At 73.2% G+C, this 56,863-nt stretch carries 46 protein-coding genes and 3 tRNA genes (1 of these 49 cut by a window edge); 26 read left to right on the plus strand and 23 right to left on the minus strand.

The features are described from left to right. Positions 1-249: 249 nt before the first annotated feature. The 4 genes from IG88_RS0110535 to IG88_RS0110550 form a co-directional block, all read right to left on the minus strand. Positions 250-831: a flavin reductase family protein gene (locus tag IG88_RS0110535; protein ID WP_078861463.1), complete on the minus strand. Its 582-nt coding sequence runs from the start codon at positions 829-831 to the stop codon at positions 250-252. A gap of 412 nt (positions 832-1,243) precedes the next feature. Next, positions 1,244-1,317, minus strand: a tRNA-Ile gene (locus tag IG88_RS0110540). Positions 1,318-1,504: 187 nt separating this feature from the next. Continuing rightward, positions 1,505-1,577: transfer RNA gene (locus IG88_RS0110545), tRNA-Asn, on the minus strand. A gap of 5 nt (positions 1,578-1,582) precedes the next feature. Then, a tRNA-Asn gene (locus IG88_RS0110550) sits at positions 1,583-1,655 on the minus strand. Positions 1,656-1,804: 149 nt separating this feature from the next. On the opposite strand from IG88_RS0110550, the gene IG88_RS0110555 reads away from it, so the two are divergent. From IG88_RS0110555 to IG88_RS0110570, 4 genes are all read left to right on the plus strand, one after another. After that, on the plus strand, positions 1,805-2,110 hold the full coding sequence (locus tag IG88_RS0110555; protein WP_031037997.1) for a YtxH domain-containing protein: 306 nt from the start codon (positions 1,805-1,807) through the stop codon (positions 2,108-2,110). A 48-nt stretch (positions 2,111-2,158) separates the two neighbouring features. After that, entirely contained in the window at positions 2,159-3,607 is a 1,449-nt protein-coding gene (locus IG88_RS0110560; protein ID WP_037835718.1) for a xylulokinase, read from the plus strand. Between the two features lie 143 nt (positions 3,608-3,750). Further along, positions 3,751-5,484, plus strand: a complete 1,734-nt coding sequence (locus IG88_RS0110565) for an ABC transporter ATP-binding protein (protein WP_031038003.1) — start codon at positions 3,751-3,753, stop codon at positions 5,482-5,484. Continuing rightward, the gene (locus IG88_RS0110570) at positions 5,484-7,412 is read left to right on the plus strand and encodes an ABC transporter ATP-binding protein (protein WP_031038005.1); all 1,929 of its coding nucleotides are present in this window, start codon (positions 5,484-5,486) and stop codon (positions 7,410-7,412) included. The genes IG88_RS0110565 and IG88_RS0110570 overlap by 1 nt, the downstream gene beginning before the upstream one ends. Before the next feature lie 45 nt (positions 7,413-7,457). On the opposite strand, the gene IG88_RS0110575 is transcribed toward IG88_RS0110570, so the two are convergent. The 5 genes from IG88_RS0110575 to IG88_RS0110595 all read right to left on the minus strand — a co-directional run bounded on the left by IG88_RS0110575 (position 7,458) and on the right by IG88_RS0110595 (position 14,364). Then, the gene (locus IG88_RS0110575; RefSeq protein WP_420712081.1) at positions 7,458-8,657 is read right to left on the minus strand and encodes an RNA polymerase sigma factor; all 1,200 of its coding nucleotides are present in this window, start codon (positions 8,655-8,657) and stop codon (positions 7,458-7,460) included. A 116-nt stretch (positions 8,658-8,773) separates the two neighbouring features. After that, positions 8,774-10,696: a DNA primase gene (dnaG, locus tag IG88_RS0110580; RefSeq protein WP_031038011.1), complete on the minus strand. Its 1,923-nt coding sequence runs from the start codon at positions 10,694-10,696 to the stop codon at positions 8,774-8,776. A 30-nt stretch (positions 10,697-10,726) separates the two neighbouring features. Further along, a complete protein-coding gene (locus IG88_RS0110585) occupies positions 10,727-11,992 on the minus strand; it encodes an NAD(P)/FAD-dependent oxidoreductase (protein WP_031038014.1) in 1,266 nt (421 codons plus the stop codon). Positions 11,993-12,162: 170 nt separating this feature from the next. Beyond that, positions 12,163-13,437 (minus strand): deoxyguanosinetriphosphate triphosphohydrolase, encoded by a 1,275-nt coding sequence (locus tag IG88_RS0110590; protein ID WP_031038017.1) that lies wholly within the window; start codon positions 13,435-13,437, stop codon positions 12,163-12,165. 147 nt (positions 13,438-13,584) lie between these two features. After that, positions 13,585-14,364: a sirohydrochlorin chelatase gene (locus tag IG88_RS0110595; protein WP_051851869.1), complete on the minus strand. Its 780-nt coding sequence runs from the start codon at positions 14,362-14,364 to the stop codon at positions 13,585-13,587. A 164-nt stretch (positions 14,365-14,528) separates the two neighbouring features. Between IG88_RS0110595 and IG88_RS0110600 the strand changes: the two genes are divergently transcribed. The 3 genes from IG88_RS0110600 (at position 14,529) to IG88_RS0110610 (ending at position 18,811) form a co-directional block, all read left to right on the plus strand. After that, positions 14,529-15,215, plus strand: coding sequence for a SanA/YdcF family protein (locus tag IG88_RS0110600; protein ID WP_031038021.1), 687 nt, complete (start codon positions 14,529-14,531; stop codon positions 15,213-15,215). Between the two features lie 267 nt (positions 15,216-15,482). Next, positions 15,483-17,744 carry a molybdopterin oxidoreductase family protein gene (locus IG88_RS0110605; protein ID WP_031038023.1) on the plus strand — a complete coding sequence of 754 codons (2,262 nt, stop codon included), beginning with the start codon at positions 15,483-15,485 and terminating at the stop codon, positions 17,742-17,744. 137 nt (positions 17,745-17,881) lie between these two features. After that, the gene (locus IG88_RS0110610; protein ID WP_031038026.1) at positions 17,882-18,811 is read left to right on the plus strand and encodes a LysR family transcriptional regulator; all 930 of its coding nucleotides are present in this window, start codon (positions 17,882-17,884) and stop codon (positions 18,809-18,811) included. 213 nt (positions 18,812-19,024) lie between these two features. Here IG88_RS0110610 and IG88_RS0110615 read toward each other — a convergent pair whose 3' ends face one another. After that, positions 19,025-19,792 (minus strand): oxidoreductase, encoded by a 768-nt coding sequence (locus IG88_RS0110615; protein WP_031038029.1) that lies wholly within the window; start codon positions 19,790-19,792, stop codon positions 19,025-19,027. Positions 19,793-20,088: 296 nt separating this feature from the next. On the opposite strand from IG88_RS0110615, the gene IG88_RS0110620 reads away from it, so the two are divergent. Together IG88_RS0110620 and IG88_RS0110625 are read left to right on the plus strand one after the other, a co-directional pair. Beyond that, entirely contained in the window at positions 20,089-20,616 is a 528-nt protein-coding gene (locus IG88_RS0110620) for a hypothetical protein (RefSeq protein WP_031038032.1), read from the plus strand. A gap of 120 nt (positions 20,617-20,736) precedes the next feature. After that, positions 20,737-21,369: a class F sortase gene (locus IG88_RS0110625; protein ID WP_031038034.1), complete on the plus strand. Its 633-nt coding sequence runs from the start codon at positions 20,737-20,739 to the stop codon at positions 21,367-21,369. A 51-nt stretch (positions 21,370-21,420) separates the two neighbouring features. Here IG88_RS0110625 and IG88_RS0110630 read toward each other — a convergent pair whose 3' ends face one another. Beyond that, positions 21,421-22,203 carry a sulfite exporter TauE/SafE family protein gene (locus tag IG88_RS0110630; RefSeq protein WP_031038037.1) on the minus strand — a complete coding sequence of 261 codons (783 nt, stop codon included), beginning with the start codon at positions 22,201-22,203 and terminating at the stop codon, positions 21,421-21,423. 166 nt (positions 22,204-22,369) lie between these two features. On the opposite strand from IG88_RS0110630, the gene IG88_RS0110635 reads away from it, so the two are divergent. The 5 genes from IG88_RS0110635 to IG88_RS0110655 all read left to right on the plus strand — a co-directional run bounded on the left by IG88_RS0110635 (position 22,370) and on the right by IG88_RS0110655 (position 28,068). Further along, positions 22,370-23,632: an NAD(P)/FAD-dependent oxidoreductase gene (locus IG88_RS0110635; protein ID WP_031038039.1), complete on the plus strand. Its 1,263-nt coding sequence runs from the start codon at positions 22,370-22,372 to the stop codon at positions 23,630-23,632. Next, the gene (gene nirB, locus IG88_RS0110640) at positions 23,632-26,244 is read left to right on the plus strand and encodes a nitrite reductase large subunit NirB (protein ID WP_031038042.1); all 2,613 of its coding nucleotides are present in this window, start codon (positions 23,632-23,634) and stop codon (positions 26,242-26,244) included. The genes IG88_RS0110635 and nirB overlap by 1 nt, the downstream gene beginning before the upstream one ends. Then, positions 26,241-26,591, plus strand: coding sequence for a nitrite reductase small subunit NirD (gene nirD / locus IG88_RS0110645; RefSeq protein WP_031038045.1), 351 nt, complete (start codon positions 26,241-26,243; stop codon positions 26,589-26,591). The genes nirB and nirD overlap by 4 nt, the downstream gene beginning before the upstream one ends. A 47-nt stretch (positions 26,592-26,638) precedes the next feature. Then, the gene (locus IG88_RS0110650; RefSeq protein WP_031038048.1) at positions 26,639-27,223 is read left to right on the plus strand and encodes a TetR/AcrR family transcriptional regulator; all 585 of its coding nucleotides are present in this window, start codon (positions 26,639-26,641) and stop codon (positions 27,221-27,223) included. A 77-nt stretch (positions 27,224-27,300) separates the two neighbouring features. Next, positions 27,301-28,068: an SDR family NAD(P)-dependent oxidoreductase gene (locus tag IG88_RS0110655; protein ID WP_031038050.1), complete on the plus strand. Its 768-nt coding sequence runs from the start codon at positions 27,301-27,303 to the stop codon at positions 28,066-28,068. 9 nt (positions 28,069-28,077) lie between these two features. On the opposite strand, the gene IG88_RS0110660 is transcribed toward IG88_RS0110655, so the two are convergent. Next, entirely contained in the window at positions 28,078-29,010 is a 933-nt protein-coding gene (locus tag IG88_RS0110660) for an oxidoreductase (RefSeq protein ID WP_031038054.1), read from the minus strand. A gap of 189 nt (positions 29,011-29,199) precedes the next feature. Between IG88_RS0110660 and IG88_RS0110665 the strand changes: the two genes are divergently transcribed. Beyond that, the gene (locus IG88_RS0110665) at positions 29,200-29,676 is read left to right on the plus strand and encodes an excalibur calcium-binding domain-containing protein (RefSeq protein ID WP_031038061.1); all 477 of its coding nucleotides are present in this window, start codon (positions 29,200-29,202) and stop codon (positions 29,674-29,676) included. A 64-nt stretch (positions 29,677-29,740) separates the two neighbouring features. Here the strand turns inward: IG88_RS0110665 and IG88_RS0110670 are convergent, their stop codons facing one another. Together IG88_RS0110670 and ppdK are read right to left on the minus strand one after the other, a co-directional pair. After that, the gene (locus IG88_RS0110670) at positions 29,741-30,991 is read right to left on the minus strand and encodes an acyltransferase family protein (protein WP_031038064.1); all 1,251 of its coding nucleotides are present in this window, start codon (positions 30,989-30,991) and stop codon (positions 29,741-29,743) included. Positions 30,992-31,240: 249 nt separating this feature from the next. Then, on the minus strand, positions 31,241-33,970 hold the full coding sequence (gene ppdK / locus IG88_RS0110675; protein WP_031038067.1) for a pyruvate, phosphate dikinase: 2,730 nt from the start codon (positions 33,968-33,970) through the stop codon (positions 31,241-31,243). 521 nt (positions 33,971-34,491) lie between these two features. On the opposite strand from ppdK, the gene IG88_RS0110680 reads away from it, so the two are divergent. Then, positions 34,492-36,336, plus strand: coding sequence for a CDP-alcohol phosphatidyltransferase (locus IG88_RS0110680; RefSeq protein WP_234332127.1), 1,845 nt, complete (start codon positions 34,492-34,494; stop codon positions 36,334-36,336). On the opposite strand, the gene dusB is transcribed toward IG88_RS0110680, so the two are convergent. Then, on the minus strand, positions 36,272-37,438 hold the full coding sequence (gene dusB / locus IG88_RS0110685) for a tRNA dihydrouridine synthase DusB (protein ID WP_031038074.1): 1,167 nt from the start codon (positions 37,436-37,438) through the stop codon (positions 36,272-36,274). The two genes, IG88_RS0110680 and dusB, sit on opposite strands and share 65 nt — an antisense overlap. 82 nt (positions 37,439-37,520) lie before the next feature. On the opposite strand from dusB, the gene IG88_RS0110690 reads away from it, so the two are divergent. Next, a complete protein-coding gene (locus tag IG88_RS0110690; RefSeq protein ID WP_031038077.1) occupies positions 37,521-38,966 on the plus strand; it encodes an MFS transporter in 1,446 nt (481 codons plus the stop codon). 42 nt (positions 38,967-39,008) lie between these two features. Here the strand turns inward: IG88_RS0110690 and IG88_RS44240 are convergent, their stop codons facing one another. The 3 genes from IG88_RS44240 to IG88_RS0110705 all read right to left on the minus strand — a co-directional run bounded on the left by IG88_RS44240 (position 39,009) and on the right by IG88_RS0110705 (position 45,438). After that, positions 39,009-43,610: a cation-translocating P-type ATPase gene (locus IG88_RS44240; protein ID WP_031038080.1), complete on the minus strand. Its 4,602-nt coding sequence runs from the start codon at positions 43,608-43,610 to the stop codon at positions 39,009-39,011. 9 nt (positions 43,611-43,619) lie between these two features. Next, a complete protein-coding gene (locus tag IG88_RS45115) occupies positions 43,620-44,414 on the minus strand; it encodes a hypothetical protein (RefSeq protein WP_324609001.1) in 795 nt (264 codons plus the stop codon). Between the two features lie 112 nt (positions 44,415-44,526). After that, positions 44,527-45,438, minus strand: coding sequence for a helix-turn-helix domain-containing protein (locus tag IG88_RS0110705; RefSeq protein WP_031038085.1), 912 nt, complete (start codon positions 45,436-45,438; stop codon positions 44,527-44,529). A 110-nt stretch (positions 45,439-45,548) separates the two neighbouring features. On the opposite strand from IG88_RS0110705, the gene IG88_RS0110710 reads away from it, so the two are divergent. Both IG88_RS0110710 and IG88_RS0110715 read left to right on the plus strand, forming a co-directional pair. Beyond that, positions 45,549-46,991, plus strand: a complete 1,443-nt coding sequence (locus IG88_RS0110710) for an MFS transporter (RefSeq protein WP_031038088.1) — start codon at positions 45,549-45,551, stop codon at positions 46,989-46,991. Positions 46,992-47,104: 113 nt separating this feature from the next. After that, positions 47,105-48,178 carry a chitinase gene (locus IG88_RS0110715; protein WP_031038091.1) on the plus strand — a complete coding sequence of 358 codons (1,074 nt, stop codon included), beginning with the start codon at positions 47,105-47,107 and terminating at the stop codon, positions 48,176-48,178. A 141-nt stretch (positions 48,179-48,319) separates the two neighbouring features. Here the strand turns inward: IG88_RS0110715 and IG88_RS0110720 are convergent, their stop codons facing one another. After that, entirely contained in the window at positions 48,320-49,702 is a 1,383-nt protein-coding gene (locus IG88_RS0110720) for a glycine--tRNA ligase (protein WP_031038093.1), read from the minus strand. Between the two features lie 160 nt (positions 49,703-49,862). Here IG88_RS0110720 and IG88_RS0110725 point away from each other — a divergent pair, with 160 nt between their 5' ends. The 4 genes from IG88_RS0110725 (at position 49,863) to IG88_RS0110740 (ending at position 53,062) form a co-directional block, all read left to right on the plus strand. Further along, complete coding sequence (locus IG88_RS0110725; RefSeq protein ID WP_031038095.1) at positions 49,863-50,837, plus strand: zinc ABC transporter substrate-binding protein; 975 nt, start codon at positions 49,863-49,865, stop codon at positions 50,835-50,837. 57 nt (positions 50,838-50,894) lie between these two features. Further along, positions 50,895-51,665: a metal ABC transporter ATP-binding protein gene (locus IG88_RS0110730; protein WP_031038098.1), complete on the plus strand. Its 771-nt coding sequence runs from the start codon at positions 50,895-50,897 to the stop codon at positions 51,663-51,665. A gap of 13 nt (positions 51,666-51,678) precedes the next feature. Next, on the plus strand, positions 51,679-52,581 hold the full coding sequence (locus IG88_RS0110735) for a metal ABC transporter permease (protein ID WP_031038102.1): 903 nt from the start codon (positions 51,679-51,681) through the stop codon (positions 52,579-52,581). Between the two features lie 61 nt (positions 52,582-52,642). After that, positions 52,643-53,062: a Fur family transcriptional regulator gene (locus IG88_RS0110740; protein WP_031038105.1), complete on the plus strand. Its 420-nt coding sequence runs from the start codon at positions 52,643-52,645 to the stop codon at positions 53,060-53,062. 96 nt (positions 53,063-53,158) lie between these two features. Here IG88_RS0110740 and IG88_RS0110745 read toward each other — a convergent pair whose 3' ends face one another. Genes IG88_RS0110745 through IG88_RS44245 form a run of 4 tightly spaced genes read right to left on the minus strand, consistent with a single transcriptional unit; the run spans position 53,159 to position 55,227 of the window. Then, positions 53,159-53,992 (minus strand): isoprenyl transferase, encoded by an 834-nt coding sequence (locus IG88_RS0110745; RefSeq protein ID WP_031038108.1) that lies wholly within the window; start codon positions 53,990-53,992, stop codon positions 53,159-53,161. A 38-nt stretch (positions 53,993-54,030) separates the two neighbouring features. Continuing rightward, positions 54,031-54,780: a DNA repair protein RecO gene (gene recO, locus IG88_RS0110750; RefSeq protein WP_031038110.1), complete on the minus strand. Its 750-nt coding sequence runs from the start codon at positions 54,778-54,780 to the stop codon at positions 54,031-54,033. A 22-nt stretch (positions 54,781-54,802) separates the two neighbouring features. Beyond that, positions 54,803-55,024, minus strand: a complete 222-nt coding sequence (locus IG88_RS0110755) for a hypothetical protein (RefSeq protein WP_031038112.1) — start codon at positions 55,022-55,024, stop codon at positions 54,803-54,805. Beyond that, complete coding sequence (locus IG88_RS44245; RefSeq protein WP_037835724.1) at positions 55,021-55,227, minus strand: hypothetical protein; 207 nt, start codon at positions 55,225-55,227, stop codon at positions 55,021-55,023. Before IG88_RS44245 ends, IG88_RS0110755 begins: the two co-directional genes overlap by 4 nt. A 114-nt stretch (positions 55,228-55,341) precedes the next feature. Between IG88_RS44245 and IG88_RS0110760 the strand changes: the two genes are divergently transcribed. The 3 genes from IG88_RS0110760 to IG88_RS0110770 all read left to right on the plus strand — a co-directional run. Then, positions 55,342-56,175 (plus strand): helix-turn-helix domain-containing protein, encoded by an 834-nt coding sequence (locus IG88_RS0110760; protein ID WP_031038115.1) that lies wholly within the window; start codon positions 55,342-55,344, stop codon positions 56,173-56,175. Then, on the plus strand, positions 56,157-56,453 hold the full coding sequence (locus IG88_RS0110765) for a DUF397 domain-containing protein (RefSeq protein WP_031038118.1): 297 nt from the start codon (positions 56,157-56,159) through the stop codon (positions 56,451-56,453). Before IG88_RS0110760 ends, IG88_RS0110765 begins: the two co-directional genes overlap by 19 nt. A 64-nt stretch (positions 56,454-56,517) precedes the next feature. Beyond that, on the plus strand, positions 56,518-56,863 hold the beginning of the coding sequence (locus tag IG88_RS0110770; protein ID WP_031038120.1) for an alpha/beta hydrolase. Its footprint extends 1,178 nt past the window's final position; 346 of the gene's 1,524 nt are visible here — the first part of the coding sequence; its start codon is at positions 56,518-56,520; its stop codon lies beyond the right edge, outside the window.

Here is a 56,863-nt window from a genome sequence, read left to right on the forward strand (position 1 = left end):
TGAAGACCCGACACCGGGTATTCATCTCCGCGGAACGGCCGAATCGTCACACCTGTCCGACACGCCTGGAAGCCCTCAACAAGATCGTGTTACGAGGTCTTACTCGCTGCGGCAACACGCGTAGAACGTCCCGGCGGAGCGTACGGTTCCTGCGGAGTGAACCGTTCCGGTCACCGGACGGAGGACGGCCCCCGGCGGCCGAGGCCGCAGGCGGGGGCGGAGAGAGGGGCGCGGACCGGGCCGCGGCCGCTACCCGACGAGCCGGTGGGCCGCCGCCGGAGCGAGCGCGACGATGCGGTTGCCCTGCCGGGGCAGCATCCCGCCCGGCCCGAGCGGCCTCTCGCCGGCCTCGGCGAAGGACCCGAGTCTGCCGCGGTGGAAGACCAGGGGGTCGGGCTGGTCCGGGTTCACCCGCAGCCCGGTCACACCGGCGATGATGATCACGTGGTCGCCGGCGGCCTGCTCCGTCTCGATGGAACAGGAGACCCAGGCGAGCGCGTCACCGAGCTGCGGGCCGCCCGGTGCGGCGGTCCAGGGGACCGAGGCGAACCGGTCCACGCCCTTCACCGAGAACTGCTTGCACAACGGCCCCTGGTCCGCACCGAGGATGTTCACGCAGAACGTGCCGCTGCGCCGGAGGTCGACCAGGGTCGACGACGTGTTGCCCGCGCAGAACATGACCAGCGGCGGCTCCAGCGACACGGACACGAAGGAGTTGCACGCCATGCCGACGGGCCGGCCCCCCTCGCCCGTGGTCGTGATGACCGTCACTCCGGTCGGCAGGTGCCCGAGGGTGCGCCGGAATTCCGTCGCGTCGAACGAGGCAGACATGACCGGCTCCTCAGTCAGGGGGTGGTCCGCGGACGCCGGCCGCTGCGGAGCAGCGCTCAGCCGTCACCACAAGCCTAGGGACGACGGCCCGCCCGGCATTGGGCCGAGCCACCAAGACCACCACCGGTCTTTGCCCCCACAGCTCACCCGCCGCCCCCACGGCCGACGAACGACGAGCTTCCAGCCCCGGGGCCGCCCTGCGGGCCGGACCGGCTGCCCAGCGACCGGACGGGCCGGGAAGCAGACGGAGGACTCCTGCCTACGATCCCGGCCACTTCGACGTCGAGGCGCTGTCCTGGTCACCGACGAAGAACCGGAGCCGACGATCTCTGCGGCGGCCGGGCCCTGCTCTCCCCCACCAGGTTTCAGGCCTCGCCGCAGGTGAAAACGTTCCTGCGGCAAGGCTCACGAGTGGGGCGGGTGGGACTCGAACCCACGGCCGACGGATTATGAGTCCGCTGCTCTAACCGGCTGAGCTACCGCCCCAGTGCGGCGTGTCGCGTACACGTGTGCGCGCCGTCTGCCGCAGCATAGCCGCTCATACGATCTCCTGCCTCGGATGGTCGGCTTCCACGGCTGCCTTCATGACCTTGAGGACTCCGCAGCGTGCCGCATGGTTCCCGAGTCGTGAGGGCACATGAAAAAGGACCCCGAAGGGCCCTCGTTCACCACGCTCCCCCGACTGGACTCGAACCAGTAACCTGCCGGTTAACAGCCGGCTGCTCTGCCAATTGAGCTACGGAGGACCGAGCTCCCCGGACTGGACTCGAACCAGTAACCTGCCGGTTAACAGCCGGCTGCTCTGCCAATTGAGCTACCGAGGAAAGTCTCGTATCGCATCGAACGCGTCTGCCTGGGTATCCGCCAGGGGGCGCGCGCTCGCTGCGACACATACATTAGCGCAACCAGGGGGGTGCTCCGCCAATCGGTACTCCGCAGCACCCCGGAGCCAGCGAAGGGAAGGGTGGCCGCCATGCGTTACCGGCTCACGTTCGTCGTCGGACTAGCGGTGGGTTACGTGCTCGGCACGAAGGCCGGGCGGGAGCGATACGAGCAGTTGCGGAAGTCCGCGCAGCAGGTCGCGCAGAACCCGGCCGTGCGCAACACCGCGGAGTCCGCGGCCCAGCAGGGCAGGCACATCGCGGACAAGGCGTACCACGTGGTGAGCGCCAAGGTCGGCGACCGGATGCCCGACTCGGTCGCCCACCGGGTCCGCTCGCTGCGGGAGCGCGGCACGAACGGCAGCGGTCCCGACGACTGGGGCACGAGCAACACCTGAGCCCCCGGGCGGTACGGCCACCGCGGCCGGTGCGGCAGAATTTCGGCTATGGGGATAGTCGCCGGGTTGGACAGTTCGCCCGATTTCACTCGTATCGTCGTCTGCGATTCGGACACGGGTGCCGTGCTGCGCCAGGGCTACGCGCCGCACCCGCTGGAGAGCCCCGAGGGCGGCGGCCGGCCCGCGGACGTGGATCCGCAGGCGTGGCTGCTGTCCCTCGGGGAGGCGGCCGGCGGGGGACTCCTCGAGGGCGTGCAGGCGATCGGCGTCTCGGCGCAGGCCAACGCGGTCGTACCGCTGGACGCGCAGGGCAACACGGTGCGCCCGGCCCTGGTCGGCGGCGACAAGCGCTCGCAGGTCGCGGCGGCCGACCTGATCGACGCGCTCGGCGGGCGCGAGGCGTGGGCGCAGGCCGTCGGCTCGGTGCCGCAGACCGCGCAGCCGGTGACGAAGCTGCGCTGGCTGGCCCGGAGCGAGCCGGAGGCCGCCGCGCGGACCGCCGTCCTGCTCCAGGCCCACGACTGGCTGGTGTGGCAGTTGCTCGGGCGGCCGGTGCGGCGGACCACCGACCGGGGCGGCGCCTCGGGCACCGGGTACTGGTCGGCCGCGACCGGGGCCTACCGGCCCGACCTGGTCGAGCTGGCGCTCGGCCACCAGGTGGTGCTGCCCGAGGTGATCGGCCCGGCCGAGGCGGCCGGTACGACGCCCGAGGGGCTGCTGATCTCCGCCGGTACCGGTGAGACCCAGGCCGCCGCGTTCGGGCTCGGCATCGGTCTGGGCGACGCGGTGGTGTCGCTGGGCGCCTCCGGTTCCGTGATGGCCGTGCACACCGAGCCGCTGGTGGACCAGTCCGGGATGATCACCGCGCTCGCCGACGCCACCGGCATGCACCTGCCGGTCGTCACCACCCTGAACGCCGTGCGGACCCTGCGCGGCACCGCCGAACTGCTCGGTGTGCCGGACCTGGAGAGCCTGTCCGAGCTGGCGATGAAGTCGACGCCCGGATCGCACGGCCTGGTGCTGCTCCCCTATCTGGAGGGCGAGCGGACGCCGAACCTGCCGCACACCGCCGGGACGCTCGCCGGGCTCAGGCGCGAGTCGATGAGGCCGGAGCACCTGGCGCGGGCCGCGTTCGAGGGCATGCTGTGCGGTCTCGCCGACGCCCTGGACGTGCTGCGCCTGCGCGGTGTGGACGTACGGCGGGTGTTCCTGCTGGGCGCGGCGGCCGAGCTGCCGGCCGTGCAGGCGGCGGCGCCCGCGCTGTTCGGGACGCAGGTCGTCGTGCCGCAGCCCGCGGACTACGCGGCGATGGGCGCGGCCCGGCAGGCGGCCTGGGCGCTCGGCGTCTCCCGGGGCGCCCTGGACCCGCGCACTCCCCCGGCCTGGCAGGGCGCGGTGGCGCAGGTCCTGGAGCCGGGCGAGGAACTGGCCGTGGGCCAGGCCGTGCGCCAGCAGTTCGTGTCGGTGCGCGAGCAGACGCACCCGGGAGCGCTGTGACGCACGGGAGCGCTTACCGCTCGTAGGCCGGAATTTGCCGCGCTCTTGGGTTAATCGGTTGAGGTAACGCGGGCGGAGTGTTCGACGATAGGGGCCAGGGGCAACCAACCGCGGCCCCTGTCGCCGACTCCGAGAGACCCAGCGTGCTCATACGACTACTGCGGACCTGTCTGAGGCCGTACAAGAGACCCATCGCCCTGCTGGTGGCGCTGCAGTTCCTGCAGACCTGCGCCTCCCTCTACCTGCCGACCCTGAACGCGGACATCATCGACAACGGCGTCGTGAACGGGGACTCGGGCTACATCCTGAGCTACGGCGCCCTGATGATCGGCATCTCGCTGGCCCAGGTGGTCTGCAACATCGGTGCCGTCTTCTACGGCGCGCGCACCGCCGCCGCGCTGGGCCGGGACCTGCGCGGTGCCGTCTTCGACCGGGTGCAGTCCTTCTCGGCGCGCGAGGTGGGCCACTTCGGCGCGCCCTCCCTGATCACGCGGACCACCAACGACGTGCAGCAGGTCCAGACGCTGGCCCTGATGACGTTCACCCTGATGGTGTCGGCGCCGATCATGTGCGTGGGCGGCATCGTGATGGCGCTCGGCCTGGACGTGCCGCTGTCCGGGGTGCTGCTCGGCGTCGTGCCGGTGCTGGCGGTCTGCGTGACGCTGATCGTGCGCAAGCTGCGCCCGCTGTTCCGGAAGATGCAGGTGCGTCTGGACACGGTGAACCGGGTGCTGCGCGAGCAGATCACCGGCAACCGCGTCATCCGCGCCTTCGTGCGCGACGAGTACGAGCAGCAGCGCTTCCGCAAGGCCAACACCGAGCTGACCGAGGTGGCCCTCGGCACCGGCAACCTGCTGGCGCTGATGTTCCCGGTGGTCATGACGGTGGTGAACCTGTCGTCCATCGCGGTGGTGTGGTTCGGCGCCCACCGCATCGACAGCGGCGGGATGCAGATCGGCGACCTGACGGCGTTCCTCGCCTACCTCATGCAGATCGTCATGTCCGTGATGATGGCCACCTTCATGTTCATGATGGTGCCGCGCGCCGAGGTGTGCGCCGAGCGCATCCAGGAGGTCCTGGACACCGAGAGCAGTGTCGTGCCGCCGGTGGCACCGGTCACCGTGCTGCGCCGGCACGGGCACCTGGAGATCCGGGGGGCGGGCTTCCGCTACCCCGGGGCCGAGGAGCCGGTGCTCAGGAACATCGACCTGGTGGCGAAGCCGGGCGAGACGACCGCCGTCATCGGCTCGACCGGCAGCGGCAAGTCCACCCTGCTGGGCCTGGTCCCCCGCCTCTTCGACGCCACCGACGGGGAGGTCCTGGTCAACGGGGTGGACGTGCGCACCGTCGATCCGAAGACGCTGGCCAAGGTGGTGAGCCTGGTGCCGCAGAAGCCGTACCTCTTCGCCGGCACCGTCGCGACCAACCTGCGCTACGGCAATCCGGACGCGACCGACGAGGAGCTGTGGCACGCGCTGGCGGTGGCGCAGGCCAAGGAGTTCGTCTCCGAGCTGGAGGGCGGGCTCGACGCGCCCGTCGCGCAGGGCGGCACCAACGTCTCCGGCGGCCAGCGCCAGCGGCTCGCCATCGCGCGGACGCTGGCCCAGCGCCCGGAGATCTACCTCTTCGACGACTCCTTCTCCGCCCTCGACTACGCCACCGACGCGGCGCTCAGGACCGAGCTGGCCCGCGAGACCGCCGAGGCGACCGTGGTCATCGTGGCGCAGCGGGTGGCGACCATCCGGGACGCGGACCGGATCGTCGTACTGGACGAGGGACGGGTGGTCGGCGTGGGCCGGCACCACGAGCTGATGGCGGACAACGAGACCTACCGGGAGATCGTTCTCTCCCAGCTCACGGAAGCGGAGGCTGCCTGATGGCCGGTCCTGCGGGTCGCATGATGGCCGGGGGCGGACCCGACCAGCGTTCGATGGACTTCAAGGGGTCGAGCAAGCGGCTCGTCGCCCAGTTCCGTCCGGAGCGGGCGACGCTGTTCACGCTGCTGTCGTGCGTGGTCGTCAGCGTCGGGCTCAACGTGATCGGGCCGAAGATCCTCGGCCGGGCCACCGACCTGGTCTTCGCGGGCATCGTCGGGCGGGACATGCCGTCCGGGGCCACGAAGGAACAGGTCCTGGACTCGATGCGGGAGCGCGGTGACGGCAACATCGCCGACATGCTCCGCAGTACGGACTTCACCCCGGGCCAGGGCATCGACTTCGGTGCGGTCGGCCGGGTGCTGCTGCTGGCGCTGGCGACGTTCGCGGTGGCCGGGCTGCTGATGGCGGTGGCCACGCGCCTGGTGAACCGCGCGGTCAACCGGACGATGTTCCGGCTGCGCGAGGACGTGCAGACGAAGCTGTCCCGGCTGCCGCTGTCGTACTTCGACAAGCGGCAGCGCGGCGAGGTGCTCAGCCGCGCCACCAACGACATCGACAACATCGGGCAGACGCTCCAGCAGTCGATGGGCCAGCTCATCAACTCGCTGCTCACCATCATCGGCGTGCTGGCGATGATGTTCTACGTCTCCTGGATCCTGGCGCTGGTCGCGCTGGTGACCGTGCCGCTGTCGTTCGTCGTGGCCACGCGGGTGGGCAAGCGGTCGCAGCCGCAGTTCGTGCAGCAGTGGCGTTCGACGGGGCAGCTCAACGCGCACATCGAGGAGATGTACACCGGGCACGCGCTGGTGAAGGTCTTCGGGCGGCAGGAGGAGTCGGCGAAGCAGTTCGCCGAGCAGAACGACGCGCTGTTCGAGGCCGGGTTCAAGGCGCAGTTCAACAGCGGGATCATGCAGCCGCTGATGATGTGCGTGTCCAACCTGAACTACGTGCTGGTCGCGGTGGTCGGCGGACTGCGGGTGGCCTCGGGCCAGCTCTCCATCGGCGACGTGCAGGCCTTCATCCAGTACTCCCGGCAGTTCTCGACGCCGCTGACGCAGGTCGCGTCGATGGCGAACCTGGTGCAGTCGGGGGTGGCGTCGGCGGAGCGGATCTTCGAACTCCTCGACGCCGGGGAGCAGTCGGCGGACCCCATCCCGGGCGCCCGGCCGGAGGACCTGCGCGGGCGAGTGGAGCTGGAGCACGTCTCCTTCCGCTACGACCCCGACCGGCCGCTGATCGAGAACCTCTCGCTGAAGGTGGAACCGGGTCACACGGTCGCCATCGTCGGCCCGACGGGCGCGGGCAAGACCACGCTGGTCAACCTCCTGATGCGGTTCTACGAGGTCTCCGGCGGGCGGATCACCCTGGACGGCGTCGACATCGCGAAGATGTCCCGGGACGAGCTGCGGGCCGGCATCGGCATGGTGCTCCAGGACACGTGGCTGTTCGGCGGCACGATCGCGGAGAACATCGCCTACGGGGCCTCGCGGGACGTCACCCGCGGCGAGATCGAGGAGGCCGCGCGGGCCGCGCACGCCGACCGGTTCGTACGGACGCTGCCCGACGGCTACGACACGGTGATCGACGACGAGGGCACGGGGGTGAGCGCCGGTGAGAAGCAGTTGATCACCATCGCGCGGGCGTTCCTGTCCGACCCGGTGATCCTCGTGCTCGACGAGGCGACGTCGTCCGTGGACACGCGGACGGAGGTGCTGATCCAGAAGGCGATGGCGAAGCTCGCGCACGGGCGGACGTCGTTCGTGATCGCGCACCGCCTGTCGACGATCCGGGACGCGGACACGATTCTCGTGATGGAGGACGGGGCGATCGTGGAGCAGGGGGCGCATGCGGAGCTGCTGGCCGCGGAGGGCGCCTACGCGCGGCTGTACAAGGCGCAGTTCGCGGAGGCTGTGGCCGAGGTGGGGTGAGCCGTCGCCCGGAGCCGGCCCGATCCGAACGACACCCCCAACCCCCTAGTCCAGATAGCCTCTTAGCTGGTCCGCGTAAGTGTGGTCGCGGAGTTTGCCGAGGGTTTTGGACTCGATCTGGCGGATGCGTTCGCGGGTGACGCCGAAGAGGCGGCCTATCTCCTCCAGGGTGCGGGGGCGGCCGTCGACGAGGCCGTAGCGGAGCTGGACGACCTTGCGTTCGCGTTCGCCGAGGGTGGAGAGCACCGCCTCCAGGTGCTGGCGCAGCAGCAGGAACGCGGCCGACTCGACGGGGCTGGCGGCGTCGCCGTCCTCGATGAGGTCGCCGAGGGCGAGGTCGTCCTCCTCGCCCACCGGCGTGTACAGCGACACCGGTTCCTGGGCCAGGCGCAGCACCTCGCCGACGCGCTCGGCGGGCAGGTCCAGGTGGGCGGCGACCTCCTGCGGGGTCGGCTCGTAGCCGCGTTCCTGGAGCATGCGGCGCTGGACGCGGACGACCCGGTTGATGAGTTCGACGACGTGGACGGGGACGCGGATGGTGCGGGCCTGGTCGGCCAGGGCGCGGGACATGGCCTGGCGGATCCACCAGGTGGCGTAGGTCGAGAACTTGTAGCCGCGGGTGTAGTCGAACTTCTCGACGGCCCGGATCAGGCCCAGGTTCCCCTCCTGGACCAGGTCGAGCATGGTCAGCCCGCGCCCGACGTACCGCTTGGCGACCGACACCACGAGCCGCAGGTTGGCCTCGATCAGCCGGCGCTTGGCGACGCGGCCCATGACGACGAGCCGGTCGAGGTCGAGGGCGAGGCGTTCGTCCAGACCGGGGGTGCGGCGCAGTTTGTCCTCGGCGAACAGGCCCGCCTCCACCCGCCGGGCGAGGTCGACCTCCTCGGCCGCGGAGAGCAGCGGGATCCGCCCGATCTCGCGCAGGTACTGCCGGAACAGGTCGGAGGAGGGGCCGCCGGACTCGGTACGGGTGGGCGGCGGCGGTTCGACGGGCGCGGCCAGGTCCGCCGGGCCGTCCGGGTGGTGCGCGGCCGGCCCCGCACCGGGCTGCGCCGGCAGCGCGTCGAGCGGGCCGCGCTCGGCGTCCGGCTCCGCACCGCCGGTACCGGTGTCGGTCTGGGTGAGGGTCTGGGTCTGCACGGGGGCGACCTCCAGGAGGGACGCGGCCGGTGGGGGGGCCGGCGGCAGTACGACGGGGGCGGAGCCGGCTCGCTCACCGCCGTCCGCCTCGCACGCGTGCACTCGGGTACCGCCCCCAGTGTGGGGTACGACACATCACCGCCACGAGGGGCGTGCGATGACTTTTTGCGTCCGGTCCGTGACCGACGGGTGACCCGCGGGTGTTCCCCGGGGCCGTCCTAGAGCGCAGCCGCGCCGTGTTCGCGCAGGTTCTGGTCGTACTGCTGGAGGATCCACAGCTCGTTCTGCACGGCGGCCAGTTCGGCGGGGTCGGCGTGGGTGGCGAGGCGGGTGAGGCGGCCGGTGATGTCGCGGATGCGGCGTTCCACGGCGCGGCGGCGGACCGTGACCAGTTGGGCGCCGGCGTAGGTCTCGTCGACGTCCTTGACGCCGCGGTGCAGCATGATCGCCTCGACCGCGAGTTCGGTGACCATGGCGCGGACGGCGTCGTCGGGGGCGGCCTCGCGGACGCGGACCAGGTAGTCCTGGGGGTCCTGGACGCCGAACTCGGCGCCGCCGGCCTCCAGGATCGCCTCGCGCACGGCGGCGTAGGGCGGGGCGGTGAACTCGTCGACGCCGTACGCGTCGAAGGCCGGGGAGACCAGCTCCGGGCGCTGGAGGGCGAGCTTGAGCAGCTCGCGTTCGGTGGCGAAGACCGGGTTGCGCAGGTTGAGGGCGGGGCCCCGGGGGGCGGCCGTGACGGGTGCGGTCTGCTGCGGGGCGGCGCCGCGCTGACGCTGGTCGGGGGCGGGGCCCTTGCCGCCGCGGTCGCGGGCCCAGCGGGCGAGCTGGGAGATCCGGCGGACCACGAACTGGGTGTCGAGGATGCCGAGCATCCCGGCGAGCTGCACGGCGACCTCGTGCTGCGCGCCGCTGTTCTTGATCCGGGCGACGACCGGGGCGGCCTCGTCCAGGGCCGCCGCGCGGCCGGCCGGGGTGTCCAGGTCGTAGCGGCTCACGATCTGGCGGAGCGCGAACTCGAAGAGCGGGGTGCGCGGCTCGACCAGGTCGGCGACCGCCTCGTCGCCCTTGGCCAGGCGCAGGTCGCAGGGGTCCATGCCGTCGGGGGCGATGGCGATGTAGGTCTCGGCGGCGAACTTCTGGTCGTCCTCGAAGGCGCGCAGGGCAGCCTTCTGTCCGGCCGCGTCGCCGTCGAAGGTGAAGATCACCCGGGCCGAGCCGTTGTCCATCAGCAGCCGGCGCAGGATCTTGATGTGGTCGCCGCCGAAGGCGGTGCCGCAGGTGGCGATGGCGGTGGTGACGCCGGCCAAGTGGCAGGCCATGACGTCGGTGTAGCCCTCGACGACGACCGCGCGGGACGCCTTGGCGATGTCCTTCTTGGCGAGGTCGATGCCGTAGAGGACCTGGGACTTCTTGTAGATCGCGGTCTCGGGGGTGTTCAGGTACTTCGGGCCGTTGTCCGCCTCGTAGAGCTTGCGGGCGCCGAAGCCGACGACGTCGCCGCCGATGTCGCGGATGGGCCACATCAGCCGGCCCCGGAAGCGGTCGATGGGGCCGCGGCGGCCCTCCTGGGAGAGGCCGGACAGCAGCAGCTCCTTGTCGCTGAAGCCCTTGCCGCGCAGGTAGCGGGTGAGGTGGTCCCAGCCCTGGGGGCTGTAGCCGACGCCGAAGTGGACGGCCGCCGACTGGTCGAAGCCGCGCTCGGCGAGGAAGACCCGGCCGGTCTCCGCCTCGGGGCCGGTCGCGAGCTGTTCCGCGTACCACTCGGCGGCGATCTTGTGGGCCTCGACCAGGCGGATGCGCTCCCCGCGCTGGTGGGAGGGGTTGTAGCCGCCCTCCTCGTACCGCAGCGTGATGCCGGCCTGGCCGGCCAGGCGCTCGACCGCCTCCGAGAAGGTGAGGTGGTCGATCTTCATCACGAACGTGATGGTGTCGCCGCCCTCCTGGCAGCCGAAGCAGTGGAAGAACCCCTTGCTCGGGCTGACCTGGAAGGACGGGGACTTCTCGTCGTGGAAGGGGCACAGGCCCTTCAGGTTGCCGCCGCCCGCGTTGCGTAGCTGGAGGTACTCCGAGACGACGGCGTCGATCGGGACCGCGTCCCGTACCGCCTTCACGTCCTCGTCGTTGATCCGTCCTGCCACGCCCCGAAGTCTACGGCGACGGTACGACAGCTATGCGACGAGGCTTTCGAGCGGTACGCGCGGGTTCGCCAGCGCCTCCGTGTCCACCCGCGTCTTCGAGCGGATCAACTGCTGGATCGGCTCCGTGACGTCCCACACGTTGACGTTCATCCCGGCCAGCACCCGGTCGTCCTTCACCCAGAAGGCGATGAACTCGCGCTTGGCCGCGTCGCCGCGGATCACCACCTGGTCGTACGACCCGGCGGGCGCCCAGCCGGAGTACTCCATGCCCAGGTCGTACTGGTCGGTGAAGAAGTAGGGCACGCGCTCGTGGGCCTGGCCCCTGCCGAGCATCGCGCGGGCGGCGGCCGGGCCGCCGTTGAGGGCGTTGGCCCAGTGCTCCACGCGCAGGCGGGTGTCGAAGAGGGCGTGGTGGAAGGAGGCGACGTCGCCGGCCGCGTGGATGTCGGGGTCGGAGGTGCGCAGGTCCGCGTCGACGACGATGCCGCCGCCGTGGGCGCGGTCGGCGATCTCCAGTCCGGCGGCCTGGGCCAGCGAGGTGCGCGGGGCGGCGCCGATCGCGGCGAGCACGTCGTGCGCGGGGTGTTCCTCGCCGTCGTCGGTGCGGGCGGCGAGCACCATGCCGTCCTGGCCGACGATCTCGGTGAGCTCCACGCCGAAGCGGAAGCGCACGCCGTGCGCCTCGTGCAGCTCGGTGAAGACGGAGCCCAGCTCGGGACCGAGGACGCCGTGCAGCGGCGTGGGGGCCGGCTCGACGACGGTGACCTCCGCCCCGTACTCGCGGGCCGCCGCCGCGACCTCCAGGCCGATCCAGCCGGCCCCGGCGACCACGAGGTGGCCGTTGTCCCGGCCCAGCGAGGTGAGGACGCCCTTGAGGCGCTCGGCGTGGGCCAGGCGGCGCAGGTGGTGGACGCCCGCCAGGTCGGTGCCGGGGACGTCGAGGCGGCGGGGCTCGGCGCCGGTCGCCAGGAGCAGTTTGTCGTACCTGACGTGGGTGCCGTCGTCGCCGTAGTGGACGGTCCTGGCGGCGCGGTCGATCGCGACGACGGTCTGGCCGAGGTGCAGCTCGATGTCGTGCCGGGCGTACCAGGCGGGCTCGTGCACGAAGACGCTGTCGCGTTCCTCCTTGCCGAGGAGGTAGCCCTTGGACAGCGGCGGGCGCTCGTAGGGGTGGTCGCGTTCGTCGCAGATGAGGATCACCCGTCCGGTGAAGCCCTCCGTGCGGAGCGTCTCGGCCGCTTTCGCGCCCGCCAGGCCGCCTCCGACGATGACGAATGTCTGATCCGCGTCGACCACTTGTCTGCCTCCTCGTCAGGGTGCCGCCACATGCGAGCGTCCCGCACGTGGCGTGGTGCGGGAAGGGGGAAGGACCCGTTCAGGCCACGGCCTGCCGCGTTCCGACCGCCCGAGTACCACGTTTCGGGCGCCCTGGACGCCGCCGGGCCGCACCTGTCCCGCCGCCAGTGTCATGGATGCCCCGTCAGACGGGCGTGAAGCGAGCGGGCCGAGGCGTCGGTGAGGGAGGCGATCTGGTCGACGATCACCCGTTTGCGCGCCCGGTCGCCGTCGGCCGCGTCGAACAGGGCGCGGAACTGGGGGTCGAGCCCGTCGGGGGCGCGGGCGGTCAGCGCCTGCGCCAGTTCCGCGACGACGATGCGCTGGTCGGCGCGGAGCCGCTCCTGCTCGGTGCGCTGCATGACGTACCGGACGGCGACCGCCTTGAGGACGGCGCACTCCATGCGGGTCCCGCGGGGGACGACCAGCTCGGCGCCGTACCGGGTGAGCCGGCCGCCCCCGTACGCCGCCCGGGTGGCGGCCTCGGCGGCCAGGCAGAAGCGGCCGATGAGCTGGCTGGTGGCGTCCTTGAGGCGGGCCTGGGCGGCCGCGGAACCGTCGTAGCCGTGCGGCCACCAGTCCTGGGCGAGGAGCCGGTCGAGCGCGGCGCCCAGTTCCGCGTGGTCGGTGCCGGCGGGGACGTAGCGTCCGACGGCCACGTCGAACACGGCCTCCCGCTCGGGGTCGGCGAGCAGGCAGTTCGGGTCGATGTGGCCGGCGTGCAGGCCGTCCTCGACGTCGTGCACGGAGTACGCCACGTCGTCGGCCCAGTCCATGACCTGGGCCTCGAAGCAGGTGCGGGCGCCGGGGGCGTCCTCGCGGAGCCACTCGAAGACGGGCCGGTCGTCGTCGTAGACGCCGAACTTGGGTGACGCCGGGTCGGTGGGGTGGGCGCCGCGCGGCCACGGGTACTTGGTGGCGGCGTCGAGGGTGGCGCGGGTGAGGTTGAGGCCGACCGAGCCCTCCTCGGTGAACCGCTTGGGCTCGATGCGGGTCAGGAGCCTGAGCGACTGGGCGTTGCCCTCGAAGCCGCCGCAGTCCTCGGCGAACGCGTTGAGCGCCTGTTCGCCGTTGTGCCCGAAGGGCGGGTGGCCCAGGTCGTGCGCGAGGCAGGCCGCCTCGACGAGGTCCGGGTCGCACCCGAGGGCCGCGCCCAGCTCCCGGCCGACCTGGGCGCACTCCAGGGAGTGCGTGAGCCGGGTGCGGGGACTGGCGTCCCAGACGGGGCTGCCCTCCCCGGGCGCGACGACCTGCGTCTTCCCGGCGAGGCGGCGCAGCGCGGCGGAGTGCAGGATGCGGGCGCGGTCGCGTTGGAAGGCGGTGCGGCCGGGGCGTTTGTCGGGTTCGGGGGCGTAGCGGGCGGCTGACGCCGGGTCGTAGGGGGGTGCGGTGCGGGTGCCTTCCATGTCATGAACAGTAAGGGGAAGGTGTGACAGGTGGGGGCCTGCTCGGCTGCCGGGTTCGGTAGTCGCGCGGTCGCGGGCCGTCCGTGGCTTGTCGTGCGCTTGTCGCGCGCACGCGGCGGAGCCGCAGGTCGACCCGCCCCGTGCCCCTCAGGGGGTGGCCATCGCCCCGGATTTCAAGTCGCTGCCGGCTTTCACCGCCTCGTCGTAGCGGTGGAGCAGTAGGCGGGCCATCGACGGGTGGGTGCCCAAGGGGGCCGACGTGATCCACGGGGCCGCCGCCGCGCACTCGGTCGCGAAGCGGCCCGGGGCGGTGAAGCAGGCGGCGACGGCGACGTGGCGGTGGCCCCGGGTCGTCAGGGTGCGGACGGCCTGCGGGACCGTCGGGGTCGCCGCCGAGGCGTACGCCGGGACGACCGGGACGCCGAGGCGGGCGGCGAGGAGCGCTGCCGTGCGGGCCGTGTCCGCGCGGGACTCCGGGTCCCGGGAGCCCGCCGAGGCCAGGACGACGGCGTGGCCCGGGCCCGGGTGGGCGGGCCAGCCGGCCTCCGTGAGGCGGGCGTGCAGGGCGTCCACCAGGAGAGGGTGCGGGCCGAGCGGGGCGGCCACGCGGGTGCGGGCCGGGGAGAGCGCGGCCGTCTCCGGGATGTCCCGCTTGACGTGGTGGCCGCGGCTGAGCAGGAGCGGGACGAGGACCGCCGCCCCGTCGCCGAGCGCGGCGAGCGTGTCCGGCAGCAGGGGCTCGTTCAGCTCGACGTGGCCCAGGTGCACCGGCAGGGCGGGGCGCAGGGCGCGGACCCGGTCGAGGAGGGCCCGTACGGTGCTCAGGGCGCGGGGGTCACGGCTGCCGTGGGCGACGACGACCAGGCCGGGGGCGCCGCCGCCGGGGGGCGCCGCGGTCCTGTTGCCCGTCACTGTCGTCACCGTCATGCACCGAGGATGACGGCCGGAGATTGCCTCCCCGTTGCGTGGGTGTCACGGGGGTTTTCCGTCGGTTCACACGGCGCGGGACCGTCCGTGTGAGCGGCGGCGAACCGGACGGCCGCCCCGGACGTCCCTGGTGGCAGGAACCGACCGGGGAGGGGACCGTCCGCATGCGCCGCCCGAGGCTTCGCAGACCGCGCCTTCCGCGCACCCGCAAGGGGCAGCGGCGACTGGTGCGGGTGGTGGTGGCCGGGTGTGTGCTGGCCCTGCTGCCGAGCGCGTGGCTGCGCGTCGTGACGGACGACCGGCTGCGCACCGTCGCCGACGTGCCGCCCACCGACGTCGCCGTCGTCTTCGGCGCCGGCCTGTGGGACGGGGAGCCGTCGCCGTACCTCGCGCACCGGCTGGACGCGGCGGCGGAGCTGTACCGGGCGGGGCGGATCGAGGTGGTGCTCGTGACCGGGGACAACAGCCGCGAGGAGTACGACGAGCCGGACGCGATGCGCGCCTACCTGGTCCGGCACGGCGTCCCGGACGGGCGGATCGTCGGCGACTACGCGGGCTTCGACACCTGGGACTCCTGCGTGCGGGCGAAGAAGGTCTTCGGCGTCGACCGGGCCGTGCTGATCAGCCAGGGCTTCCACATCCGGCGGGCGGTCGCGCTGTGCCAGGAGGCGGGGGTGACGTCGTACGGCGTCGGGGTCGACGACCGGCACGACGTGACCTGGTACTACGGGGGCGCGCGGGAGATCCTCGCGGCGGGCAAGGCGGCGCTGGACGCGGTCTTCGAGCCGGACCCGCGCTTCCTCGGCCCGAAGGAGCCCGGCGTGAGACGCGCCCTCGCCGACACGGGGTGACGCCGCCCTCGCCTACGCGGGGTGACGCCGCCCGCACCGCACCGTCCCGCCCCGCACCGTCCCTCCCCGCGCCGCACTGTCCCGCTCTGCACCGCACCGTCCTGTCCCGCTCTGCGCCGCACCGCCCTCCGCTGCGCCGTCCCGCCCCGCGCCCCGCCGGGTCTCTCCGCCCTCACCGTCGCCGCACCGCGCCGGGGAGGCCGTCGTCCCCGCCGTGTAACAGGGCGTCGCCCGGGCGCGTAACACGGCGCCCGCAGGCTGGGCGGCATGCAGAACACCGGCACGCGCAGCCCCGCCAGCACACCCACGCACTGCCCGTACTGCGCCCTGCAGTGCGGGATGAACCTGACGCCCGTCGAGGGCGGGACCGTCGAGGTGTCCGAGCGGGCGGACTTCCCGGTGAACCGGGGCGCGCTGTGCGGCAAGGGGCGTACGGCGGCGGAGGTGCTCGCGCCCGGGGTGCGGCTGACCTCGCCGCTGGTGCGGTCGGAGGGCGGCGCGCTGGTGCCGGCCGGGTGGGACGAGGCGCTGGACCGGATCGCCGGGAGCCTCGAGCGCACGCGGGCGGAGCACGGCGCGGACGCGCTCGGGGTGTTCGGCGGGGGCGGGCTGACCAACGAGAAGGCGTACGCGCTGGGCAAGTTCGCCCGGGTGGTCCTCGGCACCTCGCAGATCGACTACAACGGGCGGTTCTGCATGTCGTCGGCCGCGGCGGCCGGGACGCGGGCGTTCGGGCTCGACCGGGGGCTGCCGTTCCCGCTGGAGGACATCCCGAGGACCGGGTGCGTGATCCTCGTCGGATCGAACCCGGCCGAGACGATGCCACCGTCCCTGCGCTACTTCACCGAACTGCGGGAGAACGGCGGCACGCTGATCGTCGTCGACCCGCGCCGCACGCGGACCGCCGAGCAGGCCGACCTGCACCTGGCGCCCCGGCCCGGCACCGACCTCGCCCTCGCGCTGGGCCTGCTGCACCTGGTGGTCGCCGAGGGGCGGGTCGACGAGGCGTACGTCGAGGAGCGCACGTCCGGCTGGGAGGAGGCGCGGGCGGCGGCGATGGCGCACTGGCCGGAGCAGGTGGAGCGGATCACGGGCGTGTCGGTACCCGAACTGCGGGAAGCGGTAAGGCTGTTCTGCACACCGGAGGCGGCGATGGTGCTGACCGCGCGGGGGCCCGAGCAGCAGGCCAAGGGCACGGACACGGTGGGCGCGTGGATCAACCTGTGCCTGGCGACCGGGCGGGCCGGGCGGCCCCTGTCGGGGTACGGCTGCCTGACCGGGCAGGGCAACGGGCAGGGCGGACGCGAACACGGGCAGAAGGCCGACCAGTTGCCGGGCTACCGCAAGCTCACCGACCCGGCCGCGCGGCGGCACGTGGCCGGGGTGTGGGGCGTGGACCCGGACGCGCTGCCGGGGCCGGGGCGCAGCGCGTACGAGCTGCTGGACGCCCTGGGGACGGACGTCAGGTCGCTGCTGGTGATGGGGTCCAACCCGGTCGTCTCGGCGCCCCGGGCCGCGCACGTGGAGGAGCGGCTGCGGTCGCTGGACTTCCTCGCCGTGTGCGACGTGGTGCTCTCCGAGACGGCGCGGCTGGCGGACGTGGTGCTGCCGGTGACGCAGTGGGCGGAGGAGACGGGGACCACGACGAACCTGGAGGGGCGGGTGCTGCTGCGGCGGCGCGCGGTCACCCCGCCGGAGGGGGTCCGCGGCGACCTGGAGGTGCTGCACGCGCTGGCCGGGCGGCTCTGTGTGGAGAAGGGGTTCCCGGTCGATCCCGAGGAGGTCTTCGAGGAGCTGCGGCGGGCGAGCGCGGGCGGCCCGGCGGACTACTCCGGGATCGACTACCGGCGCCTGGAACGGGAGAACGGCGTGTTCTGGCCCTGCCCGGCCCCGCAGGGCGCGCTCCGCGCGAGCGATGCACCGCCCCCCACGACCGTGGCCCCCACGACCGGCGCCCCGCCCCGCGCGGACACCACACCACCGCACACGACCGACGCCCCTCCCCGCCCCGGCACCCCGGCGGTCCCGGCGGAACCGGCGGCCCCGGCCGGCGGCGACGTCCCCCACCCGGGCACCCCCCGCCTCTTCCTCGACCGTTTCGCCACCCCCGACGGCCGGGCCCGCTTCGCGCCCGTCGCGCACCGTCCGAGCGCCGAGGAGCCGGACGAGGAGTACCCGGTGCTGCTGACCACGGGCCGGGTCGTGGCGCAGTACCAGTCGGGGGCGCAGACCCGGCGGGTGGCCGAGCTGAACGCCGCCGCGCCGGGACCCTTCGTGGAGCTGCACCCGCGGCTGGCGGCGCGGCTGGGGGCGGCCGAGGGCGATCCGCTGGCGGTCGTGTCCCGGCGGGGGCGGGCCGTCGCCCCGGCCCGCATCACCGCCGGCATCCGGCCCGACACCGTGTTCATGCCCTTCCACTGGCCGGGCGAGGGCCGCGCCAACACGCTGACCAACCCGGCGCTGGACCCGGTTTCACGGATGCCGGAGTTCAAGGTGTGCGCGGTGCGGGTGGAGACGGTGGCGCCGTAGCCGCCGGCGCGCGTGGAGCGCGGTGCACGGGCCGGGCGGCCGGTTCCCCGCCGCCCGTCCCGGCCCCGGCGCGCGCTCGCCTACGCTTGCGGCGAGACGCGAGTTGGCGAGTTGGCGAGCGAGGGGCAGGGGAACCGGTGAGCCTGAGACAGTTCGAGTACGCCCTGGCCGTCGCCGAGGAGGGTTCGGTGACGGCGGCGGCGGAGGCGCTGCGCGTCGCCCAGCCCTCGGTCTCCCAACAGATCCGCGGCCTGGAGCGGGACCTCGGCGTGGAGCTGTTCTCCCGTACGCCGACCGGTCTGGTGCCCACCGTGGCCGGCCGTGCCTTCCTGCGCGAGGCGGAGGTCGCCATGAACGCCGCGCGCCGGGCGCGGGCGACGGCGCGGGCCGGTGCCGACGAGCTGGTGGGCGAGCTGGTCGTGGCGGTGCAGATGGGGCTGGGCGCCCGGCAGTTGCCGGGCGCCCTGAGCGCGCTGCGCCGCCGCTTCCCGCGCCTGGAGGTCACCGTCTTCGAGGAGCCGAACCCGACCGAGCTGGAGCGGCTGGCGCGCGGGGGCGTCCTCGACCTCGCCCTGATGGCCGGGCCGTGCGAGGAGGGCCTGTACGACGGCCACCACCTCGGCGACGAGGAGTTCGTCGTCGTCCTGCCCGCCGGGCACCCGGCGCTCGCCGCGGACCGCGTGGCGCTGCGGGAGCTGGAGCGGGAGCCGTGGGTGCGGTTCGACCCGGCGAGCGCGCTCGACGGCGTCCTGGCGGACGTGCTGCGGGACAACGCGCTCGCCCCGACCACGGTCGCCCGTGTCTCCCAGACGGCGACGGCGGTGCGCTGGGCGGCGCACGGCCTGGGGGTGACGGTCGTCCCGGCCTCCGCGGTGCCGCCCGGTCACGAGCACCTGGTGCGCCCGCTGTCCCCGGCCGTCTCGCAGCCCGTCGTCGCCTCGGTCCGCCCCGGCGCGGGCCTCGCGGAGACCGCCCTGCTGGAATTCCTGCGCCAGGAGACCTGGTACCGGTTCGGCCGGAGCTGGGTGGCGCCGGCGTCCCCGGCCGGCTCGGCGCCGGCCGTGTAGGGGGCGTCGGGGGCGGGGAAAGGCCGACCCGCATTCCACCGCTCCCGCCCGTGTCCGGGATTCTCCTCCCCGACTCTCTCCACGATCCCCGATCCCCCGATTTCCTGATTCCCCGATCCCCGATCCCCGATCCCCGATTTCCTGATTCCCCGATCCCCTACTCCCCCGATTGCCCGTTCTCCCGCCACGCCCCCCGCTTCCGGAATTCCGGAATCACCCCCGGGGAAATTCCCCGCCGTCCACGACGAGGTTGGTCCCGGTCACCCAGCCGGCCCGGCCGGAGACGAGGAAGTGCACCGCCTCGGCGACGTCCTCGGGCCGGCCGTCCCTGCCCAGGGGCGCGGTGGCGGTGGCGGTCGGTCCCGCGTTCAGGCTCGCCCAGCGCTCCCGGGTCTCCTCGCCGCCGGGGGTGGCGGTCCGGCCGGGGCTCACTGCGTTGACCCGGATGCCGGCGGGGGCCAGCGTCGCGGCCAGCCCCCGGCTGTAGGTCTCCAGCGCCGCCTTCGCCGCCTGGTAGTGCAGGAACGGGGGCACGGGCGGGACGACCGCCGCCGAGGAGATGTGCACGATCGCCCCCGAACGGCGCCCCCGCATGGCCGGCGCCAGCAGCGAGTCCAGGCGGACCGCGGCGAGGAGGTTCAGGTCCAGCGCGTCCCGCCACTCCTCGTCCGGGACGGCCAGGCCGTCCCGGTGGGGCAGCGCGCCGCCCGCGTTGTGGACCAGGACGTCCACTCCGCCGAGCAGTTCCCGCGCGGACGCGGCGAGCGCCTCGGCGCCGGCCCGGGTGCGCACGTCGGCCGGGACGAAGGCGGCGCCCTGCGGTGCCGTGCCCCGGTCCGTCCTGGCGGTGGTGACCACGTCGGCGCCCGCGGCCAGCAGCCGGCGCACGATCGCCGCCCCTATTCCCCGCGTGCCGCCGGTGACGAGGGCCCGCTTTCCGGCGAGTTCCCGGCCCTCCGACACCTTTTCCTGATCGGCCACAACACGACCCCTTTCTCGTTTCTCCGCTTTCGCATTTCTCCGCCATCGCATCGACCGCGGAATTCGCTTCGACGTCCCGTTCACGGTAGGCCCGGGAAAGAAAGGAGGGCAAAGACGAAATTGCAGCGGGTGCCATAGGAGGTTCCTATGGCACCGGTCCGCCGCCGTGGCGTCCCGTGGGCCGTCCGCCGTTCGGAGGCGGCGGTCACCCATTCACACCGCTCGGGGGGCGGGGCGGGCCCGGTGCCACTTTCCTCGGTAGGGCAGGGGCCACCGAACAGCTCAAGGGAGCACCGATGCGACGTACCGCCCGCCTGCTGACCGGTACCGCGCTCGCCGCCGCGGCCGTCGGTCTGACCACCGCGGCCCCGGTGTACGCCGGGCAGGACGCCGGGGGCCTGACGGTGTATCCGTCCTCGGTCGTGCCGGGCGAGCAGGCCGTGGTGACGACGGCGGCGTGCGGGAAGGGCGGCTCGGCGGCGGGTGACGCCGGCGCGGTCGGAGCGGGCGCGTTCCCGCTGGCCCCGGACGCGGACGACGGGGAGACCACCGGGCACTTCGAGGTGCCGCCGGGCGCGCAGCCGGGGACGTACGAGATCGTCGCGACCTGTGGGGCCGCGGGCCGGCGGGTGACGGGCGACCTGGTGGTCACGCTGACCCCGGCCGCCGAGCGGGTGCACCCGAAGGGAAGCGTGAAGACGGGGGTCGGCGGCGCTCTTGGCCCCGATCCCGTGCAGACCGCGGCGGGCGTGGCGGCTCTCGCCGTCGCCGCCGCGGGCGGTACCTGGCTCCTGCATCGCCGGGCGAGAGGCGACGGGATCTGACGGGCACCCTCCGCTGCCCGTCCGCCGGTACCGCACTTCCCCGCCCCCTCCGGGTCCGACGCCCCTCGCGGCCCGGAGGGGGACGGGGAATCCCCAGGGACACGAGGGAGAGGGGACGTCATGCGCAGGGTCAAGGACAGCGCGATAGCGGCCGTCACCGCGGTCGCCCTGTGCTCGGGGGCGTGGCTGCTGCTCGGCGGCGCCCGCACCGACGCCCCGCCCCAGCCGTCGGCCGCGCAGTCCGGCGGCGCGGGGCGGACGGGCCACGCCGGCCGGGGCGCCGCCGCTCCGGCGCTGCCGCCCTCCCCGCCGGACCGCGTCCGGATCCCGGCGATCGGCGTGGACGCCCCGCTGACGGGCCTGGGCCTGACCGGCACCGGCAGCCTGGACGTGCCGCCCGCGGAGAAGAAGAACCTCGCCGGCTGGTACGAGGCCGGCACCACCCCCGGCGAGCGGGGCACCGCGGTCGTCGCCGGGCACGTCGACAACGCGAAGGGCCCCGCGGTCTTCTACCGCCTCGGTGCCCTGGAGAAGGGCGCCACGATCGAGGTCGACCGGCGCGACGGCGGCGTCGCCGTCTTCACGGTGGACGCGGTGGAGGTGTACGCGGCCGACGCCTTCCCCGACGAGAAGGTCTACGGCGCCGCCGACCGCCCGGAACTGCGCGTCATCACCTGCGGCGGCGCCTACTCACGCAGTACCGGGTACGAGGGCAACGTGGTCGTCTTCGCCCACCTGACCGGCAGCCGGTGAGGACCGGGGCCCGGAACCGAGGACCGGGACGCCGCTCCGGCGCGGCGGGGACTACGCCACCCACTGCTCGTAGGCCAGGTTCGCCACCAGCGCGAACACCACCGTCAGCAGGACGACGCGGACGAAGCCGCTGCCCTTCTTCAGTGCCGTGTGGGCGCCGAACATGCCGCCGGCGAGGTTGAAGACGGCCATCAGGGCGGCCAGTTGCCACAGCACCGCGCCCTGCCAGGCGAACGTGGCCAGCGCGCCCGCGTTGGTGCAGCAGTTGACGATCTTGGCGGTGGCCGACGCGGTCACCAGGTCGAGGTGGAGCAGGGCGGTGAGGGCCAGGACCAGGAAGGTGCCCGTGCCGGGGCCGATGAGGCCGTCGTAGAAGCCGATGCCCACGCCCGCGAGGGCGATCGCGGTGAGGATCTGGCGGCGGGTGGCCGGGCCGGTGGCGGGCGCCGTGCCGAAGGCGGGGCGCAGGATGACGAAGGCGGCGACCGCGAGCAGCACCACCATGATCACCGGTTTCAGGACCTCGGTGCTCATTCCGGCCGCGAAGAAGGCACCGCCCGACGACCCGGCGAGCGCGGCCAGGCCGATGCGGACGGCGGTGCGCACGTCCACCGGCGCCTTGCGGGCGTACGTCACCGCCGCGCCCGTGGTGCCGACGATGGCGACCGCCTTGTTGGTGCCGAGCGCGTGCGCGGCCGGGGTGCCGGCGGGCAGGCCGAGCAGCAGGGCGGGCAGCAGCAGGAGGCCCCCGCCGCCGACCACGGCGTCGATCCAGCCGGCCGCCAGTGCGGCGAGGCAGAGCAGGACGACCGTGGTCAGCGATATGTCGGGCATGATCGCGAGCCTATGGACGAGATGGTTGTGCCGTCCATCGAGATGAGGGACTTCTGAGCTTGCCCCGCCCCCTCACACGGACCGGCCCCGCCCGCTGAGGGCACCGTTCCCGGTGGGAAACAGCGGGGATGCGGCCGGGTAACACCCGCGCCGCACGCTCGGTGCCATGACCTCGAAGACCCGTGTGGTGGTGATCGGTGCCGGACTGGCGGGCGTGACGCTCGCCCGGCGGCTCGGTGAGCTGGGCATCCCCGCGCTGGTCGTCGGCGACGAGGAGCACCGCCCGTACAACCGGGTCCTGCTCGCCGAGGTGCTGGCCGGACGGTACGGCCCCGAGGTGATCGCGCTGCCGGCGCCCGCCGGGCTGCTGCGCGGCCGGGTCACCGGCATCGACCGGGCCGGCCGGACCGTGCGCTGCGCCGACGGCTCCGTGATCGCCTACGACACGCTGGTCCTGGCCACCGGCTCCAACCCGGTGCTGCCGCCGCTGCGCGGCCTGTTCACCCCGGACCGGGAGCTGCCGGAGGGCGTGTACGCGTTCCGGACCATGGACGACTGTCTCGGGCTGTCGAAGGCGGTACGGCCCGGGACGCGGGCCGTGGTCGTCGGGGGCGGGCTGCTCGGGGTGTCCGCCGCCCGCGCGCTGGCCGTGCGCGGCGCCCAGGTGGTCGTCGCCCAGCAGTCCGAGCGGCTCATGGAACGCCACCTCGACCCGGCGGCCTCCGCGCTCGTGCGCCGGCACCTGGAGGGCCTCGGCGTCGAGGTGCACACCGAGTGCCGGGTCCGGGACGTGCGCTGCGCCGGCGGCGCGGTGCGCTCCGTGGAGCTGGGCGACGGCTACGCCCTCGGCGCCGACCTCGTCGTCCTGGCCTGCGGGGTCCGGCCCCGGACCGGGCTGGCGCGGGACGCCGGTCTGGCGGTCGGCAAGGGCGTCCTCGTCGACGACGAGCTGCGCACCTCCGACCCGCACGTCCGTGCCGTGGGCGACTGCGCCGAGCACGCCGGACGCGTGTACGGGCTGGCCGCGCCCGCCCTCGAACAGGCGGGTGTGCTGGCCGGGCTGCTCGCCCGGGACGAGGGCGCGGCCGAGGGCGGGGCGGAGGCCGCGCCCGCTCCCCGCAGCTACACCGGCACCCGGGCGCTGACCCGGCTCACCCTCACCGGGACCGGCGGCCCCCGCGGCCCCTTCGACCTCGCCGCGTTCGGCGAGACCGACCCCCGCCCCGGCGACGACGTCGTACAGCTCGCCGACGCCACCCGGGGCACCTACCGCAAGGTCGTCGTCCGTGACGACCGGCTGGTCGGCGGGGTCCTGGTCGGCGAACTCGGCACCGTCGGCGCGCTGGCGCGCGCCTGGGAGGGAGCAGAGCCGCTCCCCTCCGACGGCGGCCCCCTGCTCCACCTGCTCACCCATGACGGAGGCTCCTGATGACCGCCACCCCGGGGAACCCCCCGACGATCGTGCTTGTCGGCCACGGCATGGTCGGCCAGCGCTTCCTGGAGGCCCTCGCCGAGCGCGGCCTGACCCGCACGCACCGCGTGGTCGTCCTGTGCGAGGAGCCGCGCCCCGCCTACGACCGCGTCCAGCTCACCTCGTACTTCTCCGGGAAGACCCCCGAGGACCTGTCGCTGACCGACCTCGCCCTCCTCGCCGAGCACGGCGTCGAGCTGCACGTCGGGGACCCGGCGGTGGCCGTCGACCGTGACGCGCGCCGGGTGACCGCCCGCTCCGGTCTGGTCGTCGGTTACGACGTGCTGGTCCTCGCCACCGGCTCGTACCCGTTCGTCCCGCCGGTGCCGGGCAGGGACGCCGAGGGCTGCTTCGTCTACCGCACGATCGAGGACCTCCTCGCCATCGAGGCGTACGCGAAGAACGCGGCCACCGGCGCGGTGGTCGGCGGCGGACTGCTCGGCCTGGAGGCGGCCGGCGCGCTCAAGGGGCTCGGACTCGCCTCGCACATCGTGGAGTTCGCGCCGCGCCTGATGCCGGTGCAGGTCGACGACGGCGGCGGCGCGGCGCTGCTGCGCACCATCGAGGAGATGGGGCTGTCCGTCCACACGGGCGTCGGCACGCAGGAGATCGTGACCGGCGAGGACGGTGCCGTCACCGGCATGAGGCTGTCCGACGGCTCCGAACTCGCCACCGACCTCGTGGTGTTCAGCGCCGGTGTCCGCCCCCGCGACCAACTGGCCCGGGACTGCGGCCTCGCGGTGGGCGAGCGCGGCGGCGTCGCCGTCGACGAGCGGTGCCGCACGGTCACCGACCCGCATGTGTTCGCGATCGGCGAGTGCGCGCTGGCCGCCGACGGCCGGGTCTACGGGCTGGTGGCCCCCGGCTACGAGCAGGCCGAGACGGCCGCCGCCACCATCGCCGCCGAGGAGGCGTCCTTCACCGGCGCCGACCTGTCCACCAAGCTGAAGCTGCTCGGCGTGGACGTGGCGTCCTTCGGCGACGCCCACGGCACCGCCGACGGCTGCCTGGACGTCGTCTACTCCGACTCCCGCGCGGGCCTGTACAAGAAGCTGGTCGTCGGCCGCGACGGCACGCTGCTCGGCGGCATCCTGGTCGGCGACGCGGAGGCGTACGGCACCCTGCGCGCCTTCACCGGCTCCGTCCCGCCCGTCTCCCCCGAGTCCCTGGTGCTGCCCGCCGGTGCGGGCGCCCCGGCGCAGCTCGGGCCGTCGGCGCTCCCGGACGACGCGGTGATCTGCTCCTGCCACAACGTCACCAAGGGCACGATCCGCGGCGCGGTGACGGAGCACTCCTGCACGAGCGTGCCCGAGGTGAAGAAGTGCACCCGGGCCGGGACGGGCTGCGGCTCCTGCGTGAAGGTGCTCGGCCAACTGGTCACCGCCGAGCTGGAGGCGAGCGGCGTCGAGGTCGACAAGGGCCTGTGCGGCTGCTTCGCGCAGACCCGCGAGGAGCTGTACGAGATCGTCCTCGCCCTGCGGATCACCTCCTACCGCGAACTGCTCGACCGGCACGGCCGGGACGGCGCGCGGGGCGGTGAGGGCTGCGAGGTGTGCAAGCCCGCGATCGGCTCGATCATCGCCTCGCTGGCCCCGGCGATCGGCGCGAGCGGCTACGTCCTGGACGGCGAGCAGGCCGCCCTCCAGGACACCAACGACCACTTCCTCGCCAACCTCCAGCGCAACGGCTCGTACTCCGTCGTACCGCGCATCCCCGGCGGTGAGATCGCGCCGGAGAAGCTCATCGTCATCGGCGAGATCGCCCGGGACTTCGGGCTCTACACCAAGATCACCGGCGGTCAGCGCATCGACATGTTCGGCGCCCGCGTCGAGCAGCTCCCGCTGATCTGGGCGCGGCTGGTGGACGCCGGCTTCGAGTCGGGACACGCGTACGGCAAGTCGCTGCGCACGGTGAAGTCCTGCGTGGGGCAGACCTGGTGCCGCTACGGCGTCCAGGACTCGGTGCGCATGGCGATCGACCTGGAGCTGCGCTACCGGGGCCTGCGCTCCCCGCACAAGCTGAAGTCGGCGGTCTCGGGGTGCGCCCGCGAGTGCGCCGAGGCCCGGTCCAAGGACTTCGGCGTGATCGCCACGTCCAACGGCTGGAACCTCTACGTCGGCGGCAACGGCGGCGCCACCCCGCGCCACGCGGATCTGCTCGCCCAGGACCTGTCCGACGCCGAACTGGTCCGCCTGATCGACCGGTTCCTGATGTTCTACATCCGCACCGCCGACAGGCTGGAGCGCACCTCCACCTGGCTGGAGCGGATCCCCGGCGGCCTGGACCACGTACGGGACGTGGTGGTGCACGACTCGCTCGGCATCTGCGACGAGCTGGAGTCGCTGATGCGGGCCCACGTGTCCCACTACCGCGACGAGTGGGCCGAGACCGTCAACGACCCCGAGAAGCTGGCCCGGTTCGTGTCCTTCGTGAACGCGCCCGGCACGCCCGACCCGGTCGTCGGCTTCGTGCCCGAGCGCGACCAGATGAAGCCCGACCTGCCGCTGCTCGGCATCGGCCTGCGGCGCCCCTCGGAAGACGACCTCCTGGAAGGAAGCACCCGGCGATGACCCTGGCACCCGAGACGACCGACCTCAAGGTCCAGCTCCGGCTGACCGACGACTGGTTCACCGCCTGCGACCTCGGCGCCCTGCTCCCGGGCCGGGGCGTGGCGGCCCTGCTCCCCGACGGCGGCCAGGTGGCCCTCTTCCGCGACCGGGACGGCGGCCTGTACGCCATCGACAACCGGGACCCGTTCACCGGCGCGGCCGTCCTCTCCCGCGGCCTGACCGGCACCCACCGGGGCCGCCCGTTCGTCGCCTCCCCCCTGCTCAAGCAGCGCTTCGACCTCACGACCGGCGAGTGCCTGGACGACGCGGCGATACGGGTGGAGACGTACGAGGTGAAGGCCGCCTGATCCACCATTCTTGACTGATCGTTTCAGATAAGCATAGGCTGCGGACCGTGGCCAGGACCAAGGAGTTCGATCCGGACGCCGCGCTGCGGGCAGCCCTGGAGCTGTTCTGGCGGCGCGGCTACGAGGCGACGTCGATGTCCGACCTCGTGGAGCACCTCGGCGTCGGGCGCGCCAGCATCTACGCGACCTTCGGCAACAAGCGCGAGCTGTACCTGAAGGCACTGGCGCACTACGAGCAGGGGCTGCTTCCGGCCCTGCTGGAGGACCTGTCCCGGCCGGGCCCCGCCCTGCCGGGCGTGCGGTCCCTGGTACGGCGCTACGCCGCCGAGGCGAGCGCCGACGACACGCGCCTGCACGGCTGTTTCGTCACCAACACCGCCGCCGAGCTGGCCCCGCACGACGCGGTCGCCGCCCGGCGGGTCGAGCGGAACTGGGACCGGCTGGAGACCGTGCTGCACACCTCGCTGGCCCGGGCCCGCGCCGAGGGAGACCTGCCCGCGGGGCGCGATCCGCTGGCGCTCGCCCGGATGCTGCTGGTGCTGCTCCAGGGCATGCGGGTGGTCGGCAAGGCGTCGCCGGACCCGGCCAGGGTGCGGGACGCGGCGGAACAGGCGCTCGCACTGCTCGACTGAGACCTGGACGCACCCCTCTCCGGAGGGGCGTTTTCACGGCCACATACTGAACCGCTCGGTCAAAAAAAGGGGAGATCATGACCACGCAGCGCTTCATCGGCAGGACCGCACTCGTCACCGGCGCGGGCTCCGGCATCGGACGGGCCGTCGCCCTGGCCCTGGCCGCCGAGGGCGCGCACGTCGTCGTCGCCGGGCGCGCACGGGGGCCGCTCGACGAGACGGCGGCCCTGGTCGAGGAGGCGGGCGGCAAGGCGCTGGCCGTCACCGCCGACGTCACCCGGCCCGCCGACGTGGACGCCCTGGTGACCGCCGCCGTGGACCACTTCGGCTCCCTCGACGTGGCCGTGAACAACGCGGGCGTCTTCCGCGGCGGGGTGCCCGTCGCCGACCTGCCCGCGGAGGACTGGCACGCGCAGCTCGACATCAACGTCACCGGCGTGTTCCTCGCCCTCGGGGCGGAGGTCCGGCAGATGCGCACCCAGCCGGGCGGCGGCACGATCGTGAACATCGCCTCCACCTTCGGGGCGCACAAGCGCAGCCCGGGCGCCGCGGCCTACGCGGCGACCAAGGCGGCCGTTTCCGCCCTCACCCGGGGCGCCGCCCTGGACCACATCGGGGAGGGGGTCCGCATCAACGCCGTCAGCCCGGGCGCCACGGCGACCTCCATGTCCCTGCGGCCCGGCGAGACGGAGGCGGGACGGGCCGAGCGCATGCGCGACGAGACGCCGCTCGGCCGGGTCTCGGAGGTGGCGGAGGTCGCGGCGGCCGTGCTGTACCTGGCGTCGGACGACGCGGCCTCGGTGGTGGGCACCGACCTGGTGGTGGACGGCGGCCAGACGGCCTGACCCCGCCGCTCAGGGCAGCAGCGGCTCGTAGACGACGCCCGTCAGCCGCTCCGAGGCGGCCCACAGCCGCTCTCCCATCGCGTCGTCGGTGGTCCAGGACGCCCGCCAGGACGGTGCGGGCGCCCCGCGCCACATCGCGAAGGACGGGCCGGTGAAGGAGTCGGAGGGGACGCCGGGCGCGGTCGCCGCGTACAGGACGGGCAGCGCGCCGGCCTCCGGGGACTGGGCGGCGGCCCGGTTGGCCAGCAGCATCAGCCGCTCGGCGACCCGGCGCCCCTCGGCACGGGGACCGGCCGTCAGCAGCCCCGTCCGCGCGTACCCGGGATGGGCGGCGACCGCGCGCACGTCCGAGGCGCCCTCCCGGGCCGCGAGCCTGCGCGCCAGCTCGTGGGTGAAGAGCAGGTTGGCGGACTTGGAGCGGGCGTAGGCGGTCCAGCGGCCGTAGCGCCGCACGCTGTTGAGGTCGCGCGGATCGACGTTGGCCAGCGCGTGCAGGAAGCTGGAGACGGTCACGATCCGGGCGCCGGGCGTGGCCAGCAGGGTGGGCAGCAGCAGCCCGGTGAGGGCGAAGTGGCCCAGGTGGTTGACGCCGAACTGGGTCTCGAAGCCGTCCGCCGTCGTGCCGTGGGGCAGCGCCATCACCCCGGCGTTGTTGACGAGCAGGTCGAGCCGCTCGTAGGGCAGCCCGTAGGCGAACTCCCGCACCGAGCCCAGGTCGCCGAGGTCCAGCCGGGCCGCTTCCACGCAGGCGGCGGGCACCTCGCCGAGGAGGCGTTCGACGGCCGCGCTCCCCCGCTCCCGGCTGCGGCAGGCGAGGACGACGGTCGCGCCCTTGCGCGCCAGTTCCCGGGCGACGACGTGGCCGAGGCCGCCGTTGGCTCCGGTGACGACGGCGACGCGACCGTCCAGGTCGGGGATGTCACCCGTGTTCCAGCCGGTCATCGGCGCTCCTTCGCTGGTCGGGTCCCGTCTCACCGTACGCGCCCCACGGTCCTGCGCGGAGAGCTACCGTCCGGTCACGTCACGTTTCCATCACGGGTCCTCCATGTCTCCACCACATCTCGCGCATCTCAATAGCTTCGTCACTTCACATCCGCTCACGCACCACCGACACCACTTCCGGGACTCTCGATGAAGCTGCTCCGCAAGCCCGCCGCTCTGACCGTCGCCGCGCTGGCCCTGGCCGCCCTGCCGGCCGCCGCCGCACAGGCACACGACGGCACGCACCCGTTCAAGAACTGCACCGAGGCGTACGACGCCGGGTACGCCGACATCCCGAAGAGCGACGAGCACTACGGCCCCCACCTGGACCGCGACAAGGACGGCGTCGGCTGCGACAAGCCGCCGGCCGGCTTCGTGCCCGTGGGCGACCGGGACACCGACGACACCGCGGGCGCCGGGAGCGGGAAGGACTCCGGGGCCGGGGAGGGCGGCGGCGAGGAGAGCGGCGGCACGGAGGCCGCCGGGCAGCAGGGCACCGACCTGGCCGAGACCGGCGGCGGCGACAGCACGCCGTACATCGCGGCGGGCGGCGCGGTCGTCGTGCTCGCGGGCGGCGGACTGATGCTGGCCGCGCGCCGGCGCCGCGGTGACGGCGGGGCGGCCTGACCCCCGGCCCGGCCGCGCCTCACGCGCCTCACGCGCCTCATGTTGTCCCCGCGGCCCCGCCCGTTCAGCGGCGGGGCTCGGGCGTCTTGACGCGGGGCTCCGGCGCCTTGCTGCGGGGCTCCGGCGCCTTGAGGCTGAAGGCGGCGCTGTTCAGCCAGCGCCGTGCTGCCCGGGCCACCGGGCGCTCGACGAACCGCTGCACGACGTACGACAGCGCGACCAGCCCGGCGACGGTGGCGCAGACCACGACCCACGGGTCGGCCCGGTCGCCGAAGCGGTGCAGGACGTTGACGCCGATGGCGTCGTGCAGCAGGTACAGCGGGAAGGTCAGCGTGCCCGCGACGGTCAGCCAGCGCCAGCGGACGCGGCTGGTCCAGCCGAGGGCGACGGCGGCGATCAGCAGGAAGAACACCGTGATCACCAGGACCAGCCAGCCCCGGCCCGGCTGCCAGGAGTCCCAGTTGAGGCGGCCCCCGTCGGGGGTCAGCAGGTAGTGCAGCGCCACCAGCCACGACATGGCGACGATGCCCCACAGCAGCGGGGTGGGCCGGTAGCGGTACATGAGGTAGAAGGCCATGCCCGCGATGAAGTACGGGGCGGACGGCGGGTTCACCAGCAGCGTCAGCAGGTGGATGTCGGCGCTCGGGGCGAGCACGGCGGCGACGGTCCACAGCCCGCAGTAGATCACCACGCGCTGGTAGGTCAGGCCCTTCCACACCACGACCGCGAAGGTCAGGTAGAAGCACAGTTCGGGCCAGAGCGTCCAGTAGACGGAGTCGAGGTGCTCCACGCCGAGCGGCGTCTGGAGCATCGTCAGGTTGGCGAACAGCACGCGCGGGTGGGGGTGCCCGAACGGGTTGTCGGCGAAGTAGATCACGCAGGCCGTGATCGCGATGGCCGCCCAGTACATGGGGTACAGCCGGGTCACGCGGGAGATGAAGAAGTCGCGCGGGGTGCGGCCCCACGCGCTCATGCAGATGACGAACCCGCTGATCAGGAAGAAGAGTTCGACACCGAGCCGGCCGTAGGCGAAGTAGCCGTGCGCCTCGGGGAAGACGGTGTCGACGGGGCGGTCCCAGATCGTCTCCATGGTGGAGGGCACCTGGCCGACGAAGTGGAAGAAGACCACCGACAGGGCCGCCAGGAACCGCAGTCCGTCCAGTGCCGCGAGCCGGTTCCTGCGGACCGGGGGCCCGGCCCCGGGAACCCGCTCCCGCGCCCCGGTGCGGGGTGCGGGCACCGCGTCCGCGGGTCTGTCCTCGCTGGTGTCCCGGTCGGCCGTGCCGGCCGCTTCCCTGCGCTCCGTCTGCGTCATCCAACCACCGTTCCGGGGTGCCGGCCGCGGTCCGCCGCCAGGGCCCTCCAACTTCGCTGACAGCTTGCTGCTGCTCAGCCCGCGGGAATTCACACCGTTGAAAGCGTCACAAAATCACGGCCGGACGGCACGCGAAAGGCGGCACCCCCGCACGGGTGCCGCCTTTTCTCGTGGTCCGGAGCCGCCGCCGATCGGTGAGGGTGGTCGGGTGACAGACGGCGGCTCCGGGGCTCGGTGCCCCCGCGGGGCCTACCGGTGGTCGCTGCCCTTCGACCGCGACGCCGCGCGTCCCGCCTCCAGGCGGGCCACCGGGATCCGGAACGGGGAGCAGGAGACGTAGTCCAGACCCACCTCGTGGAAGAAGTGGACCGACTCCGGGTCGCCGCCGTGCTCGCCGCAGACGCCGAGCTTCAGGTCGGGGCGCGTGGCGCGGCCCGCCTTCGCGGCGGCGGCGACCAGGGAGCCGACGCCGTCCTGGTCGATGGTCTCGAACGGCGAGACGCCGAAGATGCCCTTCTCCAGGTAGGCCGTGAAGAAGCTGGCCTCGACGTCGTCGCGGCTGAAGCCCCACACGGTCTGGGTGAGGTCGTTGGTGCCGAAGGAGAAGAACTCCGCGGCCTCGGCGATCTGACCGGCGGTCAGCGCGGCGCGCGGCAGCTCGATCATCGTGCCGATCGACAGCTTGAGCCTGGTGCCGGTGGCGGCCTCGACCTCGGCGACGACCTGGTCGGCCTCCTCGCGGACGATCTCCAGCTCCTGGACGGTGCCCACCAGCGGGATCATGATCTCGGCGCGCGGGTCGCCCTTGGCGGCCTTGCGCTCGGCGGCGGCCTCGGCGATGGCGCGGACCTGCATGGTGAACAGGCCGGGGATGACCAGGCCGAGGCGGACGCCGCGCAGGCCGAGCATCGGGTTCTGCTCGTGCAGCCGGTGCACGGCCTGGAGCAGGCGCAGTTCGTTCTCGTGCGGCTCCTGGCGGGACTCGGCGAGGGCCACGCGTACCGACAGCTCGGTGATGTCGGGCAGGAACTCGTGCAGCGGCGGGTCGAGCAGGCGGACGGTGACGGGCAGCCCGTCCATCGCCTCGAACAGCTCGACGAAGTCCTGCTTCTGCCGGGGCAGCAGCTCCTTGAGGGACTCCTCCCGCTCGGCCTCGGTGTCGGCCAGGATCAGCCGCTCCACCAGTTCGCGCCGGTCGCCGAGGAACATGTGCTCGGTACGGCACAGGCCGATGCCCTGGGCGCCGAACCGGCGGGCGCGCAGCGCGTCCTCGGCGTTGTCGGCGTTGGCGCGCACCCGCAGCCGGCGCTTGCGGTCGGCGAAGGCCATGATGCGGTGCACGGCCTCGACCAGTTCGTCGGCGTCCTCGGCGCCCGCGTGCATGCGGCCCTCGAAGTACTCGACGACCGGGGAGGGCACGACCGGCACCTCGCCGAGGTAGACCTTGCCGGAGGAGCCGTCGATGGAGACGACGTCGCCCTCCTCGACGACGTGCCCGCCGGGCACGGTCATCCGGCGGCGCTTGGTGTCGACCTCCAGCTCCTCGGCGCCGCAGACACAGGTCTTGCCCATGCCGCGGGCGACGACGGCCGCGTGGGAGGTCTTGCCGCCGCGCGAGGTCAGGATGCCCTCGGCGGCGATCATGCCGTCCAGGTCGTCGGGGTTGGTCTCGCGGCGGATCAGGATGACCTTCTCGCCGGAACGGGACCACTTGACGGCGGTGTAGGAGTCGAAGACCGCCTTGCCGACCGCGGCGCCCGGCGAGGCGGCGATGCCCCGGCCGACCTGTTCGACCTTCGCCTCCTCGTCGAAGCGCGGGAACATGAGCTGGGCGAGCTGGGCGCCGTTGACCCGCTGGAGGGCCTCGGCCTCGTCGATCAGGCCCTGGTCGACGAGCTGGGTGGCGATGCGGAAGGCCGCGCCCGCGGTGCGCTTGCCGACCCGGGTCTGGAGCATCCACAGCCGGCCGCGCTCGATGGTGAACTCGATGTCGCACAGGTCCAGGTAGTGGTTCTCCAGCGTCTCCATGATCTGCATGAGCTGGTCGTACGACTTCTTGTCGATCCGCTCCAGGTCCGCCAGCGCGACGGTGTTGCGGATGCCGGCGACGACGTCCTCGCCCTGGGCGTTCTGGAGGTAGTCGCCGTAGACGCCCTGGTGGCCGCTCGCGGGGTCCCGCGTGAACGCGACACCCGTGCCGGAGTCGGGGCCGAGGTTGCCGAAGACCATCGAGCAGACGTTGACGGCGGTGCCGAGGTCGTGCGGGATGCGCTCCTGGCGGCGGTAGAGCTTGGCGCGCTCGCCGTTCCAGGACTCGAAGACCGCCTTGATGGCGAGGTCCATCTGCTCGCGCGGGTCCTGCGGGAAGTCCCGGCCGGCCTCGGTCTTGACGATCTTCTTGAACCTGGTGACGAGCTTCTTGAGGTCGGCGGCCTCCAGTTCGGTGTCGACCTCGACCTTCTTGGCCGCCTTCGCCGCCTCCAGCGCCTCCTCGAAGAGGTCGCCGTCGACGCCGAGGACGGTCTTGCCGAACATCTGGATCAGCCGGCGGTAGGAGTCCCAGGCGAAGCGGTCGTCGCCGGCCTGCTGGGCCAGGCCCCGCACCGACTTGTCGGACAGGCCGATGTTGAGGACGGTGTCCATCATGCCGGGCATGGAGAACTTGGCCCCGGAACGCACCGACACGAGAAGGGGGTTGTCGGGCTGGCCGAGCTTCTTGCCCATCCTCGTTTCGAGGGCGTCGAGGTGCGCACTCACCTCGTCACGCAGTGCCGCCGGCTCCTCGCCGCTTTCGAGGTAGGTCTTGCAGGCCTCGGTGGTGATGGTGAAGCCGGGAGGGACCGGGAGACCCAGGTTGGTCATCTCGGCGAGGTTGGCGCCCTTGCCGCCGAGCAGGTCCTTGAGGTCCTTGTTGCCCTCGGTGAAGTCGTAAACGAACTTCGGCGCGTTCGCTACCTGGGGATCTTTGTTTTCCGACACGGGTCTCGACTCCTCGAGGACGCGGTGGCTGCCCTGACGGCGAGGAATGTACCCAGATCAAAGGCGCCTTGGTACGTCCACCTGCGCGTCGTACGCCCGCAACCACTCGTCCGCCACCGGATCGAAAGTCAAGGCTTGGCAAGCGACCGGAGGCGCGTGTTTTCACTTCTTGAAGTCATGGGATCGGGGACCGCTGAATTCTGCGCTCATCTGAGCACCTTTCCCTACGCATGAGTTCGATCGATGAACGATCAGTGCATGGCACTCAGTGCCACCGCTTGGAGAAGTGGAGCCGCTCTTGATCCGCTCATCTGAGCGCTCCTCGTATCAGAGGTGGCGAGAATCACGCTCCCGCAGCCCGCGGGTTTCACCATCCGGACCGGCCGACCGACCGGCCGACCGACCGGCGGCGGGACCGGTGGTGAACGGACCGATCCCGCCGGACGTACGAGAGGGCGGCGGGTCCCGGCCCCCTCGCCGGGGCCCGCCGCCCACCGGGTTTCGCACGGAAGGACCTTCGGGTGCCCGTCATCACGCCTTTTCGCCGACCGCCGCGGACCACCGACGGCGCCCCCGGCACCCCCGGCGCCCCCGGCCCGGCCCCGCTCGCGGTCCTCCGGAGCCGCCTCGCCCAAGGGTGCGCACGGCGCACCCGGCACCCGCGCACCGCCCGCGTCCTCCGCCGGGTCACCACGGCCTTTTCGGCCATTCTCGTCCTCGGCGCCCTTCTGCTGCCCCACACCCTCGCCGCCCTGGAGCCCAGCCGCTTCGCGCGGATCCCGGCGGAGGCGGTCGTCGCGGCGGTGCTCCTGCTGTGCCTGCCCCCGGTGCCGCGCCGGGCGGCGGCGGCGCTGTTCGGCACCGCACTGGGCGCGCTGACCGTGCTGAACCTGCTCGACATGGGCTTCACCGAGTACCTGGGCCGCGGCTTCAACCCGGTCCTGGACTGGGGCCTGCTCGACGACGCCCAGGCGTACGTGGCGGACTCGGTGGGCGGCGCGGCGGCGGTCTGGGCGGCCGTGGGCGCCGTGGCGCTGGCCGTGCTGCTGGTGGTGCTGACGGCGCTGGCGGCGGTCCGGCTCGGCGAGCTGCTCGCCGCGCACCGGGAGCGGGCGGCCCGGGGCGCGCTGATGGCGGCCACCGTGTGGCTGACCTGCGCGGCGCTGGGCGTGCAGACGTTCGGCGTGCCGCTCGCCACCACGAACGCCTCCCGGGCCGCAGAGGCGCAGGCCCACCGGGTCGTGGACACGCTGCGGGACGAGGCGGCCTTCGCGAGGGAGGCGGAGGCGGACCGCTTCGGCGCCACGCCCGGCGCCGAGCTGGTGCCGGACCTGCGCGGCAAGGACGTGGTCTTCGCGTTCGTCGAGAGCTACGGCCGCAGCGCGATCGAGGACCCGGTGATGGCACCGGGTGTCGGCCGGATGCTGGACGCGCGGACCGGCGCGCTGGCGGAGGCGGGCTTCCACGCCCGCAGCGGCTGGCTGACCTCGGCCACGTACGGCGGCAGCAGTTGGCTGGGCCACTCCACCTTCCTGTCCGGCCTGTGGGTGGACAACCAGCAGCGCTACCGCACCGTCACGGCGGGTGACCGCCTCACCCTCACCAAGGCGTTCGCCAAGACCGGCGACTGGGACACGGTCGGCATCATGCCCGGAGTGCGCAAGGCCTGGCCGGAGGCGGACTGGTACGGCCTCGACACGGTGCACGACGCCTCCGGCCTGGGCTACCGGGGCCCGAGGTTCGGCTGGTCGACGATGCCCGACCAGTACGCGCTGGAGGCGTTCCAGCGCCTGGAGCACGGCAGGAAGCACGACCGGCCGCTGATGGCGGAGGTCGTCCTCACCTCCAGCCACCAGCCCTGGGCGCCGCTCCCGCGCATGGTCGGTTGGGACGAGGTGGGCGACGGGTCGGTGTACGAGGACATCGAGGCGTCGGGCGTGCGGGCGTCCGACGTGATCACCGACTCCGCCCGCTCGAAGGAGGAGTACGGCAGGTCGGTCCAGTACTCGGTCACGAGCCTCACCCAGTGGCTGGAGCGCTACGGCACGGACGACACCGTCCTGGTCTTCCTCGGCGACCACCAGCCGATCGCCCGGGTCAGCGGGGACGGGGCGAGCCGGGACGTGCCGGTGTCGGTCGTCGCCAGGGACCCGAAGGTCCTCGACGCGATCGACGGCTGGCACTGGACGCGGGGGCTGAAGCCGGCCCGCGACGCCCCGGTGTGGCGGATGAGTTCCTTCCGCGACCGCTTCCTGACGGCGTACGGCTCGACGCCGCACCCCACCGGGGCCGGGGGGCTGATCAGCCGCCGGAGGTGTCCAGCTCCGCGTCCTCGCCGACGCCCGCGCAGTCGTAGGGGTCCTTGAGCCAGCCGTCGGGCAGGACCACCCGGTTGTTGCCGGAGGTACGGCCGCGGGGGCCGTCGGCACCGGCCGGCCAGGGCTGGTCCAGGTCGAGCTCGTCCAGCCCGGCGCGCAGGGCCTCCAGGGAGGAGGTGACCGCGAGCCGCTTGCGCATCTCGGAGCCGACGGCGAAGCCCTTGAGGTACCAGGCGACGTGCTTGCGGAAGTCGACGACCCCGCGCGCCTCGTCGCCGATCCACTCGCCGAGCAGTGTGGCGTGCCGCACCATCACGTCGGCGACCTCGCGCAGGGTGGGCCGCACGAAGGCGTCGGTGCGGCCCTCGAAGGCGGCGACCAGGTCGGCGAAGAGCCACGGCCGCCCCAGGCAGCCGCGTCCGACGACGACGCCGTCGCAGCCGGTCTCGCGGACCATGCGCAGCGCGTCCTCGGCGGACCAGATGTCGCCGTTGCCGAGGACGGGGATCTCCGGGACGTGCTCCTTGAGGCGGGCGACGGCCTCCCAGTCGGCGGTGCCGCCGTAGTGCTGGGCGGTGGTGCGGCCGTGCAGGGCGACGGCGCTGACGCCCTCCTCGACGGCGATGCGGCCCGCGTCGAGGTAGGTGAGGTGGTCGTCGTCGATGCCCTTGCGCATCTTCATGGTGACGGGCAGGTCACCGGCGCCGGAGACGGCCTCGCGGACGATGGCGCGCAGCAGGTTCCGCTTGTACGGCAGGGCCGAGCCGCCGCCCTTGCGGGTCACCTTGGGCACCGGGCAGCCGAAGTTGAGGTCGATGTGGTCGGCGAGGTCCTCCTCCGCGATCATGCGGACGGCCTTGCCGACGGTCACCGGGTCGACGCCGTAGAGCTGGATGGAGCGCGGGGTCTCGGTCGCGTCGAAGTGGATGAGCTGCATGGTCTTCTCGTTGCGCTCGACCAGCGCCCGGGTGGTGATCATCTCGCTCACGAACAGCCCCTTGCCCCCGCTGAACTCCCTGCACAGGGTGCGGAAGGGCGCGTTGGTGATCCCGGCCATCGGCGCCAGCACCACGGGCGGCGCGACGGTGTGCGGGCCGATCCGCAGGGGTGCGGCGGTGCGGTCGGGGGCGGGCGTGGTGAGCGTGGACATTCCCCCATTGTCACGCACGCGGGGAGATCATGTATCAGTCATTAGTTAGTCGCACTATCGAAATGCGCGTACGATGGAGTCCATGCCCGAGCCGACCCGTCGCCGCCGCATGCTCGTGCTCGCCATCTGCTGCATGAGCCTGCTGATCGTGAGTATCGACAACACGATCCTCAACGTCGCCCTCCCCTCCATGCAGCGCGACCTGCACGCGAGCACGTCCGGCCTGCAGTGGGCGATCGACGCGTACACGCTGGTGCTGGCCGCGCTGCTGATGCTGGCCGGCTCCACGGCCGACCGGATCGGCCGCAAACGGGTCTTCATGACCGGTCTGGTGCTCTTCACCCTCGGCTCGCTGCTGTGCTCCCTGGCCCCGGACCTGTCCTCGCTGATCGTCTTCCGGATGGTGCAGGCGGTGGGCGGTTCGATGCTGAATCCGGTCGCGATGTCGATCATCACCAACACCTTCACCGACCCGCGCGAGCGCGCCCGTGCGATCGGTGTCTGGGGTGCGGTGGTCGGCATATCCATGGCCGCCGGTCCCCTGGTGGGCGGCGTACTGGTGGAGTCGGTCGGCTGGCGCTCGATCTTCTGGGTCAACCTGCCGGTGGGCCTGGCCGCCCTCCTGCTCACCCTCCGCTTCGTCCCCGAGTCCCGTGCGCCGAAGGCCCGCCGTCCCGACCCGCTGGGCCAGCTCATGGTGATCGTGCTGTTCGGCTCCCTGACGTACGCGATCATCGAGGCGCCGAACGCGGGGCTCGCGACGGTCCTGCCCTTCGCGGTGCTGGCCCTCGCCGCGCTGGTCGGCCTGCTGGTCCACGAGCCCCGTCGCACCGACCCGCTCGTCGAGCTGCGCTTCTTCCGGTCGGCGCCGTTCAGCGGGGCCACGGTGATCGCGGTCAGCGCGTTCGCCGCGCTGGGCGGCTTCCTGTTCCTGTCCACGCTGTACCTCCAGAACGTGCGCGGACTGAGCGCGCTGGAGGCCGGCCTGTGGATGCTGCCGATGGCCGTGCCGACCTTCCTGTGCGCCCCGCTGTCCGGGCGGCTGGTCGGCAGCCGGGGGCCGCGGCTGCCGCTGCTGATCGCGGGCGCCGCGCTGACGGTGAGCGGGACGCTGTTCGCCGCCTTCGAGGCCGAGACGTCCGACGTCACCCTCTTCCTCGGCTACGTCCTGTTCGGCGTCGGCTTCGGCTTCGTCAACGCGCCCATCACCAACACCGCGGTCTCCGGCATGCCCCGCGCCCAGGCCGGGGTCGCGGCGGCGGTCGCCTCCACCAGCCGCCAGTTGGGCCAGACGCTCGGCGTGGCGGTGATCGGCGCGGTGCTGGCGACGGGGGTGAGCGCGTCCTCCTACCGCGACACCTTCGTCTCCGCGGCGCGTCCGGGCTGGTGGATCCTCGCCGCCTGCGGCCTCGCGGTCCTCGTCCTCGGCGCCGTCACCAGCGGCCGCTGGGCCCACCGCACGGCGGAACGGACGGCGGAACGCCTGCGGGCGCCGGAGGTGCGGGAGGCATCGCGAGCGGGGGCATGAGGGCACCCGGGCCTCTGGTCGCGGGCGGCCCCGCACCCCGCCTCAGCGCATCGTCGTCGGCAGGCGTTCCGTCAGCTTCGGCCAGTACCTCGTCACCGCGTCCTCCACTCCCGGCAGCGCCCGCTGTCCCGCCAGGGCCAGGGCGATCGCCGCGGCCACGCCCGCCCAGGCGACCGGGCCGAGCGGGGTGCAGCCGAACAGGCGGCTGGCGCCCGGGGTCTGGACGAGGGCGACCAGGGCGGCGGCCGAGCCGAGGGACGTGACCTGGACCAGGCGGCTGTCGCGGCGGTCGGCGAGGGTCTGGGCGAGCTGCGTGCCGACGACGGCGCACAGGGCCATGGTCGTCGCACGCCGCTCCGTGCCCGGCGTGAAGCGGCCCAGCAGCCAGGCCGCGGTCGCCCCGAGTGCCGTGGTGAGCGCGCGGTGCCGGATCTGCCGGATGAGGGGTTCGCCCAGCACCGCCGTACCCAGCGGCGCACCCGCGTCGGCGGCCTCCTGCTCCGGGTCCCCCGTCTTGGTCACCGCGACCGCCATCGCAGGGAACAGGTCGGTGAAGAGGTTGACCAGCAGCATCTGCCGGGTGGACAGCGGGGCGGCGCCGCCCAGCACCGTGCCGAGGATGCCGAACCCGACCTCGCCCGCGTTGCCGCCGATCAGGATGGCGATGGCGTCGGCGACGCTGTGCCACAGCGCCCGGCCCTCCCGCACCGCCTCCACCAGCACCAGCAGGTCGTCGCCGGTCACCACCAGGTCGGCGGCGTTGCGGGCGGCGGCCGAGCCGCGGGCGCTGATGCCGACGCCGATGTCGGCGGCCCGGATCGCGGCGGCGTCGTTGGCGCCGTCGCCGACCATGCCGACGACCCTCCCCGCGTCCCGCAGCGACTCGACGACCTGGAGCTTCTGCTCCGGCGCCACCCGGGCCACGACGTCCGCGTCGCGCAGCATCCGGGAGCGGGCCGTGCGGTCGGCGGCGGCGAGTTCGTCCCCGGTGACCACGACCGCGTCCTCGGGCCAGCCCAGGTCGACGGCGATGGCGCGGGCGGTCTGCGGATGGTCACCGGTCAGCACCACGGGCCGTACGCCCGCCTCGCGCAGCCCGCGCACCAGCGCCGGGGAGGTCTCGCGGGCCACGTCGGCCAACGCCAGCAGTCCGGTGAACTCCAGCTCGGAGGGCTGCCGTTCGAGGACGTCGGCGGCGTTCTCGCCCCGCGCGAGGGTGCGCCGGGCCACCGCGATGATGCGCAGTCCGTCGCGGGCCAGGCGTTGCGCCACCTCGGCGGTGTCCGCGGGCAGGTCCGCGCAGGCGGGCAGCACCGTTTCCGGGGCGCCCTTGACCACCAGCACCGCGTCACCGCTCGCGCCCTCGCGTCCGACGGCGGCGGCGTAGCCCCGGGACGTCTCGAACGGCAGGCCCTCCTCCTGCGTCCACGCGGGGTCGTCCCCGGCCGCCTCCAGCACCGCCTCGTCGGTGGCGTGGGTCGGCCGGGCGCCGCCGTCGCCGTTCAGCCGGGGGCAGGCGCGCGCGGCGGTCCGCACGGCGTCGGCGGCCTCGGGGTCGCCCGCCCGGCGGACGGTGCCGTCGGGGCCCGCGACGCGCGAGAGCCGCAGCGCGTTCTCGGTGAGGGTGCCGGTCTTGTCGAAGCAGACGGTGTCCATCCGGCCGAGCGCCTCCAGCGTGCGCGGGGTGCGCACCAGGACGCCCCGGCGGCTCAGCCGGCGGGCCGCCGCGAGCTGCGCCACCGTCGCCACCAGCGGCAGTCCCTCGGGCACGGCGGCCACCGCCACCGACACGCCTCCGGCGACGGCCTGCCTGACCGGCGCCCCGCGCAGCAGCGAGAGACCGGTCACCGCGGCCCCGCCCGCCAGGGTGAGCGGCAGCGCCTTGCGGGTCAGCTCCTGGAGCCGCGCCTGCACCCCGGCCGCCGACGGCGTACGGGCCGCCAGCGCGACCGCCCGCGCCGCCTCGGTGTGGTCGCCGGTGTCGACGACGACCGCCCCGGCCCGCCCGGCGACCACGGTCGTGCCCTCGAAGACCATGCAGTACCGCTCCGCCACCGGCGCCCGTGGCGCCGGGTCCACGCACTTGTCCACCGGCAGCGACTCACCGGTCAGCGCGGACTCGTCCACCTCGAGGCCGTCCTCCCACAGCAGCCGCGCGTCGGCGGGCACGACGTCGTCGGCCTGCAGCTCGATCACGTGACCGGGGTGCAGCTTGGCGGCGTCCACGATCCACGGCTCGCCCCGCGCGGGGGCCTCCCCGGCGGCCTCCGGCGGGCCGTCCCCGGCCGGCGGCGCGGTCCCGCCGTCCGGCGACGGGGCGGGCGCGACCGGTGCCGGACCGCCCTCGCCGCCGGTGCCTCCGGCTCCGGCGTACTCCCCGGCCCCGGCCGCCCCGGCCGCCCCGTGCGCGCCGCGGCCGTTCCGCCCGTTGACCGGCGCGAGGTCCTCCGTCAGGCGCGCCTTCTGCTTCTGCTCGGCCAGCAGTCCGGACAGCGCCCGCTCCGCGCGCAGCCGCTGGAAGCCGCCGACCAGCGCGTTCAGGTCGAGGGCGCCGACCACGAGCATCGCGTCGACGACCGACCCGAGGATCGCGGAGGCGGCCGAGCCGACCGCCAGGACGGGGGTGAGCGGGTCGTCCAGTTCCCCGCGCACGGCCCGGGCGAGCTGCCACGACCAGCGGGCCGGTGCCAGCACGCGCACCCGGCCCGCCCGTCCGGCGGCCGTCCGCAGCCGTGCGACGGCCTCTTCCACGACGGTCGGCTCCGGCTCGCGTTCCCGCTCCAGCCGCTCCCGTACGGCGTCGGGGTCCAGCGCGTGCCACGCCACCCGGGGCCGGGGGCGCGGGGCGCGGGCCATCGCCACGCCCAGCGCGGCCCGCGTCCCCGACAGCAGGGCCACGCCCGCGCTCGCGTCCACCGGCGCGTGCCGCATCCCCAGCAGCGACGACACACCGCCCCGGCGCCTGCCGCGCGCCTCGCCGACCGCCACCAGCAGCCCGGACAGCGCGGCCCCGGACCGGGCCAGCGTCTGCGACCGGCGCCCGACCGCCCGCGCCACCGGCACCGCCCGCAGCACCCGCCACACGTCGGCCAGGCCCTGCGGCGCGAGCACGTCCGCGCCCCACGCCACCGGGCAGTCCGCGTCGGCGAGCGCCACGGCCACGTCCCCGGCGAGCAGCCCGTCCGTCACCGACGCGTCGTCACCGGGCTGCGGCCGTACGACGGTGACGACGCCGCCCTCGGCGCCCAGTTCCGCCACGACGTCCGCGAGCGGGCGACGGGCGGGGACGACCTGGTCGGCGAGGCCGGTGAAGTCGGCCAGCGCGGGGTCCTCGACCATGACCACGCGCAGCCCCGCGCGCCGCGCCGCGTCCAGCACGTCCTCGGTCCACGGGTCCGCGCCCGCGCCCGGCAACCGCAGGGCGCTGGGGTGCAGCACGACCGTGCGGGCCATCTCCAGTTGCCGCAGCCGTCCGGGGTCGCGCACCAGCACACCGGTGCGGGACAGCGCGGCGCTCAGTACGGCGTGGAAGGCGGCGGGCCCGTAGCGCGCGGCCTTGGGCGACCCGGCGAGCACGGCCTCCGCCGCCTCGGCCACGTCGTGCTTGACCAGCAGGGTCGCGACGGCGCCCGCCACGCTGCCCGCCGAGGCGTGGGTGGCGTACTCCTGGGCCGGGGAGGTGCGCGGCGGCGGGCGCAGGGCGGGCCCGGCGGGCAGGCTGACCCGGCCGGGGACGCACAGTCGGTCGTGCACGGCCTCGAAGGCGGCCCCGCGCGCCACCGCCTCGGCCAACTGGCAGACCCGCAGCGCCCCGTCGAGCACCAGCGAGGTGGGGCTCTGCCCGGCGCCGTGGACGGCCGCGTTGGCGGCGGCCAGCGCCACGTCCATGCGGTGGTCACCGAGCCGCCCGCGCAGCCAGGCGCGGAAGGCCGGGTTCTCGCGCAGCAGCGTCGCGACCGCGGTGACCAGGCGGGGCGAGGCCGACAGCCGCAGTCGTGCGCCGGTCACGGCGGCGGCGACGCCCAGCACGTCGGCGCCGAGCGCGAGCGCCGCGACCCGCACCGGGGCCGGGTCGCCGGGGTGGTCGGTCTCCTCCACCAGGCCGTCCGGGACGCCCGGGACACCCGGGACGCCGGAGGCATCCGAGGTGTCCGAGGCGTCCGGACCGGTCGCGGCGGGCTGCTCCGCCCGGGTGAGCCCGTGGTGTTCGGCGAGTTCGGTGGCCCGGTCCACGACGCGGTCGGTGAGCGCGTCCTCGGTCGCGGTCACCACCAGGCGGGCCAGGCCGGTGTCCCAGTAGGCGAGCAGTACGTCCGGGTGTTCGGCCAGGGCCGCCGCCACCCGCCGCCCCACCCGTTCCGTGCCGCCCGCCCGGCGCACCTCCTCCGTCGCGGCCGGCCGCAGCGCGAGGTGGACCCGGGGCCCGGCGCGCCAGTCCCGCGGACCGCCGGGCAGTGCCGCTCGGGCCACCCGTGCCGCCCGCGCGGCGAAGTCGGCGCCCCGCACACCGGCCCGCGCGGTGCCCGCCGCCGCCCCGGCCGCGGCGCCCACGGCGGGCGCGGTGCCGCGCGCCAGCAGCCGGGGCCCGGCCAGCACGAGCCCCGTGACGGCGCCCTGGGAACGCGTCAGCAGCCCACCGGCCATCGCTTCGCCTCAGCCGGACGTGCGGGTGCGCGACGCGGCGGCCGTCTTGCGACCGCGGCCGCGGTTGCCGCCCGCGGCGGAGGGCCGACTGGAGGACGCCTTGTTCCCCGACTGGCTCCTGCTCCGGGCGGGTGACGCGGTCTTCTTGGCGGACGCACGCTTCGCGGTGGACTTCTTCGCGGTGGACTTCTGCGCGGTGGCGGACTTGGCGGCGCTGGAAGTGCCGGCGGTGGACTTGGCGGCGGTCTTCCCGGCGCCGGTGGTCCGCTTCTCCGCGGCCGTCCTGGCCCTGCCGCCGCCCGCGCCGTCGGTGCCACCGGTGCCGCCCGCGCTGCGGGTGCCGCCCGTACGGCCCGTCCCGGCCGTCTTCGTACCGGCCGTCTTCGTCGCGGCCCTGGTCCCGGCCGTCTTCGTCGCTGCCGCCCTGGCGGTGGTCTTCCGGGCGGGCGTCCGGGCAGACCTGGTGCCCGGCGCCACGGCGGCCCGAGCCCCCGCCCCGTTCGCCCCGTTCTCCTTGCCGCCCGTGGCGGCGCTCCCGTTCCCGTTCCGCCCCCGCGCCTGCGTCAGCCACGCCACCGCCGCCCCGGTGACCGCCACCGGCCACTCCACCAGCCCGGCGACGCCCGCCACCCCCGCGCCCGTGTACACGAGCACGCGCCGCCCGCGCGGCGACACCGCCCCGATCCTGTCCAGCGCGCCCTCGGCGGCCCTGCCCACCGTCCCGGCGCCCGGCACCTTCCGTACCGCCGAAGCGGCCGCGTGCAACGGCCTCGGGAGTGTCCGCGCCGACTTCTGCTCAGCCATGACTGTTCGTCCTCGCCCTGTCCGTGCTGTGGGCACCCCGGGCTGTGGCAACCCTGGGAAACCCCGGGAACATCACCTTCCGCATTTCCCCGGGTTCCCGCACCTCGGGCGCTCATCCCGACGGAAGCGGCCCACGGGGAGCCGGCTCCCGCTCCAGGGCGATCGCGTGCAGCTTCTCCAGCCGCTCCCGGGAGACCTCGTCGGCCGGTGCGTACGTCACCATCCGGGGCCCGGGCTCCGGACCGAGCCACAGGTCGGTGTGGTCGACGCGGATGCGGCCGACGTGCCGGTTGAGGAACTCCTTGCGCTTGCCGCGGTGTGCGACGACCTCGTACCGTTCCCAGGCCTCGCGGAAGTCGGGCGACTGGGTGCGCAGCCGCTTCAGCAGCATCTTCCAGGCGGGCTCGGCTAGATGACCGGCCATCGTGGCGCGGAACCGGGCCGCCATCAGCCGCTGGGTCTCCTCCAGATGGACGATGGCGGACCGCCAGTCCTCGTTCGTGAAGCAGAGCACCATGCAGTTGCGGTCCTCGGGCGGCACCGCCTCCAGGTCCCCCAGCAGCAGCCCGTAGGTCCGGTTGTGCGCGAGGATGTCGTACCGGCTGTTCTGCACGCACGCGGGGAAGGGCTCGAACTGCTCCAGGAGGGCGCGCACCGCCGGCGTGATGGACGGGCAGACCGTCGCGGGCGTCGGGTCGACGGACCCCGCCAGCCGGAAGAGGTGGGCGCGCTCGGTCGGGTCGAGGAGCAGCGCGCGGGCGAGGGCGTCGAGGACCTGCACGGAGACCTGGATGTCCCGGGCCTGTTCCAGCCAGGTGTACCAGGTCACCCCGACGGCCGAGAGCTGGGCGACCTCCTCGCGCCGCAGCCCCGGCGTCCGGCGGCGGCGTCCGCGGGGCAGCCCGACCTGTTCGGGGGCGATGCGTTCGCGGCGGCTGCGCAGGAAGGCCGCGAGTTCGTGCCGCCTGATCTCCGAGCCGCTCTCCCGGGGCGGGGACTGCGCCGGCGTCTCGTGGCCCGTCATCGTCGTCATGCTTCCAGGGTGCCGTGTCCCGGACCCTGTTGCCAGGTACTGCTGCTACCAGGACAAGGACACTCTGGTACCACCTTGCCGGAGGCCGCAGGCTCGGTCCCGTGACCGAAACCATCACTTCACGACCCGTCCGCGCGGGCGCACCGGCCACCCCGGGAGCGCCCGCCGTGCTCGGCGGCCTCGGACTCTTCACGGTGCTGCTCGCCGCCGCGCTTCCGCTCGTCGACTTCTTCATCGTCAACGTCGCCCTGCCCGCCATCGGCGCGGACCTCTCCGCGAACGAGGCGGTCCTGGAACTCGTCGTCGCCGGGTACGGCGTGGCGTACGCCGTCCTGCTGGTCCTCGGCGGCCGGCTGGGCGACCTCTTCGGCCGGCGCCGCCTGTTCCTGGCCGGCATGGCGACCTTCGGACTGACCTCGCTGGCCTGCGGACTCGCACCGGACGCCTGGTCCCTGGTGGTCGCACGGGTGGCGCAGGGCGCCTCGGCCGCCGCGATGCTGCCGCAGGTGCTCGCGACCATCCAGGCGACCACGACCGGTCCCCGGCGCGCCAGGGCCATGGGCCTGTACGGGGCCACGGCCGGCCTGTCGATGGTGGCCGGCCAGGTCCTGGGCGGCGTCCTGGTGGCCGCCGACGTCGCGGGCACCGGCTGGCGTTCCGTCTTCCTGGTCAACGTGCCGGTCGTCCTCGTGGGCCTGTTCCTGGCCGCCCGCGCGGTCCCGGAGACCCGTTCCGCGCGCCCCGAGCCGGTGGACGTCCCCGGCACCTTCCTGCTGGCCGCCTCGATCCTGACCCTGCTGGTGCCGCTGACCGAGGGCCGGGCGGCGGGCTGGCCGCTGTGGACGTGGCTGTCGCTGGCGGCGTTCCCGTTCGCGGCGGCGGCGTTCTACGCGGTGGAGCGCCGGGCGGACCGCACGGGCCGTACGCCCCTGGTCCCGCCGAGTCTGTTCACGATCCTGTCCCTGCGCCGCGGCCTGCTGCTCCTGGTGCCGTTCTCGATCGGCTTCAGCGGCTTCATGTTCGTCATCGCCGTGGCGCTGCAGCAGGGTGCGGGTCTGGGCCCGGTGGCCGCGGGTCTGGCCCTGGTACCGCTGGCGGCGGTCTTCTTCCTCTTCTCCCTCGCCGGCCCTCGCCTCGTCGCCCGCTACGGCACCCGCGTCGTCCCCACCGGCGCCGCCCTCCAAGGGCTCGGCCTGGCCCTGATGGCGCTGACGGCATGGCGCTCCTGGCCCGACCTCGGCCTGGTCCCCCTCCTGCCGGGCGCCGCGCTCACCGGCGCGGGCCAGGCGCTCCAGCTCCCCGTCGTCTTCCGTGTCGTCCTGTCGGAGGTTCCGCCCGAGCGCGCGGGCGTCGGCAGCGGCGTGATGATCACCACCCAGCAGTCGTCCCTGGCCCTGGGGGTGGCCACCCTGGGCACGCTGTTCCTGTCGCTGACGCCGGGGATGGGCATGCGGGACGCCCTGGTGACGACACTGCTGGTGCAGTTGGCGGCGGTGGCGCTGACCGGCCTGCTGAGCCTGCGCCTGCCCCGGACGACCGCCTGAGCATCGCCCGCCTCTTGGTCCAGACCTCTTGACGAAAGGTCTGGACCACTGCACTGTCATGCCTACGACACAAGACGTCTCTCCCTCACCGAACCCCCACCGGGAGGCCCGGCATGATCCGCCGCAAGATCCGTCTACTGGCCGCCGCACTGGCGGCCACCGTCCTCACGCCCCTGGGCGTGGCCACCGCGTCCGCCGCTCCCACCGGCGCCGCCCCCGCCCCGGCCGCCGACACCTGCGCCGTGAAGCCGAAGCCCTCGGGCAAGATCCTCCAGGGCTACTGGGAGAACTGGGACGGCGCCGCCAACGGCGTCCACCCGCCCTTCGGCTGGACCCCGATCACCAACCCCCAGATCGCCGCCCACGGCTACAACGTCCTCAACGCGGCCTTCCCGGTGATCCGTTCCGACGGCACGGCGCTGTGGGAGGACGGCATGGACGCGGGCGTGAAGGTGGCGACGCCCGCGGAGATGTGCGCGGCCAAGGCGTCCGGGCAGACGATCCTGCTCTCCATCGGCGGCGCCACGGCCGGCATCGACCTCAACTCGACGGCGGTCGCCGACCGTTTCGTCGACACGATCGTGCCGATCCTCAAGAAGTACAACTTCGACGGCATCGACATCGACATCGAGACCGGCCTGACCGGCAGCGGGAACATCAACCAGCTCTCCGCGTCCCAGTCCAACCTGATCCGCATCATCGACGGCGTACTGGCCCGGATGCCCGCGGGCTTCGGCCTCACGATGGCCCCGGAGACGGCGTACGTCACCGGCGGCAGTGTCGTCTACGGCTCGATCTGGGGCGCCTACCTGCCGGTCATCAAGAAGTACGCGGACAACGGCCGCCTGTGGTGGCTGAACATGCAGTACTACAACGGCAGCATGTACGGCTGTTCCGGCGACTCCTACTCGGCCGGCACCGTGCAGGGCTTCACCGCCCAGACCGACTGCCTGGACAAGGGCCTGGTCGTCCAGGGCACGACGATCAAGGTGCCCTACGACAAGCAGGTCCCGGGCCTGCCCGCCCAGCCCGGCGCGGGCGGCGGCCACATGTCACCGTCCCTGGTCTCCCAGGCGTGGAACCACTACAACGGCGCCCTCAAGGGCCTGATGACCTGGTCCCTCAACTGGGACGGCTCGAAGAACTGGACCTTCGGCGACAACGTGAAGTCCCTCCAGGGCCGCTGAGCCGGGGGCCGCACCTGTGACCCGGGCCCCCTGAAACGCCGAAACGCCCACCCCCTCCCGGCCGAGTCGGGTGGTGGGTGGGCATGGGCCCCGGGGGGGCCAGGGGGCAGAGCCCCCTGGTACCTCAACGCGAACGAGCGTTCAGCAGCCGACCAGCCGGGAAGCGAGGTACCCCTCGATCTGGTCCAGCGACACGCGCTCCTGCTTCATCGTGTCCCGCTCCCGCACGGTCACCGCGTTGTCGTCCAGCGTGTCGAAGTCGACGGTGACGCAGAACGGCGTCCCGATCTCGTCCTGGCGCCGGTACCGGCGCCCGATCGCCCCGGCGTCGTCGAACTCGATGTTCCAGTTCTGCCGCAGCGCCTGCGCGAGCCCCTTCGCCTTCGGCGACAGCTCCGGGTTGCGGGACAGCGGCAGCACGGCCACCTTCACCGGCGACAGCCGCGGGTCGAGCCGCAGCACGGTGCGCTTCTCCAGCTTGCCCTTGGCGTTCGGCGCCTCGTCCTCGACGTACGCGTCGAGCAGGAAGGCCAGCATCGCGCGCCCCACACCGGCCGCCGGCTCGATGACGTACGGCGTCCAGCGCTCCTGGGCCTCCTGGTCGTAGTAGGAGAGGTCCTGGCCGGATGCCTTGGCGTGCGAGGAGAGGTCGTAGTCGGTCCGGTTGGCGACACCCTCCAGCTCGCCCCACTCACTGCCGCCGAACTGGAAGCGGTACTCGATGTCGGCGGTGCGCTTGGAGTAGTGGGAGAGCTTCTCGGCCGGGTGCTCGTACCAGCGCATGTTCTCCTCACGGAGACCAAGGCCCGTGTACCAGTTCCAGCGCTGCTCCATCCAGTATTCCTGCCACTTCTCGTCCTCGCCCGGCTTGACGAAGAACTCCATCTCCATCTGCTCGAACTCGCGGGTGCGGAAGATGAAGTTGCCGGGCGTGATCTCGTTGCGGAAGGACTTGCCCATCTGGGCGATGCCGAACGGCGGCTTGCGGCGCGAAGTGGTCTGCACCTGGGCGAAGTTGGTGAAGATGCCCTGCGCGGTCTCGGGCCGCAGGTAGGCGACCGAGCCGCTGTCCTGGGTCGGGCCGAGGTGCGTGGAGAGCAGGCCGGAGAACTGCTTGGGCTCGGTGAAGGTGCCCTTGTTGCCGCAGTTGGGGCAGTTGAGGTCGGCGAGGCCGTTCTCGGGGGCGTGGCCCTTCTTCTCCTCGTACGCCTCCTCCAGGTGGTCCGCGCGGAACCGCTTGTGGCAGGAGGTGCACTCGGTCAGCGGGTCCGTGAAGGTGGCGACGTGACCGGAGGCCACCCAGACCTCGGGAGCCAGGATCACGGAGGAGTCGAGACCGACGACGTCCTCGCGCGAGGTGACCATGTAGCGCCACCACTGGCGCTTGAGGTTCTCCTTGAGCTCGACACCCAGCGGACCGTAGTCCCAGGCGGCGCGCTGACCGCCGTAGATCTCACTGCAGGGGAATACGAAGCCACGGCGCTTGCTCAGGCTGACGATGGTGTCGATCTTGTCGGCGGCCACGGTGCTCTCTTCATTACGACGACGGGCGACGAAGCGAGTTGCTTCCAGAGAATGCTTCAGGTTACCGGCGCAGGTCGCCCCTCGGCCAAATCGGGGCCTCCCGTCCGCGGAATCACCCGCTTGTTGACAACGGTTTCCATATTTGTTGAAAATGAGTGTCATGAACGTACGACGACGCCGCATATCCGGCATAGCAGTCACCGCGGCCACCGCGCTCGGCCTCGGGACCCTTTCGGCCTGCTCCAGCGACGGCTCGGCGGCGGGCAACACGGACAAGTTCGACGTCGTCGCGTCGTTCTACCCGATGGAGTACCTCGCCGAGCAGATCGGCGGGGACCACGTGAACGTCACCACGCTCACCGAGCCCGGCCAGGAGCCGCACGACCTGGAGCTGAGCGCCAAGCAGACCGCGCAGATGGGCGAGGCGGACGCGGTGCTCTACCTCAAGTCCCTCCAGCCCGCCGTGGACGAGGCCATCGCCCAGTCCGACGTGAAGACGAAGATCGACGCGGCCACGCTGACGCAGCTCGAGGACCACGGCGACGTGGAGCACGACCACGGCCACGGCGGCGAGGAGCACGCCGGGGAGGAGCACGCCCACGAGGGCGGCGACGGCCTCGACCCGCACGTCTGGCTGGACCCGGTGAAGTACGCCGAGATCGCCAAGGGTGTCGCCGAGTCCTTCGAGAAGGCCGACCCGGACCACGCCGACGACTACCGCAAGAACGCCGAGGCGCTCGCGAAGAAGCTGAGCGGCCTGGACACGGCGTTCAAGGACGGCCTGGCCAGGACCGACACCAAGGTCTTCTTCACCAACCACGCCGCCTTCGGCTACCTCGCCGAGCGCTACGGCCTCACCCAGGAGGCCATCAACGGCCTCGACCCGGAGAGCGAGCCCAGCCCCGCCCGGATCAAGGAACTCCAGCAGGAGGCCAAGGCCGACGGCGTCACCACCGTCTTCTACGAGACACTGGTGTCCGGCAAGACCGCGAAGACCCTCGCCAAGGACGCGGGCCTGAAGACGGACGTCCTCGATCCGCTGGAGGGCATCACCGACAAGTCGAAGGGCGACGACTACCTCGCGGTCATGCGGTCCAACCTCAAGGCCCTCCAGACCGCCCTCGGCGCCAAGTAGGCCGAGCGGGCCGAGCAACCAGTACCACACCGCAGTTCGATCGTTACGGAGGACATCGTGAGCGACGAGTCCGTCATATCCCTGCGCGGCGTCCGCGCCGAGCTGGGCTCACGCCCCGTCCTGCGCGGCATCGACCTCACCGTGCGGCGCGGCCAGGTGGTCGCGCTGCTCGGCGCCAACGGCTCCGGCAAGTCCACGGCCGTGCGCACGATCATCGGCCAGGTGCCGGTGTCGGCCGGGGAGATCGAGCTGTTCGGCACACCCCGGCGCCGCTTCCGCGACTGGGCACGCGTGGGCTACGTACCGCAGCGCACCACGGCCGCGGGCGGCGTCCCCGCCACGGTGACCGAGGTGGTCTCCTCGGGCCGGCTCGCCCGGGCCCGCTTCGGCGTCCTGCGCAGGGCCGACCACGAGGCCGTACGCCGCGCCCTCGACCTGGTCGGCATGGCCGACCGTGCCAAGGACTCGGTGAACGCCCTCTCCGGCGGCCAGCACCAGCGCGTGCTGATCGCTCGCGCGCTCGCCGCCGAACCCGAACTGCTGATCATGGACGAGCCGATGGCGGGCGTCGACCTGGCCAGCCAGGAGGTGCTGGCCGAGACGCTGCGCGGCCAGGTCGCGGCCGGCACCACCGTCCTCCTCGTCCTGCACGAGCTGGGCCCGCTGGAGCCGCTGATCGACCGGGCCGTGGTGCTGCGCGACGGCTGCGTCCTGCACGACGGCCCGCCGCCCGAGGCGGTCGGCCAGCACGCCCTGCCCGGCCACGACCACGTCCACCCGCACGCCCCGGCCGGCGCCGAACCGGCCCGTACCGGCCTGCTGAGCTGAGAAGGCGACGACCATGGAAATCCTGAACTACGCCTTCATGCAGCGGGCGCTGCTCGCCGCCGTCCTGGTCGGCATCACCGCTCCCGCCATCGGCATCTACCTGGTCCAGCGCCGCCAGGCCCTCATGGGCGACGGCATCGGCCACGTGGCGATGACCGGCGTCGGCCTCGGCTTCCTGCTCTCCTGGTCCCCGGTGTGGATGGCGACCCTCGTCTCCGTCCTCGGCGCGGTCCTCATGGAGCTGATCCGCTGGTACGGCAAGACCCGCGGCGACATCGCCCTCGCCATGCTCTTCTACGGCGGCATGGCGGGCGGCGTGATGTTCATCAACCTCGCGCCGGGCGGCTCCAACGCCAACCTCACCTCGTACCTCTTCGGCTCCCTGTCGACGGTCTCCGAGTCCGACGTCACCGCGATCTGCCTGCTGGCCGCCTTCGTGGTCCTGGTCACCGTCGGGCTGCGCCGCCAGTTGTTCGCCGTCAGCCAGGACGAGGAGTTCGCCCGGGTCACCGGCCTGCCGGTGCGCGCCCTGAACCTGCTGACGGCCGTCACGGCGGCGGTCACGGTGACGGTCGCGATGCGCGTCGTCGGGCTGCTGCTGGTCTCGGCGCTGATGGTGGTCCCGGTGGCCGCCGCGCAGCAGCTCACCCGCAGCTTCGCCGCCACCTTCGCGATCGCCGTCGCGCTCGGCGTGGGCGTGACCCTCGGCGGCACGGTCACGTCGTACTACCAGGACGTGCCGCCCGGCGCGACGATCGTGCTGCTCACCATCGGCGCGTTCATCGTGCTGAGCCTGCTGGCCGCCCCGCTGGCCCGGCGACGCGCGCGGGCACTCGCCGCCGCGCAACCGGCCGCGGATCCGGCGGAGTGCAAGATTCCGGCCACCAGGGGGGCCGCCGACGAGGTCGGCGTCTGACCGCGGGCACACCGGGCTGGCACAATGGCCCGGCAAGCCGCGAAGACGTGAGGAGGAACCAGTGACCACCGCTGGACCGCCCGTGAAGGGCCGCGCCACACGGCAGCGGGCTGCCGTGTCGGCAGCCCTTCAGGAGGTCGAGGAGTTCCGCAGCGCGCAGGAGCTCCACGACATGCTCAAGCACAAGGGCGACTCGGTCGGGCTCACCACGGTCTACCGCACGCTGCAGTCCCTCGCCGACGCCGGCGAGGTCGACGTCCTGCGCACCGACGAGGGCGAGTCCGTCTACCGCCGCTGCTCCACCGGCGACCATCACCACCACCTGGTCTGCCGCACCTGCGGCAAGGCGGTCGAGGTGGAGGGCCCCGCGGTGGAGAAGTGGGCCGAGGCCATCGCCGCGGAGCACGGCTACGTCGACGTGGCCCACACGGTGGAGATCTTCGGCACGTGTGCCGACTGCGCGGGGGCCTCCGGCGGTTGAGCGGGTGGGGCCGGGGCTGCGCCCCGCGCCCCCTCATTCCGGCCTGAACGGCCTCGTCCTCAGGCGCCGGACGGGCTGCTTGAGCCGCCCCGGGGCCTACTGGGTGCTGCGGCCTTCCATCGCCAGAAGCTGCTCGTTCGGGACGGCGCCGCCGAAGCGGCGGTCGCGGGAGGCGAACTCCAGGCAGGCCCGCCACAGGTCGCGCCGGTCGAAGTCCGGCCACAGCACGTCCTGGAAGACCATCTCGGCGTACGCGCTCTGCCAGATCAGGTAGTTGGACGTGCGCTGCTCCCCGCTCGGCCGCAGGAACAGGTCCACGTCCGGCATGTCCGGGTAGTACAGGTACTTCGCGAGCGTCTTCTCGTTGACCTTGGCCGGATCGAGCTTCCCGGACCGCACGTCCTCGGCGAGGGCCTGCGCCGCGTCGGCGATCTCGGCCCGGCCGCCGTAGTTCATGCAGAAGTACAGGGTGAGCCGGTCGTTGTCCTTGGTCTGCTCCTGCGCGACCTGGAGCTCCTTGGCCACCGACTTCCACAGCCGGGGCATCCGCCCCGCCCAGCGCACCCGCACCCCCAGCTCGTCGAGGGTGTCGCGGGACTTGCGGATGAAGTCGCGGTTGAAGTTCATCAGGAAGCGCACCTCCTCGGGCGAGCGCTTCCAGTTCTCGGTGGAGAAGGCGTACAGGGAGATGTTCCCGACGCCCATCTCGATCGCGCCCTGGAGGACGTCCATGACCTGCTCGGCGCCGACCTTGTGCCCCTCGGTGCGCGGCAGCCCGCGCTCCTTGGCCCAGCGTCCGTTGCCGTCCATGACGATCGCCACATGCTCCGGCACCAGCTCACCGAGCTTCGGCGGACGCGCGCCGGACGGGTGCGGCTCCGGCGTCCTGTACTCCCGGCGCTGCCGCCCCAGGATCCCGCGTACGGCCATGTGTCTCTCGTCTCCTCGTACCGTGCGTACTGTGCTTGCTAGGACTTCTCGACGTACCGCAGGGAGCGCAGGCCGCGCTCCAGGTGCCAGTGCAGGTACGCGGACACCAGCCCGCTCCCCTCCCGGACGTACCGCGGCTCGCACGCGTCCGCCGTCCCCCAGTCCCCCGCGAGCAGCGCGCCGAGCAGTTCCAGCGCCTGCGGCGAGGGTACGACGCTGCCGGGCACCCGGCAGTCGGCGCAGACGGAGCCGCCCGAGCCGACCGAGAAGAACCGGTTCGGACCGGGCATCCCGCACTTCGCGCAGTCCCCGAAGGTCGGGGCGTACCCGTTCACGGCCAGCGAGCGCAGCAGGAACGCGTCCAGCACCAGGTTCGGCGCGTGCTCGCCCCGGGCGAGGGTCCTGAGCGCACCGACGAGCAGCAGGTACTGCTGCACCGCCGGCTCGCCCTCGTGGTCGGTGAACCGCTCGGCCGTCTCCAGCATGGCGGTCCCCGCGGTGTAGCGCGCGTAGTCGGTGACGATCCCGCCGCCGTACGGGGCGATCGTCTCGCTCTGCGTGCACAGCGGCAGCCCGCGTCCGACCAGCTCACTGCCCCGCGAGAAGAACTGCACGTCCACGTGCGAGAACGGCTCCAGCCGCGCCCCGAACTTCGACTTCGTGCGCCGCACCCCGCGCGCCACCGCGCGTACGCGTCCGTGACCGCGTGTGAGCAGGGTGATGATCCGGTCCGCCTCGCCCAGCTTCTGGGTGCGCAGCACGATGCCGTCGTCGCGGAACAGACTCATGCCGCCCATTCTCGCGCATCCTTCAAGGCACCTCGCCACGGCTCCGGGCGTTGGTGTAGGCCGTGGCCGCGCTGAGCCGCTCGGACACGGTGGCGTGGCGTACGTCACCCGGTTCGGCGTCCCACTCCCGTCCGCCGCCGTACGGCCGGAGCTGCACGTACGGACCCTCGTACCCCATGACGATCCCGACCCTGCCGCTGCGGGTGTCCACGGCGCAGACCCCGACGGGCGGCGTCGTCGTCATCGCAGGGCCGCCGCGAGGCGCCGCGCGGTCTCCACGGAACACCGTCCCAATTCGACGAGCGGACAGGGCGCCTCCCGCGCGAGACTCACCGGGTCGAGCCCGAGTGAGGGCAACGTAATTCCTGCCGCCGTGAGCGCCGCGCGCAATTCTTCCACCGTGTCCTCCGCTCCTTCGACGCAGAGCGCCGAGTGCCGTGCCTCCACCGTGTTCCCTTTCCTTTACGGTTTCACTCTTCGTGTCCCCAGAATGACGCGGTGTGCCTACACTCGGCAGGAGTATGCGCACTACAAGTCAGGGTCAGTGCATGGGGGTTGGTTATGGCCAATGGTTCACGGCAGGCGGCCTGGGAGTTCTTCGGAACGGAACTGAAACGGCGGCGGGAGGATGCCGGAATCACCCAAGTCGAGCTGGGGACAAGGGTTTTCGTCTCCGGTGGCTACATCGGCCAGTTCGAACAGGCAATTCGGAAACCGCAGTTGGATGTCGCCCAGCGGATCGACGAGGCACTGCAAACCGACGGTATTTTCGAGCGGCTGTGCCGGAAGCTGATTGATGATCCCCGGTATGCGAGCTACTTCGCCAAGGTGGCGGAACTCGAAGGCTTGGCGACGACGATCTGCGAGTTCGCCCCTGCACTGGTTCCGGGGCTGCTGCAGACCGCAGACTACGCGCGAGCGGTCACGCTCGCCATGAACCCGTTCGCGCCGGACGAGTACATCGAAGAGAAGGTGTCCGGCCGTATTGACCGGGCGAGGATCCTCGCGGACGCTACTCGGCCCGTGTATTGGGTGGTCCTGCATGAGAGCGTGCTGCAGATCCCCGTCGGCGGTCCGTCGGTCATGGCTGGGCAACTGGAGCACGTCGCCGCGCTCGCGCGGGCGCGCACGGTGCTGGTGCAGGTGCTGCCGCTGTCGGCCGGAGCGCACCCGGCCATGACGGGGTCGCTGAAACTCATGGAGTTCGAGGACGCTCCCCCAACCGCCTATACAGAAGCCGTGTATTCGGGAACTCTGCTGGACGATCCACCCGTGGTGCAGCGCATCCGCTCGGCATACGATCTGATCAGGGCTGCCGCGCTGTCACCTGAGGCGTCCCTGACCAAGATCAAGTCGGCGGTGGAGGACCACAGACGATGCGCGAGTACGAGCTGAACCACGCCCGCTGGCGCAAGAGCAGCTACAGCGACGGCAACGGCGGCGACTGCCTCGAAGTCGCGCACGACTTCCCCGGCGCCGCCCGCTGGCGCAAGAGCAGCTACAGCGGAGGAAGCGGCGGCGAGGACTGCCTCGAAGTCGCCGACGGAGTCACCGGCGTCGTACCCGTCCGGGACAGCAAGGCCGCCGACGGGCCGGTGATCGTCGTCGGGGCGGTGGCCTGGGCGGAGTTCGTACACGGCGTGGGGGCCGCTGCGGAGGCGTCGGTCGGGTAAACCCCCTACGGACACGGCCGTTGGCCGGATGGGACGCGGCCCGCCGGTCCGCGAGGCTCCTCCCATGACGCAGCGCAAGCGCACCAAGCGCACCAGAAGCATCCGCAACGCCGCCGTCGTCGGTGTGTCCACCGCCCTCCTGGGCATCGGCGCACCGGTGACCGCCTCCGCGACGGACGTGGGCGGGCCGGCGCCCCTGGCCTGGTCCACCTGTGAAGGCACCGGTCTCGACCCCCGGCAGCAGTGCGCCACCCTCGACGTACCGATGGACTACGCCGACCCCGGCGGGCCCCGCATCGAGATGGCCGTCTCCCGGATCCCCGCCGAGAAGCCGGGCGCCCGGCGCGGGGCTCTGCTGCTGATCCCCGGCGGGCCGGGCGGGTCGAGCCTCGGCGACCCCTCGGGGAAGG

It is taken from the genome of Streptomyces sp. NRRL F-5650 (assembly GCF_000721365.1).
Classification (GTDB): Bacteria; Actinomycetota; Actinomycetes; order Streptomycetales; family Streptomycetaceae; genus Streptomyces; species Streptomyces ardesiacus.

What these genes read in the sequence shown, in the direction of transcription:
- IG88_RS0110715 (WP_031038091.1), top strand. Translation starts at nt 47,105, where the DNA reads ATGATCCGCCGCAAGATCCGTCTACTGGCCGCCGCACTGGCGGCCACC.
- IG88_RS0110735 (WP_031038102.1), top strand. Translation starts at nt 51,679, where the DNA reads ATGGAAATCCTGAACTACGCCTTCATGCAGCGGGCGCTGCTCGCCGCC.
- IG88_RS0110755 (WP_031038112.1), bottom strand. Translation starts at nt 55,024, where the DNA reads ATGACGACGACGCCGCCCGTCGGGGTCTGCGCCGTGGACACCCGCAGC.
- IG88_RS0110570 (WP_031038005.1), top strand. Translation starts at nt 5,484, where the DNA reads ATGGCCGGTCCTGCGGGTCGCATGATGGCCGGGGGCGGACCCGACCAG.
- IG88_RS0110600 (WP_031038021.1), top strand. Translation starts at nt 14,529, where the DNA reads ATGCGCCGCCCGAGGCTTCGCAGACCGCGCCTTCCGCGCACCCGCAAG.
- IG88_RS0110535 (WP_078861463.1), bottom strand. Translation starts at nt 831, where the DNA reads ATGTCTGCCTCGTTCGACGCGACGGAATTCCGGCGCACCCTCGGGCAC.
- IG88_RS0110690 (WP_031038077.1), top strand. Translation starts at nt 37,521, where the DNA reads ATGCCCGAGCCGACCCGTCGCCGCCGCATGCTCGTGCTCGCCATCTGC.
- IG88_RS0110705 (WP_031038085.1), bottom strand. Translation starts at nt 45,438, where the DNA reads ATGACGGGCCACGAGACGCCGGCGCAGTCCCCGCCCCGGGAGAGCGGC.
- IG88_RS0110605 (WP_031038023.1), top strand. Translation starts at nt 15,483, where the DNA reads ATGCAGAACACCGGCACGCGCAGCCCCGCCAGCACACCCACGCACTGC.
- IG88_RS0110555 (WP_031037997.1), top strand. Translation starts at nt 1,805, where the DNA reads ATGCGTTACCGGCTCACGTTCGTCGTCGGACTAGCGGTGGGTTACGTG.
- IG88_RS0110620 (WP_031038032.1), top strand. Translation starts at nt 20,089, where the DNA reads ATGCGACGTACCGCCCGCCTGCTGACCGGTACCGCGCTCGCCGCCGCG.
- IG88_RS0110655 (WP_031038050.1), top strand. Translation starts at nt 27,301, where the DNA reads ATGACCACGCAGCGCTTCATCGGCAGGACCGCACTCGTCACCGGCGCG.
- IG88_RS0110660 (WP_031038054.1), bottom strand. Translation starts at nt 29,010, where the DNA reads ATGACCGGCTGGAACACGGGTGACATCCCCGACCTGGACGGTCGCGTC.
- IG88_RS0110590 (WP_031038017.1), bottom strand. Translation starts at nt 13,437, where the DNA reads ATGGAAGGCACCCGCACCGCACCCCCCTACGACCCGGCGTCAGCCGCC.
- IG88_RS45115 (WP_324609001.1), bottom strand. Translation starts at nt 44,414, where the DNA reads ATGGCTGAGCAGAAGTCGGCGCGGACACTCCCGAGGCCGTTGCACGCG.
- IG88_RS0110635 (WP_031038039.1), top strand. Translation starts at nt 22,370, where the DNA reads ATGACCTCGAAGACCCGTGTGGTGGTGATCGGTGCCGGACTGGCGGGC.
- recO (WP_031038110.1), bottom strand. Translation starts at nt 54,780, where the DNA reads ATGAGTCTGTTCCGCGACGACGGCATCGTGCTGCGCACCCAGAAGCTG.
- IG88_RS0110765 (WP_031038118.1), top strand. Translation starts at nt 56,157, where the DNA reads ATGCGCGAGTACGAGCTGAACCACGCCCGCTGGCGCAAGAGCAGCTAC.
- IG88_RS0110595 (WP_051851869.1), bottom strand. Translation starts at nt 14,364, where the DNA reads ATGACGGTGACGACAGTGACGGGCAACAGGACCGCGGCGCCCCCCGGC.
- IG88_RS0110745 (WP_031038108.1), bottom strand. Translation starts at nt 53,992, where the DNA reads ATGGCCGTACGCGGGATCCTGGGGCGGCAGCGCCGGGAGTACAGGACG.
- IG88_RS0110760 (WP_031038115.1), top strand. Translation starts at nt 55,342, where the DNA reads ATGGCCAATGGTTCACGGCAGGCGGCCTGGGAGTTCTTCGGAACGGAA.
- IG88_RS0110665 (WP_031038061.1), top strand. Translation starts at nt 29,200, where the DNA reads ATGAAGCTGCTCCGCAAGCCCGCCGCTCTGACCGTCGCCGCGCTGGCC.
- nirD (WP_031038045.1), top strand. Translation starts at nt 26,241, where the DNA reads ATGACCCTGGCACCCGAGACGACCGACCTCAAGGTCCAGCTCCGGCTG.
- IG88_RS0110725 (WP_031038095.1), top strand. Translation starts at nt 49,863, where the DNA reads ATGAACGTACGACGACGCCGCATATCCGGCATAGCAGTCACCGCGGCC.
- nirB (WP_031038042.1), top strand. Translation starts at nt 23,632, where the DNA reads ATGACCGCCACCCCGGGGAACCCCCCGACGATCGTGCTTGTCGGCCAC.
- dusB (WP_031038074.1), bottom strand. Translation starts at nt 37,438, where the DNA reads ATGTCCACGCTCACCACGCCCGCCCCCGACCGCACCGCCGCACCCCTG.
- IG88_RS44240 (WP_031038080.1), bottom strand. Translation starts at nt 43,610, where the DNA reads ATGGCCGGTGGGCTGCTGACGCGTTCCCAGGGCGCCGTCACGGGGCTC.
- IG88_RS0110625 (WP_031038034.1), top strand. Translation starts at nt 20,737, where the DNA reads ATGCGCAGGGTCAAGGACAGCGCGATAGCGGCCGTCACCGCGGTCGCC.
- IG88_RS0110670 (WP_031038064.1), bottom strand. Translation starts at nt 30,991, where the DNA reads ATGACGCAGACGGAGCGCAGGGAAGCGGCCGGCACGGCCGACCGGGAC.
- IG88_RS0110630 (WP_031038037.1), bottom strand. Translation starts at nt 22,203, where the DNA reads ATGCCCGACATATCGCTGACCACGGTCGTCCTGCTCTGCCTCGCCGCA.
- IG88_RS0110560 (WP_037835718.1), top strand. Translation starts at nt 2,159, where the DNA reads ATGGGGATAGTCGCCGGGTTGGACAGTTCGCCCGATTTCACTCGTATC.